This is a genomic window from Pseudomonas khavaziana (assembly GCF_019145205.1).
Lineage (GTDB): Bacteria > Pseudomonadota > Gammaproteobacteria > Pseudomonadales > Pseudomonadaceae > Aquipseudomonas > Aquipseudomonas khavaziana.
Genome location: NZ_JAHSTT010000009.1, coordinates 1 through 57671, shown reverse-complemented (window position 1 = coordinate 57671; position 57671 = coordinate 1). Strand labels below are relative to the sequence as shown.

Sequence of the window (57671 nt, the reverse complement as noted above, 5' to 3'; positions counted from 1 at the left end):
GTCGTTATGCCCCAGCGCCGCCCAGCCGATCAGGCTGGCGGCCTGGGCGGCGAGCACCGACTTGAACATTTGTCCCGAGCCGAAAAACAGCCGGCAGCTTTGCTCGACCATGATGAAGATCGGCCGTTCGCGTTCTTCGTGGAACAACTTGGTGTGCGGCTCCTGGGTCCGCGCCGTGACGCGCCAGTCGATGGTGCGCACGTCGTCGCCGGCCTGGTACACGCGCACCTGGTCGAAGTCGACGCCGCGTCCGCGCAGCTTGGAGTGGTGCAGGCCGATCAAAGGGCTGCGCTGGCCCGGCGTGGAAAACAACTGCACTTCACGCACGCGATGACGCATCTCAATCAGTTCGCTGAGGGTTACGCGGATGCCATCGCCCGGGCTCATCGACTTCAAGCGACGGCAACAACGTCAAGAATGCGTTGTACCACGCGGTCCTGGTCAACCCCGGCGGCTTCGGCCTCGAATGACAGGATGATGCGGTGGCGCAGTACGTCGAACAGCACCGCCTGGATATCTTCCGGGCTCACGAAGTCACGACCTGCCAACCAGGCATGGGCGCGGGCGCAACGGTCCAGGGCGATGGAACCGCGGGGGCTGGCGCCGTAGGCGATCCACTCGGCCATTTCCGGGTCGAACTTGGACGGGGTACGGGTGGCCATCACCAGCTGTACCAAGTATTCCTCCACCGCATCGGCCATGTACAAACCGAGGATTTCCTTGCGCGCGGCAAAGATTGCCTGCTGGCTCACGCGGCGCTCGGGCTTGGTTTCGCCATTCAGTGCTTCGCCCCGCGCCTGTTGCAGGATGCGCCGTTCGACGCCGGCGTCCGGGAAGCCGATTTTGACGTGCATCAGAAAACGGTCGAGCTGGGCTTCGGGCAGCGGGTAGGTGCCTTCCTGCTCGATCGGGTTCTGGGTAGCCATCACCAGGAACAGCGGCGACAGCTCATAGGTGCTGCGGCCCACGCTGACCTGGCGCTCGGCCATGGCCTCAAGCAAGGCCGATTGGACCTTGGCCGGGGCGCGGTTGATTTCGTCGGCCAATACCAGATTGTGAAAGATCGGCCCCTGCTGGAACACGAAGCTGCCGGTTTCCGGGCGATAGATCTCGGTGCCGGTGATATCGGCGGGCAACAGGTCGGGGGTGAACTGGATACGATGGAACTGCGCTTCGATGCCTTCGGCCAATTCCTTGATCGCCTTGGTCTTGGCCAGCCCCGGTGCGCCTTCGACCAGCATGTGGCCGTCAGCAAGCAGGGCGATCAGCAGGCGATCGATGAGTTTTTCCTGGCCGAGAATCTGCGTAGAAAGAAAGGTTCGCAGCGCGAGCAGCGCTTCACGATGTTCCATCGATGACGGTTCCTGGAAAGATGGGCCTGATGGTCGAGCGCGAGCGCCAGGCTTGGGAGGCTTACTTTAATGCATCGAGGGGGGTGGCGACTAACGACGTCACGGGTATTTTCAGAAAAACTTGTAGGACTTTTGTGTGGGAACACCGTCAATGTGGGAGCGGGCTTGCCCCCGATGGCGGTGTGTCAGTCACAGATGTATTAACTGGCGCGCCGCTATCGGGGGCAAGCCCTAATGCCAGTCAGTTAAGGCTTTTTTGTAGGAGCGAGCTTGCTCGCGAAAAACTTACAGGCGCCGCGTTCATTCAGCAAACACGCGTTATCGTTGACGTTTTTCGCGAGCAAGCTCGCTCCTACAGAAGGCGATGACCGCTTAACTGACTGGCATTAGGGCAAGCCCCCTCTCACACTAAATCTATAGTGCAGGTTAAATCCGGATGAAAGTGCCAGTGCCCTTAAGGATGTTCTGCAAGGTTTGCTCCACTTCGGCCAGGTCGGATGCGGCCGTGGCGTGGGTGATCTCCAGATGATCCTTGCCGCCCAATGCATCGGCATCGCCTGCGGCGAGATCTACCAGCAAGGTCGTGTCACTCAGGGTGACCTTCAGGCCATCCAGGGTCGACGGCTCGTAATCCCAAGTCAGTTCCACTTCATCTTCATCCGGGTAGCGGCTGAGCATGAACATCTCGCCGTTCCTGCCATGGCAGCAGAGCATGGCCATGTTGTCTTCTTCTTCGTCGCACGGAGTTGCCATCAGGGCGTCGGTTTTCAACTGCAGCATGGGAAATCCTGTGTGGAGGAGGGCGTTGCGCTGGCAATTGTGCCATTGCGGCGAATTTTATGCTGCAGGGTGTGTCAGACCCCGGGCATGACCTGGGGGGCGGTATCAGTCATTTTCGGTACTCGGGGGTTGAAAAACGCAGGTTTTTAGCACGGAAAAACGCGGTTGCCCAAGTTGCAACCTATTGCCTGCTTACCGATGACCGAATATGTCGCAGCGTCGCAAGCAGCGGTCTTCCTACACTCGTTAAGCTGCGCAACGTATGTGCCCCGCGCCAGGCGCTTGACCTGCCCGTCGTACCGTCACCCGGCAGGGGCACATCTTATGGACGTTGTATGTGACCTGACTGTCTTGTCCAGCTTCACCCACCTGTCGCCCTGATTCGTTTATCGTGTCCCACGAACAGAGCCGACGGGTCTCCCCGTAAGGGGATAACACACGACGCTTCCATCAATAACAAGCCCAAGCGGAGTACCACAGATGGCGTTCTTCACCGCAGCCAGCAAGGCCGACTTCCAGCATCAACTGCAAGCGGCACTGGCGCAGCACATCAGTGAACAGGCACTGCCACAAGTGGCGCTGTTCGCTGAGCAATTCTTCGGCATCATTTCCCTGGACGAACTGACCCAGCGTCGCCTTTCCGACCTGGCCGGTTGCACCCTGTCTGCCTGGCGCCTGCTTGAGCGCTTTGATCACACCCAACCGCAAGTGCGGGTCTACAACCCTGATTACGAACGTCATGGCTGGCAATCGACCCACACCGCGGTCGAAGTGTTGCACCATGACCTGCCATTTCTGGTCGACTCGGTACGCACCGAGCTGAACCGCCGCGGCTACAGCATCCACACCTTGCAAACCACCGTGCTCAGCGTACGTCGTGGCAGCAAGGGCGAGCTGCTGGAAATCCTGCCAAAAGGCACCCAGGGCGACGGCATCCTGCAAGAATCGCTGATGTACCTGGAAATCGACCGTTGCGCCAACGCCGCCGAGCTGAACGTGCTGAGCAAAGAGCTTGAGCAGGTGCTGGGTGAAGTGCGCGTGGCCGTGGCCGATTTCGAACCGATGAAAGCCAAGGTCCAGGACCTGCTGGCCGGTATCGACGCCAGCCCGTTTGCCATCGACGGCGAAGAAAAAGCCGAGATCAAGAACTTCCTCGAATGGCTGGTGGGCAATCACTTCACCTTCCTCGGCTACGAAGAGTTTGTGGTACGTGACGAGGCGGACGGCGGTCATATCGAATATGACGCCAGCTCCTTCCTCGGTCTGACCAAACTGCTGCGCGCCGGCCTCACCGCCGAAGACCTGCGCATCGAAGACTACGCCGTGGCCTACCTGCGCGAACCGACCGTGCTGTCGTTCGCCAAGGCTGCACACCCAAGCCGCGTGCACCGCCCGGCTTACCCGGACTATGTGTCGATCCGTGAAATCAGCGCCGACGGCAAGGTCATCAAGGAACACCGCTTCATGGGCCTGTACACCTCCTCGGTGTACGGTGAAAGCGTACGGGTGATTCCTTACATCCGTCGCAAGGTCGCTGAGATCGAACGTCGTTCGGGCTTCCAGGCCAAGGCGCACCTGGGCAAGGAGCTGGCCCAGGTGGTTGAAGTGCTGCCCCGTGACGACCTGTTCCAGACCCCGGTGGACGAGCTGTTCAACACCGTGATGTCCATCGTGCAGATCCAGGAACGCAACAAGATCCGCGTGTTCCTGCGCAAAGACCCGTACGGTCGTTTCTGCTACTGCCTGGCCTACGTGCCGCGTGACATCTATTCCACCGAAGTGCGCCAGAAGATCCAGCAAGTGCTGATGGATCGCCTGAAAGCATCGGACTGCGAGTTCTGGACCTTCTTCTCCGAGTCGGTACTGGCCCGTGTGCAACTGATCCTGCGGGTCGATCCGAAGAACCGCCTGGACATCGACCCGCTGCAGCTGGAAAAAGAAGTGGTGCAAGCCTGCCGCAGCTGGCAGGACGACTACGCCAGCCTTGTGGTGGAGAGCTTCGGCGAAGCCCACGGCACCAACGTGCTGGCCGACTTCCCGAAAGGCTTCCCGGCCGGCTACCGCGAGCGTTTTGCCGCGCATTCGGCCGTGGTCGACATGCAACACCTCAACAGCCTCACCGAAGCCAACCCGCTGGTGATGAGCTTCTATCAGCCGCTGGGCCAGGTCTCCGGCCAGCGTGAGCTGCATTGCAAGCTCTACCACGCTGATACCCCGCTGGCGTTGTCGGACGTGCTGCCGATCCTGGAAAACCTCGGCCTGCGCGTGTTGGGCGAGTTCCCGTATCGCCTGCGCCATGCCAATGGCCGCGAGTTCTGGATCCATGACTTCGCGTTCATCGCCGCCGAAGGCGTGAACCTGGATATCCAGCAGCTCAACGACACCCTGCAGGACGCGTTCGTGCACATCGTGCACGGCGATGCCGAGAACGATGCGTTCAACCGCCTGGTGCTGACCGCCGGCCTGCCATGGCGCGATGTCGCGCTGCTGCGTGCCTACGCTCGCTATCTCAAGCAGATCCGCCTGGGCTTCGACCTGGGCTACATCGCCAGTACCCTGAACAACCACACCGACATCGCCCGCGAGTTGACCCGGCTGTTCAAGACCCGCTTTTATCTCGCGCGCAAACTCACCGCCGACGACCTGGAAGACAAGCAGCAGCGCCTGGAACAAGCGATCCTCACCGCCCTGGACGACGTTCAGGTACTCAACGAAGACCGCATCCTGCGTCGCTACCTGGACCTGATCAAGGCCACGCTGCGTACCAACTTCTACCAGACCGACGCCAACGGCCAGAACAAGTCGTACTTCAGCTTCAAGTTCAACCCGCACGCGATCCCCGAGCTGCCAAAGCCAGTGCCGAAGTTTGAAATCTTCGTGTACTCGCCGCGTGTCGAAGGCGTGCACCTGCGCTTTGGCAATGTCGCCCGCGGTGGGCTGCGCTGGTCCGACCGTGAAGAAGACTTCCGTACCGAAGTATTGGGCTTGGTAAAAGCCCAGCAGGTTAAGAACTCGGTGATCGTGCCGGTGGGCGCCAAGGGCGGTTTCCTGCCGCGTCGCCTGCCATTGGGTGGCAGCCGCGACGAGATTGCGGCCGAGGGCATCGCCTGCTACCGCATCTTCATTTCCGGCCTGCTGGACATCACCGACAACCTGAAGGATGGCGCCCTGGTACCGCCGGCCAATGTCGTGCGCCATGACAACGATGACCCGTACCTGGTGGTGGCGGCGGACAAGGGCACTGCGACCTTCTCCGACATTGCCAACGGTATTGCCATCGACTACGGCTTCTGGCTGGGTGACGCGTTTGCCTCCGGCGGTTCCGCCGGTTACGACCACAAGAAGATGGGCATCACCGCCAAGGGCGCGTGGGTCGGTGTGCAGCGTCATTTCCGTGAGCGCGGCATCAACGTGCAGGAAGACAGCATCACTGTGGTGGGCGTCGGCGATATGGCCGGTGACGTGTTCGGTAACGGCTTGCTGATGTCCGACAAGCTGCAACTGGTCGCAGCCTTCAACCACCTGCATATCTTCATCGACCCGAACCCGAACCCGGCCACCAGCTTTGTCGAGCGCAAGCGCTTGTTCGAGCTGCCGCGTTCTTCGTGGACCGACTACGACACCAGCATCATGTCTGAAGGCGGCGGTATCTTCTCGCGCAGTGCCAAGAGCATCGCCATCTCGGCGCAGATGAAGGAACGCTTCGACATCCAGGCCGACAAGCTGACCCCGACCGAACTGCTCAACGCCTTGCTCAAGGCGCCGGTGGACCTGTTGTGGAACGGCGGCATCGGTACCTACGTCAAGGCCAGCACCGAGAGCCATGCCGATGTGGGCGACAAGGCCAACGACGCGCTGCGCGTCAACGGCAACGAGTTGCGCTGCAAGGTAGTGGGCGAGGGCGGCAACCTCGGCATGACCCAGCTGGGGCGTGTGGAATTCGGCCTCAATGGCGGCGGTTCCAACACCGACTTCATCGATAACGCCGGTGGCGTGGACTGCTCCGACCACGAAGTGAATATCAAGATCCTGCTCAACGAAGTGGTGCAGGCCGGTGATATGACCGACAAGCAACGCAACCAGTTGCTGGCGAGCATGACCGACGAAGTCGGCCACCTGGTGTTGGGCAACAACTACAAGCAGACCCAGGCCCTGTCCCTGGCGGCGCGCCGTGCCTACGAGCGTGCCGCCGAGTACAAGCGCCTGATGAGCGACCTGGAAGGCCGAGGCAAGCTGGATCGCGCCATCGAATACTTGCCGACCGAAGAGCAGCTCAGCGAGCGCGCCTCTGCCGGCAAGGGCCTGACCCGTCCGGAGTTGTCGGTGCTGATCTCGTACAGCAAGATCGACCTCAAGGAAGCGCTGCTCAAGTCGCTGGTGCCGGATGACGAGTACCTGACCCGTGACATGGAGACCGCGTTCCCGCCGAGCCTGGTGGCCAAGTTCTCCGAGGCCATGCGTCGGCACCGTCTCAAGCGCGAGATCGTCAGCACCCAGATCGCCAACGACCTGGTCAACCACATGGGCATCACCTTCGTGCAGCGGCTCAAGGAGTCCACCGGCATGAGCCCGGCGAACGTGGCCGGCGCCTATGTGATCGTGCGTGACATCTTCCACCTCCCGCACTGGTTCCGTCAGATCGAAGCCCTGGACCACCAGGTCAGCGCCGATGTGCAACTGGAGCTGATGGATGAGCTGATGCGCCTGGGCCGCCGCGCTACGCGCTGGTTCCTGCGCAGCCGTCGCAACGAGCAGGACGCCGGGCGTGACACCGCGCACTTCGGCCCGCACCTGGCGGCGTTGGGCCTCAAGCTCGACGAGTTGTTGGAAGGTCCGACCCGCGAAGGTTGGCAGACCCGCTACCAGGCCTACACCGAAGCCGGCGTGCCGGAGTTGCTGGCGCGTATGGTGGCCGGTACGACCCACCTGTACACCTTGCTGCCGATCATCGAAGCCGCCGATGTGACCGGGCATGATGCTGCCGAAGTAGCCAAGGCCTACTTCGCGGTTGGCAGCGCCCTGGAGCTGCCGTGGTACCTGCAGCAGATCAGCGACCTGCCGGTAGCCAACAACTGGCAGGCCCAGGCCCGCGAAGCCTTCCGCGACGACGTGGACTGGCAGCAACGGGCGATCACCATTTCGGTGTTGCAGATGGCCGACGCGCCACAAGACATGGAAGCCCGCGTGGCCCTGTGGCTTGAGCAACACCAGGACATGGCTGATCGCTGGCGCGCGATGATGGTGGAAATCCGTGCAGCTGTGGGCACGGACTACGCCATGTACGCGGTGGCCAACCGTGAGTTGCTGGACCTGGCGTTGAGCGGTCAGTCAGTGCTGTAAAAGTGCTGGCAGAGCGTTAAACCCAGAAAAGTCCTCGTGTCGAAAGACACGAGGATTTTTTTTGCAGCCGCGCTGATCAGGTTTCAGGCCAAGGCGCGGTCAATGGGGTGAGTAACCTACAACTACCTTCGGCTCATAGTATTTAGGAGCCGAGGCTATTTTACTTGCCAGCTCCGACTGACTAGCTGGGACGGCTTCATGGTCAGCCACATTCATTTGATGATCGATGAAATTGAGCGCCTCTTCCAGCCCCGGGACAGGCCTGGTGGTAGCCGTTCTATTCCACTCGAATTTCAGCGCGGCATAGGCCTTGGGCAGGTCTCTGTCCATGCCATAGGTACGAGCAGGCTTGGTTTTGTCCCGTGCAAGGGCGGCAAGAGCATAGCCATACTCCAGCAACCCGTCCGGGTCACCTGTCCACGCCAATTGAGCAAGCCTTCGCTGCTTTTCGACCATTGTGGCGGTTGAGGTCGGGGAGAACACACGGTCCGCGAGTGCCCATGGATATCCGCTATCCGCGGCTCTTTGACACAGCACTTCAATTTCGGCCGTGCGCTCTACGGCGTTGGGCATCAGTCCCGGGTGTTCCCGGTAGGTTTGGGCGAGTTTATAGAGGGCCCTGGGATTGCCGGTGTCGGCAGCCTTGGTCAGCCAGGTGATGTCCTGGGTCAGGGCATACAGGTTGAACATGCTCTGTATGTCACCCTGGGCAGCACCCGCCGTGGACAGTGCCTTAGCCTTTGCCAGCGATTGGCTGTCACCCAGCCACATCAAGGCCAGGACGTGATCCTGTGCCGCTGCGAGCCTGAGCCATCCTAGAGTCTGCGCAAATGGGTAGCGGAACCCTCCGAGTTGGTAGCCGGTGCAGGTAGCCATGGCGTATTGCGCTTCGGCCTCGCCCGCCAGCCCAGGGAAGGTCAAATAGAATTCGGCCTCTTCATAGCGTTTTTGATGGAACAACGCTGTACCGATCGCTTTCGACGTATTGGTCAGTTCGGTCAACGAGGTTTTCAGCGGCTCTGGCAGGGAGGCTTTTTGCTCGTTTAATTGGCTGATGAGGGTGTACAGGTTCTCGTAAACTTTTGGATCAATGATCATCTTCAATGCCAGTCATGAAGCACTCAATCAGTGCGAAATCCAGGCTATGGGAAGATGCCGGCAAGCCGGCGCTATATATCTAGGGCAGGGGCGATTAGGCGGCATTGGAGGTGATCCAGGTGTTGGGTCATTCGCTCTACAGCGGTGGCGCAAGCATGCTGCTCCACGGCATTGGCAATCGCGGCGTGCTCTTCCCAGGTACAGGCCGTATGGGCTGTTTCTGGGCATTGCGCAATGGCCAGAGCCGTCAAAGGCACCAGGCTATTGAGGAATTGCGACAGTGGCGCATTCCTCGCCATTGCCGCCAATTGCAAGTGGAATTCCCCCGACAAGCGGATCGCGGTCCCGCGTTGTCCACGGGCCATGCAGTCGCGTTCGCGGTTGATCAGTTCGCGCAATTGGTATACCTGGGCAGGCGTTGACTGAGCGCACGCCAGCTGAACCACGGTTATTTCGACCATGCGCCGCGCCTCCAGGATCTGCCGGGTTTGCAGGGCGTCCGGCGCAGCCACCTGGGCGCGTTGGTTGGGGCGCAGGATGATCACTTGCTGCCGGGATAGCTTTGCCAGCACGCGGCGGATCACACTGCGGCTCGCACCAAAGGTCTCAGCCAGGCCTTCCTCAGTAAAACGACTGGCGGGGGCGAGGCGTTGTTCCAGGATGGCGTCGAACAGTCGAGGGTAGATGTCATCCACCGAAGACTTTTTGCTGCCGACCAGGCGCAGGGGCGCAAGGATGGTTTCGTAGTGCATAGCGTGAGCATTCATGGCCTGCCTCCAAAAATTCAGCTGCCCAGATGGTCGTCCGGGATATTCAGGCGAATGCCCATGCGCAGGCCTTCCTGAAGGATGTGCCGCCGCATTTCGGCACTGGCCAGGGCGCTGTTTTTGTTGCGGATGGCGCGCACGACGGCTTCGTTTTCCTGCAGGCGCTCGGCCAGGTGTTCAGGCGAGTTGCGCAGCACTTGTGCGCTTTGCTTGAGTGCGGTGCTGGTTTGCTGCACCACATTCTGGAAAATCGGGTTGGAGGTGAGGGCGAACAGTTCTTCGTGGAAATCGATATAGGCGTTCATGCCGGCTTCGGCATCGCCTGCGTCCAAGGCTTCGCGCATGTCCATCAGGGTCAGGCGCAATTGGCCGACTTCCTTGCTGCTGATGGACTGCGCCACCAGGCCGACGATAAAAGGTTCGAGGGTGTAGCGCAGTTGCAGGATATCTTCGAGACTGGCGTCGGCAACGGCGTCGCTTGCGTGTGGCTCGCTGATGTTGGTTTCCAGCACCACCACGCCCTTGCCGGGCATGGAGCGCACCAGGCCGAGGGTTTCCAGCACGATCACGGCTTCACGCAGGCTCGGGCGGCTGATGCCCAACTGTTCAGCCAATTCACGCTGGCCGGGCAGCATTTCGCCGCGCCGCCACTGGCCGCGCTTGAGTGCGGCGCGCAGTTTTTCTACGACTGAATTGACGACGGTTGAGGTGCTGATCACGTCGTGCGCTCCTTAAGTTGCGAATACGAGGTTCAAACTGTTGAAGATCAAAGTGTGGGAGGGAGCAAGCCCCCTCACACATTAGAATTCCTGATGCGCCGGCAGTACCGGTTTCTTGGCCTGGAAGGCATACCCTTGCTGGCCGTCCAGCACCTTGTTGGCGCGCTGGATATCAATATCTTTTTCCCAGCGGGCAATCGCCACGGTAGCCACGCAGTTGCCGATCAGGTTGGTCAGCGCACGGCCAATGCCCATGAACCAGTCCACTGCCAGTACCAGCACCAGGCCGACCACCGGTATGGCCGGGATCGCCGTGAGCGTCGCCGCCAGGATTACCAGCGCCGAACCCGGAATACCGTGGGCGCCTTTGGAGGTGATCAACGATACCAGCAGAATGGTCAACAGGTCGGTCATCGACAAGGGGGTGCCGGTGGCGTTGGCGATAAACACGATGGCCAGGGTCAGGTAGATGGAAAAACCGTCGAGGTTGAACGAGTACCCCGTGGGGATCACCAGGCCCACGGTGGAGCTGCCGATACCCAGGTGTTCCAGCTTGCGCATGATCTGCGGCAGCACGGCATCGGAAGAAGCGGTGCCCATCACGATCAGCAACTCTTCGCGCAGGTATTTGAGCAGGGGCAGCATGCGCAGGCCCGACAGGCGCATCACCAGCCCGAGGATCAGCCCGACGAAAGCAAAGCAGGTCAGGTAGAACAGCCCCACCAGGCTGCCCAGATGTTGCAGGGAGTCGAGGCCGTAGGTGCTGGTGGTGAACGCGATCGCGCCAAACACGCCAATCGGCGCCAGGCGTACGATCATGCCCATGATGCGGAAGATCACATGGCTCAGCTCGTTGATCAGTCGCGAGATGCCGCTGGCCGCTTCGCCCACCAGGTTCAGTGCACTACCGAACAGCACCGAGAACAGCAGCACTTGCAGCACGTTGTTGTCGGCGAATGCGCCGATCACCGAGTTGGGGATCAGGTCCATCAAGAACTGGCTGGTGCCCTTGATGTGCTGGCCCTTGTCGGCCAGTTCGTTCAAGCCGGCGGACGACAGTTGCTCCAGATGAATGTTAGCGCCGCTGCCAATGCCGGTGCTGAACGCCATGATCAGCCCGAGCACCAAGGCGACGGTGGTCAGCACTTCAAAGTAGATCACCGACTTGAGGCCGATGCGTCCGACTTTCTTCAAGTCGCCGGCGCCGGAAATACCGCTGACCACCACGCAGAAGACGATCAGGCCAATCAGCATTTTGATCAGCTTGATAAAGCCGTCGCCCAGGGGTTTGAGTTGCGAGGAGAATTCGGGGAGGGCCAGGCCGCAGACTATGCCCAGGATCAGGCCAATCACGACTTGCAGGAAAATCGAACGCGAGCACCATCTGAGCATGGGAAGGATCTCTATTCGGTGCCCTGGTGGTTCCAGGGCTTAATTGTTGTGGTCTTACCGGTAAGTCCAGTGCGCAGCCAGTCTACGCTTGGCTTTTTTCAAATCACAAGCAAATATTCGGCGGTCGGCGGGTTCCGGTCTGACCAGTGAGTCGGTAAGTCCGGTGCTTGAGCGGTTGGCGGGGTTTAAATTTTTTTGCGTATCATCCGCCCTTGGCACATGAGGTGATGGATGGACCAATCAGGATTGACCACTGACGCAGCAGGGCATCGCCATTGCACCTGGCGCAATGCTGCACCCGAATACCCGCATTACCACGACCACGAATGGGGCGTGCCGGTGGCCGATGACATCCAGTTGTACGAGAAGATCTGCCTGGAGGGCTTTCAGGCGGGGATGGCGTGGATCACCATCCTGCGCAAGCGTGAAAGCTTTCGGCAGGCGTTCGAGGGCTTTGATTTTCGTCGGGTGGCGCAATACGGCGAGGCGGATGTCGAGCGCTTGATGCGTAACCCGGGCATCGTGCGCAATCGGGCCAAGATCGTTTCCACAATCAATAATGCGCGGCGGGCTTGTGAGCTGGTAGATGAAACCGGCTCGCTGGCCCACTGGTTGTGGGCATTCGAGCCCGCCGAGCAAGAGCGCCCGGCGGTGGTGGACATTGCGTATTGGACGGCCAATCCGACCTCACCGGCTTCGGTGCGCCTGTCCAAGGCCCTGAAGAAGCGTGGCTGGACCTTTGTGGGGCCGACCACTATGTATGCGTTGATGCAGGCGATGGGGATGGTCAATGATCACTTGGAAGGTTGCGTTTGCCGCCAGCGTATCGAAGCGCTAAGACGCACGTTCAAACGCCCTTGAATCGGGCTGTAGGGGACGGTGCGACGATTCGACTTGGTCCCGTTTGCTGTCTGGCAGCTTATAGCTATCTAACTGATGGCCGCGATCCAAACGTGGGAGGGGCGGTGCGACGATTCGACTTGCTCCCGATGGCGGCCTGACGGCCAACCAGGATGTTGGATCAGACCGAGTACATATCCATTGTTTAGGTAACGGCCACTATTGGTTCCGCCCTGACGGCGGGTCACTTGGGAAAAGAGCCCCAAAGTAACCAAAGGGCTCTTGCCCCACCACTCGGCACCTCGCCCAGGCTCGGTGTGCCCGTAATCCGACATGCATTTGGGGCGGCTAAACCGGCATCCCTGCCGGTTTGCCCCCTAAATCCCTGTCGAATTCCGGCCAGCGTGGTTTAACGGGGCGCCTAAGATCAAAAGCAGATCAAGAGCGACTCGCTGCGCATCGTGGTTACGGTCGGTTGCTACAAAGTTGTGTAGATACCCGTGCTCATCGGGGGCGAGCCCCTACATTGGTTCAGTGGTGCGGCGGCTTACTGTGGCAGGGGTGTGAGCACTTCAGCCTTGTCATCCATCACCATCACCACCAGCAGTTTGGCAGGTTGGGTCTGGCTGGCGTTGCTCGACTCGAAGTGCCGCGAGCCCGCCGGTTCGTAGAACGACTCCCCGGCTTTGTAGGTGATCGCCTTCTCATCGTTGACCCGCGATGTGACTTGGCCCTCCAGCACATAGGCCACGGCAGTACCGGTGTGGCTATGGGGTACGGTGGCCTGGCCGGGGGCGTAGTCCACGGTCAGCATGAGGACTTTCTTGCCGGGCACGTTGCTCAAGGCATGCTCTTGCAGCACCTTGAGCGTTTCCTTGTTATAGGTCGGGTCGTGGGCGTGGGCGCTGAGGGACGCGAGTATCAGCGTGGTGGCGAGCAGTCGTTTCATGGTGACGGTTCCAGGTAGTTCGAGACCTCTTCACCCTACGCCGTAGCCTGCACGCTACCAATGACCAATGCGCCGGAAAAACCCTTAGCCAATCTGCTGGAGGATGTCGCGGACCTTATCCAGCGCCGGGTCGATGTCCAGGGTTTCAATGGCGCCAAAACCGATGATCAGGCCCGGGCGGGCAGGTGCGTCGTGGTAGAACACGTCCAGCGGATACAAGCCCACTTCGGCCTGGCGTGCCATTTCTATCAGCAGCGTGATATCCACCGGCACTTTGCACAACGCTGCCATATGAAAGCCGGCCACCGTGGGCACTGCTTCAAACCAGGGCGACAGATCACCGGCCAGGCGCTGCAGGATGCGTTCGCGGCGCCCGGCGTACACGCTATGACAACGGCGGATATGCTTGAGCAAATAGCCTTCGCTGATGAACTTGGCCAGTGCCCATTGCGGCAGGGTCGAACAGTGCTGGTCGGTCAGTTGCTTGGCCTTGAGCACCGCGGCATAAATCGCCGGCGGCAGCACCGCGTAGCCCAGGCGCAACTGCGGCAGCAAGGTTTTCGAGAAGGTCCCGACATAGGCCACCACGCCACGGGTGTCCATGCTTTGCAGGGAGTCGGTGGGGCGGCCTGCGTAGCGGAATTCGCTGTCGTAATCGTCTTCGATGATGATCGCGCCAAGCTCGATGGCCCGTTCCAGCAGAGCTTCGCGGCGTGGCTGGCTCATGGGCATGCCGAGGGGGAACTGGTGGGACGGGGTCACGTAGATGAGCCGGGTACCCTCGGGAATGTCCTCGACCCGGATGCCCTGGTCGTCCACCGGCACACTGGCGACGCTCGCGCCCATGGCCACGAACAGTTGGCGTGCGGGGCTGTAGCCCGGGTCTTCCATCGCCACGATACTGCCCGGCTCCAGCACCACACGGGCGATCAGGTCGAGGGCCTGCTGGGCGCCATTGGTGACCACGATGTCGCGGTCGAGGCATTTGACCCCGCGGGAGAACGCGATATGCCCGGCGATGGCACTGCGCAAGGCGGGCAAGCCCTCGGGCTGGCTGTAGAAACCGCTGTGCTGGGCGATACGACGCAGGGCGTGCTGTGTGCAGCGCCGCCATTCGTCCTGGGGGAATTGATTGCGCGTGGTGGCGCCGCCGATAAATTCGTAGCGCAGGATATTGTCGTCGGTGGGGTGGCGCATGGGTGAGGGCAGTGCCGCCCACTTGCCCAGGTTGGCGGCGCACGCCAGGTCGGTGGCGGTCTGCACGCGGTCGGGCTGTGGCGCCCAGGCATTGACGAAGGTGCCCCGGCCAATCCTGCCGACCAGCAGGCCTTCGTAAGTCAAGGTGGCGTAGGTGTCGGAGACAGTTTTGCGCGATATACCCAATTGCTCGGCGAGCAGCCGGCTGGGGGGCAGTTGTGCACCGGCCGAGAGTCGCCCGGTGGCGATGGCTTCGCGCAACTGCTGGTAAAGCTGGGCAGCCAGGTCCTTGCGGCCGGTGATGACGAGGTGCAGTTCCATGTTTCATCCTGGGACAGATCGATCTGCGCCAAGGTTACGCGCAAACCGATCCGAAGAAACCCAGGCGATGTCAGGACAGGAAGCCGCCATCCACATTCAGCGACACGCCGGTGGTGTAGCTCGACGCATCACTGGCCAGGTACAACACCGCGCCGGCCATTTCGCTGGGGGCGGCCACGCGCTTGAGCGGGATCTGGGCCAGGGCTGTTTTCAGGATCGAGTCGTTCTTGACCAGTGCCGAGGCGAACTTGGTATCAGTCAGGCCCGGCAGCAGCGCGTTGCAACGGATGCCGAACGCCGCACATTCCTTGGCGAATACCTTGGTCATGTTGATCACGGCGGCTTTGGTCACTGAATAAATGCCCTGGAACACACCCGGCGAGATGCCGTTGATCGAAGCCACGTTGATGATGCTGCCGCCGCCGTTTTCGCGCATCAGCTTGCCGGCTTCCACCGACATGAAGAAGTAGCCGCGAATGTTCACGTCAACGGTCTTCTGGAATGCACCCAGGTCTGTGTCCAGCACGTTGCAGAACTGTGGGTTGGTTGCGGCATTGTTGACCAGGATATCCAGGCGGCCGAACTGCTCGCGGATGCCGGCAAACACTTGGGCGATCTGCTCCATTTCGCCAATGTGGCAGGCAATGGCGGTGGCCTTGCCGCCGTCGGCGATGATTGCATCGGCCACGTGCTGGCAACCTTCCAGTTTGCGGCTGGAAACAATCACATGGGCGCCTTGCTGGGCCAGCAGCTTGGCGATGGCCTCGCCGATACCACGGCTGGCGCCGGAAACGAAAGCAATCTTGCCGTCAAGGTCGAACAGGTTGGTCTTGGACATGAGGGTTCCTTGTGTTTGCAATCAGAGCACGGATTTGCCGATGACATTCAGGCTCATCTGCTCAAGCAATGAGTTCATATGGATGAACTGTGCAAAGCGTTTGTCCTGGGTCTGGCCGTGGAAGAAGCGGTAGTAAATCTGCTGCACGATGCCGGCCAGGCGGAACAGGCCGTAGGTGTAATAGAAATCGAAATTGTCTATCTGGATGCCGGAGCGTTCGGCGTAGTAGTCGACGAACTGGCGGCGGGTGAGCATGCCCGGGGCGTTGCTCGGCTGGCGTCGCATCAGTTGCACCGGCGCCGGGTCGGCGGCTTCGATCCAGTAGGCGAGGGTATTGCCCAGGTCCATCAGCGGGTCGCCCAGGGTGGTCAGTTCCCAGTCCAGCACGCCGATAATCTGCATCGGGTTGTGTGGGTCGAGGATCACGTTATCGAAGCGGTAGTCGTTGTGCACGATGCTGGAGGTCGGGTGGTCGGCGGGCATTTTGTCATTGAGCCAGGCGCGCACCGTCTCCCATTTTGGCGCATCTGGGGTCAGGGCCTTTTCGTAGCGGTCGCTCCAACCGCGAATCTGTCTTGCCACATAGCCTTCGGGCTTGCCCAGGTCGGCCAGGCCGCAGGCCGCATAGTCGACCTGATGCAGTTCGACGAACTTGTCGATAAAGCTTTTGCACAAGGCTTCGGTCCTGGTCGCGTCCAGCCCCAGTTCGGCCGGCAGGTCGGAACGCAGGATGATACCGTTGACCCGTTCCATCACATAGAACTCGGCGCCGATCACTGACTCATCGGTGCAGTGCACGTAAGCCTTGGGGCAGTACGGGAAGCCATCCTTGAGTTGATTGAGAATGCGGTATTCGCGGCCCATGTCGTGGGCGGACTTGGCCTTGTGGCCAAACGGTGGGCGGCGTAGCACGAACTCCTGGCCCGGGTATTCCAGCAGGTAGGTCAGGTTTGACGCACCGCCTGGGAATTGGCTGATCTTGAGCGTTCCCTGCAAGCCTGGGATATGAGCCTTGAGGTAGGGATCGATCAGGCTGGCATCAAGCTCTTCGCCGGGGCGAATCTGGGTCGATTGGTCGTTCAGCGCCATGCTTATCCCTTCTGCTTATTCTAAAGGCCTTGGACTATTTCCTAATCTAATGCGCACCACCGCCCAGCGACAAGGTCGGGGCGGTTTAATAGGTTAGCGTGTTGAAGGGTGATCAGCGTGCCTGATTGGTCATTTTGCGGGCGCTGGCAACGTGACCGGCGTCAGGACCGGGCGACCGGCAAAGTGTTCCACCAGGTTGTCGGCCACCCGCTGCACTGTGTCGTGGGTCGCTTCCGGTGACAGGCCGGCCACGTGGGAGGTGAGCACGGTATTGCTCAGGCGCTTGAGGGCGTCCGGCACCTTGGGCTCATCGTCGAATACATCCAGCGCGGCGCCGCCGATACGCCGTTGTTCCAGCGCCGCCACCAGGTCGGCGGTCACCACCACGCTGCCTCGGCCGATATTGACCAGATAGCCATTAGGGCCCAACGCATCCAGGGCGTGTTTATCGATCAGGTGTCGCGTGCTGGCTCCGCCGGGCGTGGCCAGGATAAGGAAATCCGCAGTGCGAGCCAGTTCCACTGCAGTTGAGCAGTAGGTGTAATCCACGTCATCGCGGGGCTGACGGTTGTGGTAACTCACCTCCATGCCGAAGCCGAGGGCGGCACGCTTGGCGATTTCCATGCCCACCGCGCCCAGGCCGAGGATCCCCAATTGCTTGCCTGCCAGGGAAGGGCGCATGACCTTCGGCCATTCACTGCGCCGCACGGCTGCATCGGTCTGGGGAATGCCGCGCACCAGTGACAGCAGCAATGCCATGGCATGGTCGGCCACCGAGGGCGCGTTGACCCCGGCGCCGTTGGTCACCACGATCCCACGGTTGCTCGCCGCCTGCAGGTCTACATGCTCGTAGCCGGCACCGATCACGCAGATGATCTCCAGCAACGGCAACGCGGCGATTTCCTCGGCGTACAGCCCCAGCGGCCCGCGGGTCAGTACGGCCTTGATCTGCCCTGCGTGGGCCTTGATCGCCTGCGCCCGCTCTGCGGGCGTCGGCGCCAGGATCACGTGAAAGTCGTTGCTCTCGATGATTTGCAGGTATTCGTTGATGGTTTCAACCAGGACCAGGACAGTGTTGGGCATGGGGCAGCTCTTACTGTGGGGTTCGATCCTGGGATTATGCGGGATTTTTGTGGCACTAAAACCGCGTCGCCAAAAGAATGTTTGCCTGGTTGAATGGGGGGGCGTGCCGCTGGCGCCGACCCGGCTGGCAGCACAGGTAATAGCGCCTCGGTACCCAGGAGGCGCTGACAGGTTATTTGCTTTCTCGCGCTTTCTTTTGTGCTGCCTGGAAGATTTCCCGGTAGTCGTAGCTAGGAAAGAATTCCGTTTTGTAAGGACCCCAGGCAGTATTTTCCAGCGCCAGGTTTACAGCCGCCAGTCGCGACGCCGGTAAGCGCAGCACGATAACGTGGCCGATGCCCATGGTGATATTCCAGCTGACAATCTCTACCCCTGCAGGAGGAAATGTCTTGAAGAAATCCTGCTTTTCAAGTTGAGCCCTTAGTTCCCCCAGTGGGCGTGATTGATCATGTTTCAGGAATACAGTCAGCATTAGTGCATTGTCGGGCGTGACCACGGTCTCTTTGACTGCAACAGGTGCAGGGGCTTGGGCACTCACGCCGGTAGAAATAAAGGCCGATGCAACTACCGTGGAAATCAATAGTGATTTGAGTGGGTTTTTCACAGGAGAATGTCTTCTTGTTGGTGTTTTATGAGTGCGTCAGTCAATAATCAATGCGAGGCAGCATCAATTCAGTCATTAGCGTTGGAAATCATCAGTGGGTTCTGGTGGTTTTTATCGGACCTTTATACGGGGCGTGCACGACATAGATCCTGACGTTTTCATTGGTTTCTACCATGTCGCGAGGTACGACGCGGGAATAGGTGAACTCCTCGTTGTTGAGTGCTTCCAGGCGTCTCACGATGGACCTGTGCGGACCTTTGTCGGGCACGAGGATATGGGTCTTCCTGTCGCCTGTGACGAGGAAATAACCGCCACCACCCTGTTCATACTTCGACAGCCCGGTGTCGGGGTAGAAGAACTCGTAGCGGTTGCGATTGGGGTCCCACATCGAAATACCCACTACGCCCGGGTACTTGTCCTTGACGTCAACGTCGGCGGCGCCTTCTATATAAACTTTTGTCGTCAGCCATTGAGGTGACGTGCCCAGTGCGTGGCTGTCGGGAAGTTCGGTTGTTTGTTGTGCCTGACTCACGAGTGGATTAAGCAGTCCGGCGAGAAGAGCGGCGGTGAAGAGCAACTTGCGTTTTTGCATGGCAATTGACCTGGCAAAGTATGGATGTGGTGGTGTTGACGGCTTGGTGGTCTGGAATATAAGCGTGATAACTTGGTCGCTCAATGCTCGGGAAAATCCTTGTAACAAAAGCTTGAATTAATAATAAAAAACATATTAAAAAATATTATTTCAATGCGTTGTTAGTAGGTTTTTTCTTACAGCTTTTTTAGGTGATTAAAGTTTAAATATTTTTTCTAGAGCGTCGCGTCGATCAGTATCTGGTTAATAGAGTCAACTATGCCAATGCCTGTGCTGGCAGCTGTTTAATTGCGCTGAATGGTCAGTGTCGAGGCCACTGCGCACTTGGCCCATGCGCGCGGAAGCCTGACCATTCCTCAGCTAAGTCTTTGCTTATTCAAGAGAATCCCGGACAATCCGGCCCTAGTTATGGCTAGGGCGCTGCCTGTCAGGTTTTTCTGACTCGTCCTGGCCGTGTGAATGCGGAGATCCGACCGGATGAATGATCAGGCCAATAGCGTCGACGAACGCTATGCAACGACACCTGCAACCCTCACAAGCTGGAGCCGCCAGGACACGACCTGGATGCTCGGGCTGTTCGGTACCGCCATTGGCGCCGGTACTTTGTTCTTGCCGATCAACGCCGGCCTGGGGGGCTTCTGGCCGCTGGTGATCCTGGCGCTGCTGGCTTTCCCGATGACATTCTTTGCCCACCGTGGGTTGACCCGTTTCGTGCTGTCGGGCCGTGAAGGCTCGGATATCACCGATGTGGTCGAAGAGCATTTCGGTATCAAGGCCGGTGCGCTGATCACGTTGCTGTACTTCTTTGCAATCTTCCCGATCCTGCTGATCTACAGCGTGGCCCTGACCAATACCGTCAGCAGTTTCATGGAGCATCAGCTGCACATCATGCCGCCACCCCGGGCGATCCTGGCGTTCGTGCTGATCCTCGGCTTGCTGGCCGTGGTGCGTTGCGGCGAGCAGGTGATCGTCAAGGCCATGAGCCTGATGGTGTATCCGTTTATCGTCGCCTTGCTGTTCCTGGCCGTGTACCTGGTGCCGCACTGGAACGGCGGCATTCTCAGCACCGCCAGCGAAGTGCCGGCCCCTTCGGCGTTGCTCAACACGCTGTGGCTGGCAATTCCGGTGATGGTGTTCTCGTTCAATCATTCGCCGATCATCTCGGCTTTTGCGGTGGACCAGAAACGCCAGTACGGCGCACATGCCGAGGAGCGCAGCTCGCAGATCCTGTCCCGCGCGCACCTGCTGATGGTGGCGATGGTGCTGTTCTTCGTGTTCAGTTGCGTGCTGACCCTGTCGCCCGCGCAGTTGGCCGAGGCGAAAGCGCAGAACTTGTCGATCCTGTCGTACCTGGCTAACCACTTTGACAACCCGACCATTGCTTTTGCCGCGCCATTGATTGCATTCGTGGCGATTGCCAAGTCGTTCCTGGGCCACTACATCGGTGCCAGCGAGGGCCTCAAGGGCCTGGTGGTCAAGACTGGCCGCCGCCCGGCACCGAAGACTCTGGACCGCATGACCGCCGCGTTCATGCTGGTGGTGTGCTGGATCGTCGCCACGCTCAACCCGAGCATCCTCGGCATGATCGAGACCCTGGGTGGGCCGGTGATTGCGTCGATCCTGTTCCTGATGCCGATGTACGCGATCCGCAAGGTGCCGGCCATGGCCAAGTACCGTGGGCAGGCTTCGAATGTGTTTGTTACGGCAGTCGGCTTGGTTGCCATTACGGCATTGGTGTATTCGCTGGTTGCTTGAGTTCTGACACTGCCTTCAAGCACTGTGGAGAACCACGTGTAGGAGAGGGCAGCTCTGATGCCAGTCTGTAGGAGCGAGCTTGCTCGCGAAAAACGTCAACGATAACGCGCGCTTCCTGAAGAAACGCGGCGCCGCTGAGTTTTTCGCGAGCAAGCTCGCTCCTACATTTGTTTTGTGTTGGTCGTAAAGGGTAATTGCGGGCATAAAAAACGCCGCGTATCTTGCGATACGCGGCGTCTTTCACATCAACACACCGTTAAGCTTGAATCACCGGGATGTTGGCGCTTGCTGCGATCTTGCGGAACTCAGCGATCTGGTCGAAGTTCAGGTAGCGGTAGACGTCACTGGCCATGGTGTCCAGTTTCGCTGCGTAGCCCATGTACTCTTCAACGGTCGGCAGGCGACCCAGGGTAGAGGCCACGGCCGCCAGCTCAGCCGACGCCAGGTAGACGTTGGCACCATCACCCAGGCGGTTCGGGAAGTTACGGGTTGAAGTCGACACCACGGTCGAATTCGGCTCTACCCGTGCCTGGTTACCCATGCACAGCGAGCAGCCCGGCATTTCCATGCGTGCGCCAGCCTTGCCGTAGATGCCGTAGTAGCCTTCTTCGGTCAGTTGGTGCGCGTCCATCTTGGTCGGCGGCGACAGCCACAGGCGGGTTGGCAGCTGGCCCTTGACCTGCTCCAGCAACTTGCCCGCAGCACGGAAGTGACCGATGTTGGTCATGCACGAACCGATGAACACTTCGTCGATCTTCTCGCCGGCAACGCTGGACAGCAGACGGGCGTCGTCCGGGTCGTTTGGTGCGCAGAGGATCGGCTCGTTGATTTCGGCCAGGTCGATCTCGATGATTTCGGCGTATTCGGCGTCGGCGTCGGCTTCCATCAGCTCCGGGTTGGCAACCCAGGCTTCCATCGCTTGGGCGCGACGTTCCAGGGTGCGTGCATCGCCGTAGCCTTCGCCGATCATCCAGCGCAGCAGGGTGATGTTGGAGTTCAGGTACTCGGTGACCGAATCCTTGGACAGCTTGATGGTGCAGCCGGCAGCCGAACGTTCGGCCGAGGCGTCGGACAGCTCGAAAGCCTGTTCCAGCGTCAGGTCGTTCAGGCCTTCGATTTCCAGGATGCGCCCGGAGAAGGCGTTCTTCTTGCCTTTCTTCTCTACGGTCAGCAGGCCAGCCTGGATCGCGTAGTAAGGAATGGCATGTACCAGGTCACGCAGGGTGATGCCAGGTTTCATCTTGCCTTTGAAGCGCACCAGGATCGATTCCGGCATGTCCAGTGGCATCACGCCAGTGGCGGCGGCAAATGCTACCAGGCCAGAACCTGCCGGGAACGAGATGCCCATCGGGAAACGGGTGTGGGAGTCGCCACCGGTACCGACGGTGTCCGGCAGCAGCATGCGGTTCAGCCAGCTGTGGATGATGCCGTCGCCTGGACGCAGCGATACACCGCCACGGGTCATGATGAAGTCAGGCAGGGTGTGGTGGGTGGTCACGTCGATCGGCTTTGGATAGGCCGCAGTGTGGCAGAACGACTGCATCACCAGGTCGGTCGAGAAGCCCAGGCACGCCAGGTCCTTGAGTTCATCACGGGTCATGGGACCAGTGGTGTCCTGGGAGCCCACGGTGGTCATCTTCGGCTCGCAGTAGGTGCCAGGACGAACGCCTTTGCCTTCTGGCAGGCCGCACGCCTTGCCGACCATCTTCTGTGCCAGGGTGAAGCCCTTGCCGGTGTCGACAGGCGCTTCGGGCAGCTTGAACAGGTCGGTAGGGCCCAGGCCAAGTTCGGCACGGGCCTTGTCGGTCAGGCCACGACCGATGATCAGCGGGATACGGCCGCCGGCGCGGACTTCGTCCAACAGCACCGGGGTCTTCATTTCGAAGGTGGTCAGGACTTCATCGGTGCCGTGCTTGCAGACTTTGCCAGCATGAGGGTACAGGTCGATCACGTCGCCCATGTTCATGTTGGTCACGTCGAATTCGATCGGCAGTGCGCCGGCGTCTTCCATGGTGTTGTAGAAGATCGGAGCGATCTTGCTGCCGAAGCAGAAACCGCCGGCACGCTTGTTCGGCACGTAAGGCACGTCGTCGCCGAAGAACCACAGTACCGAGTTGGTTGCCGACTTGCGCGACGAACCGGTACCGACCACGTCGCCAACGTAGGCGATCGGGAAGCCTTGGCCGCGCATCTCTTCGATCTGCTTCATCGGGCCGGTCTTGCCTTGCTCGTCCGGCACGATGCCTTCACGGGCCATTTTCAGCATGGCCAGGGCGTGCAACGGAATATCAGGGCGGGACCAGGCGTCAGGCGCAGGGGACAGGTCGTCGGTGTTGGTCTCGCCGGTAACCTTGAACACGCGCAGGCTGATCTTGTCGGCCAGGGTAGGGCGGTTGCGGAACCACTCGCCGTCAGCCCAGGACTGGATCACGCCTTTGGCATGCTCGTTGCCATTGCGGGCTTTTTCAGCCACGTCGTGGAACGCATCGAACATCAGCAGGGTGTGCTTGAGCTGGGCGGCCGCGACGGGCGCCAGGGTGGCGTCGTCCAGCAGCTCGACCAACGTCACGATGTTGTAGCCGCCTTGCATGGTGCCGAGCAGTTCAACAGCGCGTTTCTTGTCGATCAGGGGGGAACTGGCTTCGCCCTTGGCCAGGGCAGACAGGAAACCGGCCTTGACGTAGGCGGCTTCGTCAACGCCCGGTGGAATGCGGTTGGTGATCAGGTCAACGAGGAATTCTTCTTCGCCAGCCGGAGGATTTTTCAGCAGCTCGACCAGGCCTGCGGTTTGTTCGGCGTTAAGCGGCTGGGGAACGATACCCAGGGCGGCACGCTCTTCGATATGTTTGCGGTAGGCTTCAAGCACAGTTATTACCCTCATCAGTGGTCCCACGGGACGCTCATCCAGGAATGAACGGCACGCATGCGCTCGGGGGCTTTTTGAGCCGCAAAGCCAGCGCTGCCGTCATTCCTTTACAGAAGCTGCTTTCAAAGTTTTACGCCTGCAGAACGGAGCTGATGAGGGTTGGCGCGGGTTCTGACCTACCGGGTCGAGCCCGCGCCAACACCGTTCTGAAGGAACGACTGTGCTCGTGACGCTTTGAAAACAGCTTCCAGCGGATTATTGGCGCCTTACAAGGCCGGGTGATTCTACGGCAAAAAAAATCTAAAGGTAAGTTGCCTGGCCAAGTTTGCTGGGTGATCAACCTTAGACAAAGGGCTAACATGGCGCACTGTTTCGCTGATTTGCGTGTTGTTGACCATGCCCAACCAAACCATCAAGACCCCCTGCGTCGGCCTGTGCTCCACGGTCTACGGCGATCTCGTGTGCCGTGGCTGCAAGCGCTTCCACCACGAAGTGATCCAGTGGAACGGCTATAACGAAGAGGAAAAACGCGCAGTCTGGCGCAGGCTTGAGCAACTGCTGGTGCAGGTCATGGCCGGCAAAGTGGAGGTCTTCGACCCCAAGACCCTGCGCGGGCAGTTGGAGCAACGCAAGATTCGCTTTGTGCCGCACCAGTCCGAGTACTGCTGGGCCTACCAGCTGATTGCGCGCGGGGCGCGGGTGATCAACAACCTGGAGGCGTATGGCATGGTGCTGTTGCCGGAGTTTCGCGATTGGCCCTTGCCGGACCTGCGCGATGCCATTGATCGGGAGTTCTTTATCTTGTCCGAGGCGCATTACCAGCGCTATATCGCCCCGGCGTTCCTGAAAGACTCGCTATATACCTGACAGCGTGCATCCAAATGTGGGAGGGGGCTTGCTCCCGATAGCAGTGTGTCAGTCAGCCCATCCTTCGCTGACCCACCGCAATCGGGAGCAAGCCCCCTCCCATATTTTGCCCTCTATTGTGCTTCAGGGCTTGGTTGCCAGTTCTTGCAGGTGATCCATCAACTCCTGCGGCTTGAGCACCAACACATCGCTTTGCACCGCATCCAGCACCACCTCGGCCGTATTGCCAATCAACGCCCCGGAAATCCCGGTGCGCGCCACGGTGCCGATGATGGTCACTGCCGCTTGCAACTGATGGGCGATGTGCGGGATCAGCACATCGGCGGGGCCTTCCTTGATATGCAGGTGCCTTTCGTCCACGTCGAACTCAGCCTGGAACGCCCGGCACTGCTCGCGATAGCGCGCCTCGATGGTTTCCTTGAGCTGGAAGGTCGGGTCCGCCGCCGACAGCATCGGCGATGGGTGGGCGCTGATCACATGCAGCTGCGCCTTGGCCAGGCTTGCGATATCAAAGCCGTGGTCGATGATCGAATTGTGCAGCGAGCGGTGTTCGCCGTCGGTGTTGCCCACATCGATGGCTGCCAGAATCACTCCGCCGGCCCATGGCGTGGCGGTCTTGACCAGCAGTACCGGCGTCGGGCAATAGCGCAGCAGCTTCCAGTCCGCCGGCGTCAGCAGGGCCTTTTTCAGCGGGCTGTCGGGGAAGTGTTGCTTGATCACCAGGCCGCAGCCCTCGGATTGCTGCACACCGATGATGGTTTCATGCAGGCTGTCGTTCCAGGCCTGTTCGGTGGAGACGCTGTAGCCGTCGTTCCTTAAACCTTCCTTGAGCACGCTCAACAGTGCCGAATGCTCGTGGTTCTTGTCGCAGACCAGCAGGTGCAAGTGTGCGTCGGTCACCCCGGCGATCAGCTTGGCGCGCTTGAGGGCCAGGCTTTCCGAATGCTCGGGCTCGATGACCACCAGGATGCTGCGGATGGCTTGCATGATCAGGATCTCCAGGAAGGGGCATGCAACAACTATAGTTGCTGCCCGCCAGACGTCATGTTGATACACATCAAGGCCAGTGGCTGGTGGTCTGCGACGGGGTCGGTATAATCGGCGACCTTTTGTGATCCTTTGCCCGTGAGCCCGATGAACCTGCCCGAAATCCATGAATTCCTCGGCTGCCGCACCCCTGACGCCTGGGTGCAGGCTGCCCTGGCCGATCAGGATACCCTGCTGATCGACCACAAGAACTGCGAATTCAAAGCGGCCAGCACCGCCCTGAGCCTGATGGCCAAGTATCACGCCCACGTTGACCTGATCAACATGATGTCGCGCCTGGCCCGCGAAGAGCTGGTGCACCATGAGCAAGTCATGCGCCTGATGAAAAAGCGCAAGGTCGAGCTGCGCCAACTGCATGCCGGCCGTTATGCGTCGGGCTTGCGCAAGGTGGTGCGCAGCCATGAGCCGGTCAAGCTGGTGGACACCCTGGTGGTCGGCGCTTTTATCGAAGCACGCAGTTGCGAGCGTTTCGAAGCGTTGGTGCCGCACCTGGACGAAGAACTCGCCAAGTTCTACTTCGGCCTGCTGAAAAGCGAGGCGCGGCACTTCCAGGGCTACTTGAAGCTGGCATACCAGTATGGCGATGCCAAGGACATCGCCCTGGTTATCGAGCGGGTGAGGGCGGCCGAGCAGGAGCTGATCGAATCACCCGACATCGAATTCCGCTTTCACAGTGGCGTGCCAGCCTGAGGCCACGGCCACACCGAGCAAGGCGGTGATGCCGGCCAGCAGCAGGATCACCGTTCGCATGCCCAGGGGCGCTGCCAGCACGGCAATCATCAGGCCCGCCAATGGCTGGGCCAGGTTGTTGAGCAAGGTGATTACACCCACCGTCTTGCCGAAATCCTGGACTGGAATGACCCGTTGACGGGTGCTGCGCAGGTACACGTTGAACATCTTGTCGAAGCCGGTCACCAGCAGGAACCCCACGGCGTAGACCCACACGCCGGGACTGATCGCGGTGATCAGCGCGCCGACGGCAATCATCGAATACGACAGCCCGCCCATCACCTTCAGCGGCAATGATGAGCGCGCCAGATAAAACAGAATCACGATGGTGACCAGCGCGCCGGCGGCTTGCAGCAGGGCGTAGGCATCCTTGTCGGCGGCGTAATGGCCGGTGACCATCGCGGCCGAAGTGGCCAGCGTCACCCCGACAATCAGGTTCACGCCGACCGCCAGGGTGATGATACGCTTCAACTCCACCCGGCTGCGGATGTGGCCGAACGCGGTGCGCAGGGGTTGCAGCCAGATACCCGGGTGCTGCTCATGGACCTGCAGGGTTACCGTGGTGTTGCGCTGCCAGGTCAGCATGGCCAGGTCTGCCAGCACAAACAGTGCGGCGACACCCAGCACTACCCAAGGCCACGCCCAGACTTCCAGCATCAGCGCTGCCAGCAATGGCCCGAGCACCAGCCCGCTCTGGTCGGCGATCTGTGAGTAGGACAAGGTCTTGGCATAGGTGTAATGCTGGAAGACATGTGGCATTACCACTTCGCGCGCCATAATGCCCTGGGTGGTCAATACCCCGCACACGGCGGACAGGATCACCAACCAATGGATACCGTCAAACAACCCGTAAAGCGCCACCGCCACCACACAGGCCAATGCCCGGTACACCTGGCTGATATGCAGGATGCGCACCGCTGAAAACCTGTCGCAGAGCGCCCCGCACACCGGAAACGCCAGGTAGCGAGGCAGCGACTCGACAAAAAACGCCAGGCCTGCCCATGACACGCTATTGGTAGTCTGGAACACGATCAGCGGCACGATGAACAACAGGATCTGGTCGCCCAACCGTGACAGGAACAGCGAAACGAAGAACGCCAGGTAATCCTTGCGCATGGAACTCCCTGTGAATGACGTAAAAGATTGCAGGTTATTTGTTAAAAACTCTTAAAAGCATGAAGCTTCGTCGGCACGTACTGGCCAGCGGCTTCTGTTGGCCAGCTTGCCACCTATAATGCCCACACTTCAATCCGCCTATCCACACTGAGAATTTATGGAAAACCTGGGTCTGGGCAAGGTCCTGCTCGTCGAGGACGATGAGAAGCTGGCAGGGCTGATCGCACATTTTCTATCGCAACATGGTTTTGAGGTACGGGAGGTCCACCGGGGTGATAAAGCCCTGGCGGCGTTCATTGAGTTCAAGCCGAAGATTGTAGTGCTCGACTTGATGCTGCCGGGCCAGAGCGGGTTGCATGTATGCCGCGAGATTCGCAATGTGTCGGATACGCCCATCGTGATCCTCACCGCCAAGGAAGATGACCTGGACCATATCCTCGGCCTTGAGTCCGGCGCTGACGATTACGTGATCAAGCCGATCAAACCTCCGGTATTGCTGGCGCGTTTGCGCGCCTTGCAACGCCGACAAGTGCCCGAACCCACGGTACGCGGTGCCCTGGAGTTCGGCCGCTTGTCGATTGATCGCAGTTGCCGGGTGGTCAGCCTGGGGGGCGAGAACATCGACCTCACCACCATGGAGTTCGAGCTGCTGTGGTTGCTGGCCAGCAGCTCGGGCAAGATTCTTTCGCGCGATGACATTCTCAATCGCATGCGCGGTATTGCCTTCGACGGCCTCAACCGCAGCGTCGACGTCTATATCAGCAAATTGCGCGGCAAGCTCAACGACAACCCACGCGAGCCGGTGTGCATCAAGACCATTTGGGGCAAGGGCTACCTGTTCAATCCGTTCGCGTGGGAGGCCTAGATGCTGCGCTTGTATCTGCGCCTCTATGTCATTCTTGCGCTCGGCCTGGCCGGGTCGATCTGGCTGGTCAACTACGGCCTGGACGCGTACATACCCGAGTCCAACGAGACCTATAACCGTGAAGCCCTGCGCGGCCCGGCCTGGGCTTTGGTGGAGCAACTGCGGCCGGTGCAGGGTGAAGCGCGCCAGGCACGCCTGGACGAGCTGCAACCGCATTATGGCTTACGCCTGCAACTGGTGCCGCGCGACGCCCAGCACCTGAGCGAGCGCGAGCAGAAGCTCCTGGCCAATGACCAGGTGGTGGTGCGCGAAGACTTCATGAAGTTCCTGGCGCCTATCGACGGCGGCCCGCAATTGCTCGAGATCCAACTGCCGGAAGAGCCCAAATGGCTGTACCTGTGGGCCTATGGGTTCCTCGGCGTGAGTCTGGCCATCGTCCTGTATTTCTGGGTGCGCCCGCACTGGCGCGACCTGGAACACATCCGCCTGGCCGCGCAACGCTTTGGTGACAACGACCTTGGTTCGCGCATCCTGTTGCCGCGTCGTTCCACCGTGCGCGAACTGGCCGGGCACTTCAACCAGATGGCCGAGCGCATCGAAAGCCTGATCGCCAACCAGCGCGAACTGACCAATGCCGTCTCCCATGAATTGCGCACACCGATTGCGCGTTTGTCGTTCGAGCTCGATCAGCTCAGGCAGCAAAGTGATCCACGCCAGAGCCGTGAGCTGATCAGCGATATGTATTCCGACCTCGGCGAGCTGGAGGAAATGGTCTCCGAGCTGTTGACCTATGCCAGCCTGGAGCGCGGCGCCAGCCAGGTGACCCGCGAGAATATCGAGGCCCACAGCTGGCTCGACAGCGTCATCGGCAGCGTGGCCCTGGAGGCCGAGGCGGAAGGGGTGCAGTTGTCACTGCGCACCTGTGAGGTCGACTTTATCCGGATCGAGCCACGCTTTATGGCGCGCGCAGTAATCAACCTGTTGCGCAACGCCATTCGCTATGCCGACCGCCGTGTGGAAGTGTCGCTGGTCAAGTTCGGCAGCGGTTACGAAGTGCGGGTCAATGACGACGGCCCGGGTGTGCCGCTGGAGGGGCGCACCAAGATCTTTGAACCCTTCCTGCGCCTTGACAGCAGCCGCGACCGCCGCACCGGTGGGTTTGGCCTGGGGCTGGCGCTGGTCAAGCGCGTGAGCCAATGGCATGGCGGGCAGGTGGAAGTGCTGGATTCGGAGTGGGGCGGGGCCTCATTCCGGATGACCTGGGCGTATGCCGAGTAACACTTCTTGAATACTGCGCAGGCCAAATGTGGGAGGGGGCTTGCTCCCGATAGCGGTGTATCAGTGACAGGTGTCTAGCTGACCCACCGCTATCGGGAGCAAGCCCCCTCCCACATTTTGATTGGGTTACCAACTTGAATCAGAAGGTGTATTCCACCATCCCCATTACCGATGTCTGCAAGCGCCGCTCCACAATCGGGCTCTTGCCCGCTTTATCCGCCAGGTACTGCACATCCAGCAAGGTGGAGAACTGAGTGTGCTCGTTGATCGGCAAGCTCCACACCAGGTTCATGCCATTGCTGATATTGCCGCCTGCGGCCTTGTATTCCTTGAAGCGGCTGCGTGCGGCCTGGCCGGTGGTCACGCCATACCAGGTCTGCAGGTAGTCGCGGTCGCCGAAGTGGCTGTTGAGGCTGGCATCGACGGAACCGAAGCGGCCCTCATACAGGTTGGTGCCCAGGCTCAGCTCCAGGTGGGTGTAGGCCTTGCCGGTATCTTTGTGGTCATCTTCCTTGAGCGCATGTTCCAGGGTGGCGCCGATAATCACGCCGCCGAGGTTATACGCCGCGCTCCCCCCCAGTTGCGGGCGTGACTTGATCTCGCCCATGCCTTTGAGGCGTTTGGAGCCGGCATGCATGCTTTGGTTTTTATCTTTACGAGAATCGCTTGCACCGACGTAGGCGCTGAGGCTCAAGGCATTGCCTTCATAGCCCCAGCCCAGGCCCGTGTCGGTGTCGAGGAAGATGCCCCAGGGGCTGACGATTTTGCCGCCCAGCACGGGAGCTGTCATGCGTTCGTCACTGCCGCTGTAGCGCGGCGCATTGGCCACGCCGGCATTGAGACTGTATTGCCAGTCTTCGGCCAGGGCCGTGCCGGCAGTGGCCAGCAGGCACAAGAAGGTGAATGACAGGCACAGGTTCTTTGGGTACATCAGGGGATGCTCCTGGTTAGAAATTCAGGGGGGTGTGGGGGGAATGCGTACGTTTGAAGGAGTAGCCCGAAGCACTCAGGCCGTTGATCTGGCGGCTGACGGTGTCGCCCAGGCCGTAGCCGCTGCCGGCCAACACCGCATGGGCGTTGTCCACGGGCAGCAGGATGTAGTCGGTCAACGGTTCGTCATGCAATTGGCCGCGGATCACCAGGAAACCTTCTTCCAGGCGCACACTGATGCCGCTCAATGGTGCGTCGGGTTCGTGGGTGTTAAGCACCTGATAGGTGCCGATGGTGTCGGCCCAAGCCGTAGACAAAGGCGGCGCCTCAATGCGCTCGCCAATGGCGATGCGCTGGCCGTGGCTGCGCGCGGTGAGTATCTGCCGGCCTTCTACTTTCACCACATCAAGCTGGATGCGGCCCAGGTCGCCCAGGTCCTTGAGCCAGAAACCGAGTACCTTTTTCTGCGCACGCAGCCAGCCTTGGTCATCGCGCAATAGCTCGAAATCATAACCGGCCAGTTCACCGAACAAGCGCTCATGGTCATCCTTGATGCGGAACACTCCCCAGGCGGTCGCGTAGAACCCGCCCAGGCGTTTGCGGTCAACGGCTGCCGGTACCTGACGCAGTTTGAGGCCGTGGCTGGGGGCCTGGCAGTCGTCGGCGCAGACGGGGTTGCCGGTCTGGGCCTCAAGCATCAGGCGCAGGCTGTCGGTGGACAGCGACATCACCATCTCTTCGGCATTGCTGTCGTTGGCCATGATGATCACGGCCAGTTGCTGGTCCGGCAGCAGGGTCAATTGCGCGGCGAAATCGTCACCGCCACCGCTGTGCTGATAGGTACGCACGCCCGGACCAATCGGCTCGTCACCGCAGGGCGCCAGGAACCAGCCCAGGCCCATCTGGCAGTCGAAATCCAGGGCGTTGCCGGTGTTCTGCTGGGTGAACATCGTGTCAATCGATGTGCTGTCCAGCACCTGGTTGCCTTTGTAGCTGCCCTTGGCGAACAGCATCTGCACATAGTGGCTCAGATCCTTGGGGCTGGCCCACAGGCCGCCGGCGGCGAGGTCGCGCACCTGCGCATCGGTGCTCGCGTTGCCGTCTTCATAGCCCAGGGCGCGAAAGCTCAAGTGCGCGCCGGTGCCGAGGAAACTGGACTGGTTCATCTGCAAGGGTTTGAACAGGCTGCTTTGCAGTTGGGCTTCGAAACTTTTGCCGCTGCTGCGTTCGATGGCGGCGCCCACCAGTGAATAACCGAGGTTGGAATAAGCCACCTGGGAACCTGGCAGGCTGCTCAGCCACACGCCCGACACGCGCATCGGCATCTGCCCCATGGCGTAGGTGCTGCGCAGGTCGCGCAGGTGTTCGCTGGGCAAGCCGGACTGATGGCTGAGCAAACGCCGCAAGGTGATCGCGTGATCGGCTTCGGCCTGGTCGCTATGAAAGCGTGAGCGTACGTAGAATTCGCGCAGGGTATGCTGGATCGGCGCATCCAGTGCCAGGCGTTGTTGCTCCACCAGTTGCATCGCTGCGGTGGCGGTGAGCAGTTTGGAAATGCCGCCGGCACGAAACGCCGTGTTGGGCGTGACCGGCACGCCCTGGGCCTTGTCGGCCAAGCCAAAGCCACGGGCCCAGATCAGTTCCTGCCCATTGACCAGGGCAATCGACAAGCCAGCTACATTTTCCCGCGCCATGTCCTTGGGAATGCGGGCTTGCAGGTAACGGATGATCGCGCCGTAATCGCCTTTTTGAATCGTCGGCGGGGCAGGTGGCTGCGAGTGGCAACCGATACTGCCCAGCAGGCAACCCAACAGCGGAATACCGCGCAATCTGCGAAACATGGAAGAGCACCCGAGTGGTATTTGGATGCTCGAATGCTAGGGCGGCGCTGGCCAACAATCTTTGAGTGCTTTGTCGGGAAACTGTCAAAGACTGTTAACGGTTACTGCTCCACATTACTTGAGTATGGCGCAACACCTGTGGGAGGGGGCTTGCCCTAATGCCAGTCAGTTAAGCGGTCATCGCCTTCTGTAGGAGCGAGCTTGCTCGCGTAAAACGTCAACGATAACGCGTGTTTGCTGAATGAACGCGGCGCCTGTAAGTTTTTCGCGAGCAAGCTCGCTCCTACAAAAGAGCCTTAACTGACTGGCATTAGGGCTTGCCCTCCCACATTTTCAAACCTCTATTAACCCACAAGCCCCAAACGCTCATGCCAATCGGCAATCGATTCATCAGGGTATTCATCGAACCGCAAGTCACCCTTGCGCACACTGACCTCCACCCACGGCGCCTTGGAGCCCAGCATCAAGTGCGTGTGTTCCGGCGGCACCGGCAGCGGCGTGTCGATGGCCGAGGCAAACGGGTGGATCAGTTCCGGCCACTGCGGGCTGAACAGCCACAGGCCGCTGCCGCACCGGGAGCAGAAATGCCGCTCGGCGCTGCTCGCATGGGCACGGCTGGCGCCCTCGGGCTTGAGCTTGGCGTGGTAGATGGAAATCTGTTTGCGCCCGCGTACCTTCAAGCTCTTGGCGTCACCGCCCAGGTTGATCGCGTATCCGCCGCCGCCCTGGGTCTTGCGGCAGATCGAGCAGTAGCAGCGCTGGTAAGGGTAGGGGTGGGCGCTGGTCAGGCTGAATGTCACAGCGCCACAATGGCAGGATCCTTCGAGTTGCATGGGGCGTCTCCTCTGGCAAGGTGACGTTCAAGCTTAGGCGTTTTCCGGCATCAAGGTAGCGATCAGTGCGCGAATGGTCCCCGGCAGCGCCTCCAATTCGCGCACCAGGATGCTGCGTTCGCGAATTGCCCAGGGCTCGTCCAGCTTCACGGTCACCAACTGCATGGTGCGGCTGTGGCGCAGGGCGGCGGACTCGGGAATGATGCCGATGCCCACTCCGGCCTCGACCATCCGGCAGATCGCTTCGAAGCTCGAGACCTGGATGCGCAGCGACAACTGCTTGCCCAGGCGCTCGACGTGTTCGCGCAAAAAGCTCAATAGCGTGCTGCCTTCATGCAGGCCGATATGCTGGTATGCCAGGGTCTGCTCCAGGGTGACCGACGGCTGGTCTGCCAGGGGATGCCCGACCGGCACCATCAGCACCAGTTCATCGGTGCTGAAATGCAGCACTTGCAAACCCGACGCTTCTACGGGGCCGGCAATGATGCCCATGTCACTGGTGCCATCGAGCACGCCGCGTACGATATCCCGGGACAGGCGCTCCTGCAGGTCAACGGTCACCCCCGGCCGCTGGGACAAAAAGCCCGCCAGCACTTCCGGCAAGAACTCGGTGACCGCCGTGGTGTTGGCGAAGATGCGGATATGCCCGGCCGAATCCACGCCGTATTGGGTGAACTCGCTTTTCAGGTAATCGACCTGGCGCATGATCAACCGGGCGTGGTGCAACAGGCGTTCGCCTGCCGGGGTGATCTCCACCCCACGGCTGTCGCGGTACAACAGGCGGGTGTCGAGCTGGCCTTCCAGGGCCTTGATTCGCGCACTGGCGGCGGCCGGCGAGAGGAAAGCCCGCTTGGCGCCCTGGGTCAGGCTGGGGGATTCGGCGATATGGATAAACAGGCGCAGGTCGGCGAGATCAAAATGCATAAAAACTCCGGATAGGAACACCAACCTCATCACCATGAAAATCCAAGGTGGGAGGGGGCTTGCTCCCGATAGCGGTGTATCAGCTAGCACATTGGGTACTGACCCACCGCCATCGGGAGCAAGCCCCCTCCCACATTGGGGATGCGGCGTTTTTTTGTAAGTTGGCGTTCAGCATAACCGAACGCTGGATTATTGAAATGCAAATTCTCAGAACGGCCAGGCCCTTGCATGATCGGCAGCAGATACCCACTGCCTGAGGATCTGCACCCGATGAGTGCCACTGATTGGATCGGCCGAAGTGAAACCGCCCACGACCACCTGAGCCATAACCTGCTCAAGCGTATCGCCGCTACGTTGGGGGAAAGCGTGCCTGCCGAGGGCGAAGCCGTTGCGCCACTTTGGCAATGGTGCTTCTTCCAGGACCCACTGCCGGAATCGGCCTTGGGCAGCGACGGTCATCCGGCCCGCGGCGGCTTCCTGCCGCCGGCCGATAATCGCAATCGCATGTGGGCCGGTGGGCGTATCGAATTCCTGCACCCGCTGCGTGCCGGCGAGGCGGCCGCCCGTGTGTCGACCATCACCCAGGTCGAAGAAAAGGCCGGGCGCACCGGCGCGTTGCTGTTTGTCACCGTGCGCCATGACTACTCCCAGGACGGTCGTCTGGCGATCCGCGAGGAACAGGACATCGTTTACCGCGAACCCACACCGCCCAAGACCGGCAGTGGCGATGCCCTGGCCCAGGGCGAATGGACGGAGACGGTCGAGCCGACGCCCACCTTGTTGTTCCGCTACAGCGCCGTGACCTTCAACGGCCACCGCATCCACTACGACTACCCCTATGTCACCGGTACCGAAGGTTATGCCGGCCTGGTGGTGCATGGCCCGCTGATCGCCACCTTGAACCTGCGGGCGTTCTGCCGGGCGCATCCCGACGCGACGCTGCGTCGTTTCAGCTATCGCGGCGTACGCCCATTGATTGCGCCGCAACCGTTTGAGGTGGGCGGGCGCATCTGCGCACCCGGGGTCGCAGAACTCTGGGCCGGCAATGCCGAAGGCCTGGCGCAGACCGCCCAGGTGCATTTCGAATAATCCAAGAACAACAGGCGGAGAGCCGTTAATGAACCCCCATGACAATGAAGAACTCAATGCCATCCGCGAAGGCGTGCGCGCCTTGTGCGCCGAGTTCGATGCCGCCTACTGGCGCAGTATCGATGAACAAAAGGGCTTTCCCGAAGCCTTCGTCAAGGCGCTGACCGACGCCGGTTGGCTGTCGGCGATGATTCCCGAGGCGTACGGCGGCTCCGGCCTGGGGCTGGCCGAAGCCTCGGTGATCCTCGAGGAGGTCAACCGCTGCGGCGGCAATTCCGGCACCGTGCACGGCCAGATGTACAACATGTTCACCCTGTTGCGTCACGGCAGTGAGGCGCAGAAACGCTTCTACCTGCCCAAGCTGGCCAGCGGTGAGCTGCGCCTGCAGTCGATGGGCGTCACCGAGCCGACCACCGGCACCGACACCACCAAGATCAAGACCACCGCGATCAAACGTGGCGACAAATACGTGATCAACGGTCAGAAAGTCTGGATCTCGCGGGTGCAGCACTCCGACCTGATGATCCTGCTGGCGCGCACCACGCCCTTGGCCGAGGTGAAGAAAAAGTCCGAAGGCATGTCGATCTTCCTGGTCGACCTGCGCGACGCCATCGGTAACGGCCTGACCGTGCAGCCCATCGCCAATATGGTCAACCACGAGACCAACGAGCTGTTCTTCGACAACCTCGAGTTGCCCGCTGACAGCCTGATTGGCGAGGAGGGCAAGGGCTTCAAGTACATCCTCGATGGCCTGAATGCCGAGCGCACCCTGATCGCCGCCGAATGCATCGGTGACGGTCGTTGGTTTATCGAAAAGGCCAGCGCCTACGCCCGCGACCGCGTGGTGTTTGGCCGGCCCATCGGCCAGAACCAGGGCGTGCAGTTCCCGATTGCCGAGGCCCATATCGAGATCGAAGCGGCCGACCTGATGCGCTGGCGCGCCTGTGAGGAATACGACAGCGGCAAGCACGCCGGGGCCAGCGCCAACATGGCCAAGTACCTGGCGGCCAAGGCGTCCTGGGAAGCGGCCAACGCCTGCCTGCAAACCCACGGCGGTTTTGGCTTTGCCTGCGAATACGACGTGGAGCGCAAATTCCGCGAGACCCGCCTGTACCAGGTGGCGCCGATCTCCACCAACCTGATCCTGTCCTACGTGGCCGAGCATTTGCTCGAACTGCCACGTAGCTTCTGAGGGCCTGAGCATGCGTGATACCCAGGCCCTGTGCCGTTTTCTCGCCGATCTGACGTACCAACAGGTGCCCGAGCCGGTACTGGCGCGCATCGAAGAGCTGTATCTGGATTGGCTCGCTTCGGCGCTGGCCAGCCAGGGCGCCCATCCGATTCCACTGTTCGAACGTTATGCGCAGAAGATGGGGCCGAGCAGCGGAGCGGCCCAGGTGATCGTCAACGGCACCGGCACCAGCGCGTATTTTGCCGCGTTGGTCAACGCGGCCTCATCCCATCTGGTGGAGCAGGATGACCTGCACAACAGCTCGGTGCTGCACCCGGCCACGGTGGTGTTTCCTGCCGCTTTGGCCGCTGCCCAGGACCTCAACAAGTCAGGCCGCGAGTTGTTGTTGGCCTCGGTGGCCGGTTATGAGGCTGGGATTCGCATCGGTGAATTCATGGGGCGCTCCCACTATCGCATCTTTCACACCACGGCCACGGTCGGCACCCTGGCGGCGGCGGTCGCGGTGGGCAAGTTGCTCGATTTCAACCAGGAACAGTTCATCAACCTGCTCGGCAGCGCCGGCACCCAGGCGGCAGGGCTGTGGGAGTTCTTGCGCGATGCCGCCGACTCCAAGCAACTGCATACGGCCAAGGCCGCGGCGGACGGCTTGCTGGCGGCCTATCTCACCGCCGATGGCTTGACCGGCGCACGCAATATCCTGGAAGGCGACCAGGGCCTGGCGGCGGGCATGTCTACTGATGCCGAGCCCGGCAAATTATCCGCCGGCCTGGGCAGCCGTTGGGCGCTGGTGGAAACCTCGTTTAAATTCCACGCCTCCTGCCGCCACACCCACCCCGCCGCCGATGCGCTGTTGGCGGTGATGCAGCGCGAAGGCTTGAGCGCCCCACAGATTGCTCGGGTACAGACCCGCGTGCACCAAGGCGCCATCGATGTGCTCGGTCGAGTGACGGTGCCGACCACGGTGCACCAGGCCAAATTCTCCATGGGCACCGTGCTCGGCCTGATCGCCGTGCATGGCAAGGCGGGTTTGCCTGAGTTCCATGAACTGGCGTTGAACGACCCCGCCGTCGCGGCCTTTCGCGACAAGGTCAGCATGACCCTCGATCCGGAGGTCGATGCTGCCTACCCGCAACGCTGGCTGGGCCGCGTCACCGTCACCACCACCGATGGCCGCACGTTGCACGGCGCCATCGACGAGCCCAAGGGCGACCCAGGCAACAGCCTGAGTCGCGCCGAACTGGCGGACAAGTTCCAGCGCCTGACCCATTTCAGCGGTGCCCGCACACCGGCCCAGGCCAATGGCCTGATCGAGCAGGTGTGGAACCTGCGTCACACCGCGTCCATGGCCCATTGGCTTTGAGGGATTTGTCATGAGTAACCAACGACCGCTGGACGGCATTACCGTCGTCAGCCTGGAACACGCGATTGCCGCGCCATTCTGCACCCGCCAACTGGCCGATCTCGGCGCCCGGGTGATCAAGGTCGAGCGCCCCGGTGCCGGTGACTTTGCCCGGGGCTATGACGAGCGCGTGCGTGGCCTGGCGTCGCATTTCGTCTGGACCAACCGTTCAAAAGAGAGCCTGACCCTGGACCTCAAGCAGGACGAGGCGGGCGCCATTCTCGAGGCGTTGCTCGCCGATGCCGATGTGCTGGTGCAGAACCTGGCCCCCGGCGCGGCGGCGCGCATGGGCTTGTCGTTCGAGGCGCTGCATGAGCGTTTCCCGCGGCTGATCGTCTGTGATATTTCCGGCTACGGCGAAGGCGGGCCCTACGAGAAAAAGAAAGCCTACGACCTGTTGATCCAGAGTGAAGGCGGCTTTCTCTCGGTGACCGGTGGCCCGGGTGACGAGCAAATGGCCAAGGCCGGTTGCTCCATCGCCGATATCTCCGCCGGCATGTACGCCTACAGCGGCATCCTTTCGGCGCTGCTGCTGCGTGGCAAGACCGGCAAAGGCAGCCGCATCGACGTGAGCATGCTCGAAAGCCTGGTGGAGTGGATGGGTTACCCGATGTACTACGCCTTCGACGGCGCGCCACCGCCACCGCGTGCCGGCGCGGCGCATTCGACGATTTACCCCTACGGGCCGTTTCCCACCGGTGACGGCAGTACGGTGATGCTCGGGTTGCAGAACGAGCGTGAGTGGGCGGCGTTCTGCGACAAGGTATTGCTCACCCCTGCGCTGGCGACGGACGAACGTTTCAGCGCCAATTTCAAGCGTTCGGCCAACCGCGACGCGCTGCGCCAGATCATTGTCGCAAGCTTTGCCCAGTTGGACGCCGAGGCGCTGATCCAGCGCCTGGAGCACGCGCAGATCGCCAGCGCCCGGGTCAACGATATGCAAGGCGTGTGGGACCACCCGCAACTCAAGGCCCGTGACAGCTGGCGCGAAGTCGACAGCCCGGCCGGGCCGTTGCCGTCGCTGTTGCCACCGGCCCGCAATGCCGCGTTTACCCCACGCATGGATGGCGTGCCGGCTTTGGGACAACACAGCCAGGGCATCCTCGACCAGCTGGGTTATTGCGCCGACACCATCGACAGCCTGCGTGCACGCGGCGTTATCTAACCAGGAATTTCAGCGATGCCAAAGCCCCTAGTACGTTCAGCGTTATTTGTGCCGGGCAGCCGCCCGGAGCGGTTTGCCAAGGCCCTGGCCAGCGGCGCCGATGCGGTGATCGTGGATTTTGAAGACGCGGTGGAAGAACCGCTCAAACGCCAGGCCCGGGACAACCTGGGGGCGTTTTTGCACGCCCATCCCGGGGCCCAGGTGTGGGTGCGTATCAATGCGCCGGAGCACGCCGAGCATTTTGAGGATGTGGCGTTCTGCAAGGCCCATGCAAATGTCGCGGGTGTGCTGCTACCCAAGGTCGAGAGCGCAGCCCAGGTCGCCGTGGTGGCTGCCACCGGCAAACCCATCTGGCCGATCATCGAAAGCGCTCGCGGCTTGTTGGCCGTGGCCGACATTGCCCATGCTCCGCTGGTGCAGCGGCTGTCGTTCGGTGGCTTGGACCTGGCCCTGGACCTCAACCTGAGCAGCCATTCCCGCGCCGCTGAGTTTGCCCTCGACCAGGCGCGCCTGGCGTTGATCGTGCATTCACGCGCCGCCGGGCTGGTCGCACCGCTGGACGGCGTACACCCCGCCATCGACGACCCTGAGGGCCTGCGCCGCTCGATCCGGCATGCCTATGAAATGGGCTTTGCCGGGGCGTTGTGTATCCATCCCAAGCAGGTTCCGGTGATTCACCAGGCGCTGGCGCCCAGCGCCGAAGACCTGGCCTGGGCCAAGCGCGTGGTGGAGGCCGGTGCCCATGGGGCAGGGGCGTATCAGATTGATGGGCAGATGGTGGATGCGCCGGTGCTGTTGCGGGCACAAAGACTACTGGCTGCCCAACTCTAACTACCGTTAGGGGGAGTGTTCGGCCAGGCCGAACGCAGGTATCTAAAATTCGAAATTCTCAACACGCATCACATCAGGCACCTTGCCTGACAACACAACAATAAGAAGGTGATTTCCCATGCTCAAGTTTTCTCGGGCGCTGCTGTGCGCCGCCACCTTGTTTGCCGCAGGCCTGGCCCAGGCGGCGGACCCGATTGTGATCAAGTTTGCCCATGTGGTCGCCGAAAACACCCCCAAGGGCCAGGGCGCGCTGCTGTTCAAAAAACTCGCTGAAGAACGCCTGCCCGGCAAGGTCAAGGTCGAGGTGTACCCCAACTCATCGCTGTTCGGCGATGGCAAGGAAATGGAAGCGCTGTTGCTGGGCGATGTGCAGATGCTGGCGCCGTCCCTGGCCAAGTTCGAGCAGTACACCAAGCAAGTGCAGATCTACGACCTGCCGTTCCTGTTCAACGACCTGGCCGCGGTCGACCGTTTCCAGGCCGCCGAGGGCAAGCAGCTGCTGACCTCGATGCAGGACAAGAACATCCTCGGCCTGGCCTATTGGCACAACGGCCTCAAGCAGCTCTCCGCCAACAAGGCCTTGCATGAACCCAAGGACGCCCGTGGCCTGAAGTTCCGCGTGCAAGCCTCCAGCGTGCTCGAGGAACAGTTCAAGGCGATCCGTGCCAACCCACGCAAGATGAGCTTCGCCGAAGTCTATCAAGGGCTGCAGACCGGCACCGTGAATGGCACCGAGAACACCTGGTCGAACTATGAAAGCCAGAAGGTCAACGAGGTGCAGAAATACTTCACCGAATCCAACCACGGCCTGATTGACTACATGGTGATCACCAACGCCAAGTTCTGGAACGGCCTGCCGCCGGATATCCGCAGTACCCTTGCGCAGATCATGGCCGAGGTCACCGTCGAGGTAAACAAACAGGCCGAAGCGCTGAACCAGTCGGCCAAGCAGAAGATCATCGACGCCAAGACCAGTGAAATCATCGAACTGACTCCAGAGCAACGTTCCCTTTGGCGCGAGGCCATGCGCCCGGTGTGGCAGAAGTTCGAAGGCGAGATCGGGGCTGACCTGATCAAGGCGGCGGACGCTTCCAACCAGTAATCCCCAGGGTGTACTGAGATCCAATGTGGGAGGGGGCTTGCTCCCGATAGCGGTGGATCAGAGGCAGATCTGCAAGCTGACACACTGCTATCGGGAGCAAGCCCCCTCCCACATTTCGGGCAAGTTCCACCCTGGTATTTCATTTGCCTCGCGAGGTTTTGCCATGCAAACGCTAAGGCGCGTCTGGGAGCACCTGGAGGAAGGCTTTATTGCCTTCCTGCTCGCCGCCATGACCCTGGTGACATTCGTCTACGTCATGCTCAACAACATCTACACCCTGTTCTTCGCCCTGGCGGATAAATGGGCCTGGAGCAGCAATTTCTTCAACGCCCTGGGCGACGGCACCATGACCTGGGCCCAGGACATGACCTGGAGCGTGGCGTTGACCAAGGCCATGTTCGGCTGGCTGATTTTCTTCGGCATTTCCTACGGTGTACGCACCGCCGGCCACCTCGGCGTGGACGCGTTGGTCAGGCTGACCAAGCGCCCGGTGCAACGCCTGCTCGGCCTGCTCGCCTGCCTGTGCTGCCTGGCCTATGCCGGGTTGTTCATGGTGGCCAGCTACAAGTGGGTGAGCGCAGTGATGACCGCGCATATCGGCGCCGAAGACCTCGACCAGTTCGGCATCGATGTGGGCGACATCGTGGCGATCGTGCCCATCGGCTTTGCCTTGGTATTCATCCGCTACCTGGAAATTTTCTATCGCATCTTTACCCACCGCCAGGTCGGGTTGGGGCTGGCCGACGAGGCCGGTGAGGCCAGCAAGTTGGCCGGCAGCCATGAGGAGCGTCACTGATGGCCGTGCTCTGTCTGTTTCTGCTGTTGTTTGTGTTCATGTTCCTCGGCGTGCCGATTGCGATTTCCCTGGGGCTGTCCGGTGCGGTGTCGATTCTGATGTTCAGCCAGGACTCGGTGAGTTCCCTGGCGATCAAGCTGTTCGAGACCTCCGACGCCTACACCTTCCTGGCGATTCCGTTCTTCCTGCTGTCCGGCGCGTTCATGACCACCGGCGGCGTAGCCCAGCGGCTGATCGACTTCGCCAATGCCTGTGTCGGCCACATCCGTGGCGGCCTGGCGATTGCGGCGGTGCTGGCCTGCATGTTGTTTGCGGCGCTGTCCGGCTCGTCACCGGCCACGGTGGCGGCGGTGGGCTCGATTGCCGTGGCAGGCATGGTGCGTTCCGGTTATCCGAAGGAGTTTGGTGCGGGGATCATCTGCAACGCCGGGACCTTGGGGATCCTGATTCCGCCGTCGATTGTGATGGTGGTGTATTCGGCGGCGACCGAAACCTCGGTAGGCAAGCTGTTCATGGCCGGGGTGATCCCGGGACTGTTGCTGGGCCTGATGCTGATGATCGCGATCTACATCGTCGCACGCATCAAGAAATTGCCGGCGCAACCACGGGCGACGTTCCGCGAGTGGCTCAGTTGCGCCCGCCGGGCTTTCTGGGGCCTGTTGCTGTTGGTGATCATCCTCGGCGGCATCTATAGCGGCATGTTCACCCCCACCGAAGCGGCGGCGGTGGCGGCGGTGTATTCGGCGTTTGTGGCGCTGTTTATCTACAAGGACATGAAGCTGCGCGACTGCCCCAAGGTACTGCTGGAATCCGGGCGGTTGTCGATCATGCTGATGTTCATTATCGCCAACGCCATGCTGTTTGCCCATGTGCTGACCACTGAGCAGATTCCCCAGGAAATCACTGCGTGGGTGATCTCTGAAGGGCTGACGCCGATTGGTTTCCTGATCATGGTCAACGTGGTGCTGCTGATTGCCGGCAGCTTCATGGAGCCCTCGGCCATCGTGCTGATTCTGGCGCCGATCTTCTTCCCGATTGCGATGAAGCTGGGCATTGATCCGATTCACCTGGGCATCGTGATGGTGGTGAACATGGAAATCGGTCTGGTGCATCCACCGGTGGGGTTGAACCTGTTTGTGACCTCGGCGGTGACGGGGTTGACCCTGGGGCAAACCATTCGCGCGGCGATGCCGTGGCTGATGATCCTGTTGGTGTTCCTGATCATGGTCACTTATTTGCCGTTCATTTCCCTCGCACTGCCGCAGTGGCTCGGAATGTAAACGCAGTCAAAAATGTGGGAGGGGGCTTGCTCCCGATGAGGGAGTGTCAGTAATGCATCTGTAACTGAACCACCACCATCGGGAGCAAGCTCCCTCCCACAGGGTTTTGTGTTCGGTGTTATTTATCCAGCGCACTCAAGATCGCGTGCGCCACTTTCACCCGCTCGGCATTCGGGTAGTTGCGGTTCGCCAGGATCACCACGCCCATGTCCTTGCTTGGCACATACGCCACATACGCACCAAAGCCGCCAGTGGAGCCGGTCTTGTTGTACAGCACGTTGGCCGGTTGCGCCTGGGCCGGGCTCAGCCAGTTGACCTTGTGCGGCTCCATCGCCATCGGCGTGGAGTTGCCGTCGATCAAAGCTTGCAGGGTGATGGGGTAGGGGTAGCGTTCCCAACCCAGGCCCTGGGTCATGTCGTTGACCCTGTAGTAGCCGGCGTGAGTGGCAGCGATGGCTTGTTGCAGGGGCTGTTCCAGGGTCTGCGGGTGCATGTTGGCGATCACGTAGCGAGCCAGGTCCTGGCTGCTGGTCTTGATGCCGTAGGCTTCGCTGTCCAGGGCGCCGGGGCTCACGCGTACGGGATTTTGCTGCTTGTCATAGCCTTGGGCATATTGGCCGGCTTTGTCGGCACGCACGCGGACATAAGTGTTGGTCAAGCCCAGCTTGGGCAGCAGGGTCTTCTCCATCGCGACGTTGAATGGCTGGCCCAGGCTTTGCGCTGCCAGGTAGCCGAACAGGCCGATACTGGGGTTGGAATACAGACGCTGTTCACCCGGGGCATACGTGGGTTTCCAGTGCTGGAAGTAGCTGAGCATTGAGGCTGCACGGTCGGCGGCGTCCGGAAACTGCAGCGGCAGGCCTCCTGGGGTATAGGTCGCCAGTTGCAGCAGGCTGATGCGGTCAAACGCGCTGCCGGCCAGGGCGGGCAAGTGTTGGCTGGCCATATCCGACAGTTTGAGCTTGCCGGTGGCCTGGGCATAACCGCCGAGGGTGGCGGTGAAGGTTTTACTCACCGAGCCTATTTCGAACAGGGTGTCTTCGGTGACTGGGGCCTGGGTGTCCTTGGCGGCGACGCCGTAGTTAAAGTATTGCACCTTGCCCTGGTTGACGACGGCCACCGACAAGCCCGGGATAGCTTGCTGCTGCATCAAGGCTTTGACGTTGCTGTCCACGACCTGGCGTATATCGACGGCGGCCATGCAACTGCCAGACCCCAGAAATAACGCGGAAACCAGCAGTGTTTGTAAGTTGCGCTTCATGGTGACTCGCTTCCATGTAAAAGAGTGATGACGATCAGAACCTGCGCAGGCGTGGCAAATCTAGGTGGATTTCAGGACGCGGGCAAACGATGATATCTCGCACCAGCCATTAGAAAAATTGGGGTAAGCCTTGCTGCGTTCCCACTTGCCGCTCAATGCCCTGCGTGCCTTCGAAGCCTCGGCGCGCCATTTGAGCTTTACCCGTGCGGCCATTGAGCTGTGCGTGACCCAGGCGGCCGTCAGCCATCAGGTTAAAAGTCTCGAAGCCCAACTCAATGTTACGTTGTTCAAGCGCTTGCCTCGGGGCCTGATGCTCACCAGCGAAGGCGAAACCCTGCTGCCGGTGCTGCGTGATGCCTTTGATCGCATTGCCCTGACGTTGGGCCAGTTCGAGGGCGGGCATTACCGTGAAGTGCTGACGGTGGGGGCGGTCGGCACCTTTGCGGTGGGCTGGCTGTTGCCACGCCTGGCGGATTTCCACAGTCGCTACCCGTTTATCGACCTGCGCCTGTCCACCCACAACAACCGAGTGGATGTGGCCGCCGAAGGCCTTGACTACGCGATCCGCTTTGGCGCCGGCGCCTGGCACGGCACCGATGCATGCCCATTGCTGGAGGCGCCGTTGACGGTGTTGTGCGTACCGCAGATTGCCGAGCAACTGCACAGTCCGGCGGACCTGTTGAAGCATACCTTGCTGCGCTCCTACCGTGCCGATGAGTGGAGCCTGTGGTTCCAGGCCGCCGGTTTGCCCATCGATACGCGGGTGCCGCGCAGTATCGTGTTCGACTCCTCGCTGGCGATGATGGAAGCCGCCCTGCAAGGCAGCGGCGTGGCGCTGGCGCCGGCGCTGATGTTTTCGCGACAGCTGGAGAGCGATGTGTTCCGCCAGCCGTTCCAGGTAGGAATTACGACTGGCAGCTATTGGTTGACCCGTTTGCAGTCGCGCAATGAGACACCGGCGATGCTTGCGTTCAAAGGATGGTTGCAGACCAGTGCTGCCTGATGTGGGAGAGGGATCGCCCTCTGTAGGAGCGAGCTGGCTCGCGAAAAACGTCAACGATAACGCGTGTTTCCTGAATCAACGCGGTGTCTGTGAGTTTTTCGCGAGCAAGCTCGCTCCTACAAAAGCCTTAACTGATCGGCATTAGAGTGCTGTCAGGCGAGGTATTTGTGGAACCATCCCAGGGTACGCTCCCAGGCGAGGTTTGCTGCTGCTTCGTCATAGCGTGGTGTCGAATCGTTGTGAAAGCCGTGGTTGGCACCTTTGTAGATAAACGCTTCATAGGTGGTGCCGGCGGCTTTCAATGCCTGCTCATACGCCGGCCAGCCCTCATTGATTCGCGTATCCAGCTCACCGTAATGCAGCATGATCGGCGCCTTGATGCGCGGTACATCCTTGGCATCGGGTTGGCGCCCGTAGAACGACACCGCCGCGCCCAGTTCCGGGTAGGCCACCGCCGCCGCATTGGTCACGCCACCGCCATAACAGAAACCAGTGATGCCGACCTTGCCGGTACTGCTGTCGTGGTGCATCAGCCATTCGATGGCGGCGAAGAAGTCATTCATCAGTTTGGTCGGGTCGACGGTCTGTTGCAGTGCCACGCCTTTTTCGTCGTTGCCGGGGTAGCCACCCACCGAAGTCAGGCCGTCCGGTGCCAAGGCGATAAAGCCGGCCTTGGCCAGGCGCCGCGCAACGTCTTCGATATAGGGGTTCAGGCCCCGGTTTTCATGTACCACCACCACGGCGGGCAGCTTGCCTGCGGTCTTGGCCGGGCGTACCAGGTAGCCGCGCACCGTGCCGTTGCCCTTGGGCGACGGGTAGGTGATGTAGTCGGCGACGATGTCCGGGTCGGTGAATTTCACTTGTTCGGCCAGGGCGTAGTTGGGGCTCAGGGCTGCCAGCAGCGCCGAAGCGGTGATGCCGCCGAAGGTGAACAGCGCCGCACGGTCGAGAAATTCGCGGCGGTTGAGCTTGCCGTGGGCGTAGCCGTCGTAGAGCTCCAGCAGTTCGGGGGCAAAGTCCTTGGCGGTGAGACGGGTCATTGTGCAGTCCTCGGTCAGCGGTCGCATTCACTGTAGACCAGGATCAAGCCTCGCGGCCATGGGCGGTCGCGGCCAGTTGGCCGGTGTCGACGCGCACGAACACCGAGTCGCCGATAGCGGTGAGTACATCGCCGGCATATACCTCGCAAACCACGCGGCTTTTGCGTCCGACCTCGCCTTCGACCCGGGCACGCAGGGTCAGGGGTGTTCCCATGGGAGTGGGCTTGATGAACTTGATGCCCAGGTTGCCGGTGACGCAATCGATGCGCGGCAGGCTGCCGGGTTCACGTTGCTCGGCACGGTAGTGGTAGGCCATGGCGGTCCAGTTGGAATGGCAGTCCACCAACATGGCGATCAGGCCACCGTAGACCAGGTCTGGCCAGCCGCTGTATTTGGCCTCGGGCTGATGCTCGGAGATGACGTGCACGCCATCGTCGGCCCATCGGCTCTTGATGTGCAGGCCGTGGGGGTTGCTGCTGCCGCAGCCGTAGCAGATGCCTTCAGGCGCGGTAGTGTCCTGCAGAGATGCGCTGTGCATGTAGAGTCCTTGTTGTTCTTGGGGCGACGCCTCTGTTTAGCAGGCTGCGCGTCAGCGAGCAAACTTCTTCGCCCCGGCCACGCAGCCGATCACTGCCACCGTCACCAGCACCATGCCCAGGCTGACCTGTTCGTGCAGCAGGCCCGCCGCCAGCCCCAGGCCGAAGAAAGGTTGCAGCAGCTGCAACTGGCCGACCGAAGCAATACCGCCCTGTGCCAGGCCGCGATACCAGAACACAAAGCCGATCAACATGCTGAACAGTGACACGTACCCCAGGCTCAGCCACGCCGGCAGGCTGATGCCGTGGAAGGTCGAAGGCGCCAGCAGCAGGCTCAGCGGCGCCACCACCGGCAGCGACACCACCAACGCCCAGCAGATCACCTGCCAGCCGCCGAGGCTGCGCGACAGTTTGGCGCCTTCGGCATAACCCAGGCCGCATACCAGCACTGCCAACAGCATCAATAAGTCGCCCGCAGGGGCGGCGCTCAAGCCTTGGGCCAAGGCATAGCCCATCACCAACAGGCTGCCCAGGATCGAAAACAACCAGAACACCGGCCTGGGCCGCTCCCCGCCACGCAGCACGCCGAACACCGCCGTGGCCAGTGGCAGCAGGCCGATGAAGACGATGGAGTGGGCCGAGGTCACGTATTGCAGGGCCAGGGCCGTCAGCAGTGGGAAGCCGATCACCACGCCCAGGGCGACGATGATCAGCGGTGCCCATTGCTGGCGAGCAGGGCGTTTCTCCTTGAACAGCCACAACAGGCCTATGCCCAGCAAGGCGGCGAGGGTCGCGCGGATCATGGTCAGGAATACCGGGTCGAATTCCATCACCGCCAGGCGCGTGGCCGGCAGCGATCCGCTGAAAATCACCACGCCGATAAAACCGTTGATCCAGCCCTGGGTACTGCTGTCCAGGGTGCGGAGAGGGAAGGTACGTTCCATGAGGGTCTGTCCAAAAAAGGGAGGTTGCGTATCGGCTATCCTAGGGTCGAAGATTAGGGCAATCAAAAAATTGTCATGGATACAGTTCTATGCCCCGTGCCCGCTACAAGTCGCTGGTCGATACCTTCGCCGAGGCCATTCGCAGCGGCCGGATGTCACCCGGTACGCGCCTGCCCACCCACCGACAATTGGCCGCCGAGCATGGTTTGGCGCTGGTCACTGCCAGCCGGGTGTACAGCGAGTTGGAAGCCATGGGCCTGGTCAGTGGCGAGACCGGGCGTGGCACCTTCGTGCGCGAGATTGCGTTGCCGCCGGGGCAGGGCAGTGGGCAGATGACGGTGGCGGCGGGCCTGCTGGATCTGAACTTCAACTACCCGTCCTTGCCGGGCCAGGCCGAACTGTTGCGCACGGCGTTGCGTCAACTGGCGCTTTCCGGCGACCTGGAGGCGCTGCTGCGTTACCAGCCCCATGCCGGGCGTGTGCATGAGCGCGCCGCTGTGGCGCGACACTTGTTGAACCGAGGGCTGGTGGTGGATGCCGAGCAAGTGCTGGTGGTCAGCGGCGCCCAGCATGGCTTGGCGGTGACCCTGATGGCGTTGCTCAAGCCTGGGGATGTGATCGCGGTGGATGCGCTGACCTACTCAGGCTTCAAGGTGCTGGCTGAAACCCTGCATCTGGAAATTGTCGCCATCCCGGTCACCGCCAGCGGCCCGGACCTGGATCACCTGCACAACCTGTGTCGCAGGCGTCCGGTACGTGCGGTGTACAGCATGCCGACCCTGCATAACCCGCTGGGCTGGGTGCTGAGCGTGGAACAGCGCGAGCGCTTGGTGGCAGTTGCACGGCAGCACAACCTGATGATCATCGAAGATGGCGCCTACGCGTTTCTCGCCGAGGACGCACCCGCGCCGTTGGCAACGCTGGCCCCGGAGCGCACGGTGTATATCGGCGGGTTGTCCAAGAGCGTTGCCACCGGTTTGCGCGTTGGTTTTATCGCTGCGCCGTCGGCCTGGGTGAACACGTTGGAACGCACGATCATGGCCACCACCTGGAACGTACCGGGGGTAATGAGTGCGATTGCGGTGGCTTGGCTCGAAGACGGTACGGTGGCGCAACTGGAAGCGCAAAAGCGCGAAGATGCCCAGGCCCGCCAGGTGTTGGCGGCGCAGGTGCTGGCGGGGGTGAGGTATATCAGCCATCCGTCATCGTATTTTTTGTGGTTGCCACTGGCGGAGGATGCGCGCGCCGATCAAGTGGCCATGACCTTGCAGCGCGACGGCGTCTGCGTCTCCACCGCCGAGCCTTTCGCGGTCTCGGCCCAGGTGCCCCACGCACTGCGCCTGGCCCTTGGCTCGGTGTCGATGGGGCAGTTGCGTGAAGCCCTGGAGAAGGTGCGCAAGGTGGTGGCGTGGTGACCTGTCCTCAGTATTTGTAAGCCTGGCGCCCGATCAGCAGCCATTTGCCGTGTTGCTTCTGCCAGACCTGGAAGTTGTCGATGTCGGTGGGTGTATCCACGCCACTGTTCACCGCCAAGGCGTGGAAGTGGTTGCGCACCAGGGCGGTATCGCCACTGAGGGTAATGGTCTGGTTTTGCATCTCCAGGGTCTTGAAGGCGCTGGTATGGGATTCCAGATCGGCGATGAATTGCGCCTTGTTCTGCACCTTGCCGCTGGAGTGGCCATAAGTGAGCTTATCAGACGTCAACGCGTCAAGCTGCTTGAGGTCCAGGTGCAGCATGGCTTGGGTCAATTGATCGACTGCCTGGGCCACGTCCTTTTCTGCGGTAGCAGGCGCGGCGGCGACATAGCCGCAGAACAGGCACAGAAAACCGATCAGCACTTTGAGCTTGGGCATGGGTGTTTCCTTGTTTTTGTTGGGGTGGACACGACGAGGTATGTCGTCGTACAACCATGCATTAGTTTCGACGGGGAAGGAAAGTGAAATTTTGCAGCGGTGTGATGTGATTAGAGGTTAGGGTGGGTAAACACGCCTCCATAAGCCAAGGTGCAAAATGGATTTTGACTGGCATAGCGACCGTCTCACCCGCGCTACACCCGTGACTCCAAACTACAAAAACACTCAGAACGTCCGCCGTTTCATGCTTGAGCAGTGCGGGCCGACGTTCAAGTTCAACCGTCCATTCATGGCATGGATACGCAATGGCGCCCCCAAGACTATGGGCGATGTGGTGGACGAGTGGCGGCGTCGCGAGGCTCCGCGCTCCTGAGCCACGGTGCTTGATGTGAAAATACGCTCAAAATGTGAGAGGGGGCTTGCTCCCGATAGCGGTGTGTCAGTACCCGATGTGCTGACTGAACTGCCGCTATCGGGAGCAAGCCCCCTCCCACAGTTGAATTGCGTTTAGCTGGCTGCCAATGGTGGCGTACGCGGCGGGATCATCCGTTTACTGCCGGTGGCTTCGAACGCCGAGGCAAAGCGCAGCAGTGCCGAATCGTCATAGGCCCGCCCGGCAAACGTCAGCCCTACCGGCATGCCGATATCCGCCATTACGCCCATCGGCACGGTGACGGTGGGCACACCCAGGTGGCGAATTGCGAGGTTGCCGTTGGCTACCCACACGCCGTTGCTCCAGGCGATGTCGGCAGACGCTTCGTTCACATCGGCATCCGCCGGGCCCACATCGGCCACGGTCGGGAACAGCACGGCGTCGAGGCCGAGGTTGTCCATCCAGTCTTCCAGGTCGATGCGCCGGGTTTGCTCAAGGCCACGCAGGCCGTCGGGCAGGGTGCCGATCTGGTCCCATGGGGTGATGCCGCGTTGCGCCATGCGCACGTATTCGTCCATGCCGGCGGCCAGGTCGTCTTCTCGGTTGGGCAGGGTGCCGGGGTCGTGGGGGAAGATCTTCGGCCCGTCCACATCGGCCAGGCGGTTCAGGCTCGGGTCACCGTTGGCGCGCAGGAAATCATCGAAAGCCCAGGCCGACAGTTCCCACAGTTCGTCGTGGAGGAATTCCTTGGAAACCAGGCCACGGGTAAACACCGTCGGTGCACCGGGGCGGTCGCCTTCGCAGTTGGAAACCAGCGGGAAATCCACTTCGATCACTTCGGCACCCGCCGCTTCCAATGCCTGGCGCGCGGCTTGCCACAACTCGATCACCGTGGCACGGGTGTGGATCTTTTGCCCGGTCGGCCCGCCGATACCGGGTTTTTCGCTGGTGCCAGCATCCGGGTCGGCGTTGATGTACATGCGCGGCACGCCAAAGCGTTTGCCGGCCAGGCTCTCGCTACTGGCCGCCAGCGCAATGTACGAGGCCGGGCGCACCGAGGTGACGCCAGGGATCGGCACCCAGGGCTGCAGGCGCCACAGGTCGCCGCGCTTGTCAGGGTCTTCGGCCACCACCACATCGAGCACTTCGAGCAGGTCGGCCATGGTGCGTGCATAGGGCACTACCACGTCCATGGTCGGGGTCAACGGCCAATTGCCGCGCACCGAAATCACGCCACGGGAGGGCGTGTAGGCACACAGGCCATTGTTGGAGGCCGGGCCGCGACCGCTCGACCAGGTTTCCTCGGCCAGGCCAAACGCCGCGAAGCTGGCGGCAGTGGCGGTGCCGGCACCATTGGAGGAGCCGGAGGCAAACGGCGCGGTGAGGTAGTCGGCGTTGTAGGGGCTTTCGGCGCGGCCATACACGCCACGCTGCATGCCGCCATTGGCCATCGGCGGCATGTTGGTCTTGCCCAGGCAGATGGCGCCGCCGGCACGCAGGCGCTCGATGGTGAAGGCGTCACGCTGGGCGACCAGCTTGGCAAACGCGGGGCTGCCGGACGCAGCCGTCAGGCCCTTGACCAGATAGCTGTCCTTGGCGGTGTAGGGAATGCCATCCAGCGGCCCCAGGGTCTGGCCCTTGGCACGGCGTGCGTCAGAGGCCTCGGCTTCCTTGAGGGCGTCGGGGTTGCGTACCACCACGGCATTCAGTGCGGTGGCGGTGTGCGGGCCATCGTAGGCATCGATCCGCGAAAGGTACGCCTGGACCAGTTCAACTGCCGTGGTCTGACCGGCTTCCAGCGCAGCGCGCAATTGGGCAATGGAGACTTCAGTAACTTGCATCAGGTTTTTTTCGCCGCCTTCAAGTGGGGGTATGGCGGCAGTCTACGTACAGATATTTCACAAAACCAGCGTGGCATGCTCCGGGTAGGCGGCGTGCATGATTGGCCAGATGAGCACGTCAACGCGATTGCGAGCGGCGGGCCTTTGTCGCTAAGGTGGCCGCGATGACGACCATTGCACTTCAAGGAAGAGACCATGCACAGACCCTATATCGCCCTGGCTGCCTTGCTGGGATTTACCCTCTACACGGTGGGGACGATGCTCACGGCCGAGCAATCGCTGTTGGCGTTTGGACGGGAACTGATGTCGCGGCCCGATACGGCGCAGGTGGTGATCGACCTGTATCTGATGGCGGTGCTGGCGTGTGTGTGGATGTACCGCGACGCGCGTGGGCGAGGGCGGTCGCTGGCGTCGGTGTTGCCGTACTTTTTGTTGACGGCGGTGTTTGTGTCGGTGGGGCCGTTGCTTTACATCGTGGTCAATGGGTTTTCCCGTCGGCCACGTAACTGAGCTGATGTGGCGGTTCGTTATGACCTGTGGTGGGACTTATTATGTGGGAGGGGGCTTGCTCCCGATGGCGGCCTGACTGCCGACCGGAATGTTGGATTGGTTCGAGTACATATCCATTGTTTAGGTAACGGCCACTATTGGTTCCGCCCTTATGGCGGGTCACTTTCGAAAAGCGCGAAAGTAACCAAAGCGCTCTTGCCCCACCACTCGGCACCTCGCTTAGGCTCGGTGTGCCCGTAATCCGCCATGGATTTGGGGGGCCGCCTGAGATCAAAAGCAGATCAAGATCAAGAGCGGCTCGCTCCGCATCGTGGTTACTGGTGGTCGCTACGGCGGAGTTGTGTAGATACCCATGCTCTTCGGGGCAAGCCCTAATGCCAGTCAGTTAAGGCTTTTTTGTAGGAGCGAGCTTGCTCGCGAAAAACGTCAACGATAACGCGCGTTTGCTGAATGAACGCGGCGCCTGTAAGTTTTTCGCGAGCAAGCTCGCTCCTGCAGAAGGCGATGATCGCTTAACTGACTGGCATTAGGGCAAGCCCCCTCCCACATTTGGATTGGGTGCACCCAGCGATCACACCCCCTTGGTCGAAGGCAGCAATATCGTCAGGATGCCCACCAACGGCAGGAACGAACACAACTTGTAGACATACTCGATCCCATGATGGTCGGCGAGCATGCCGAGCAGCGCCGCACCGATCCCGCTGAAACCGAACATCAGGCCGAAGAATATCCCGGCGATCATGCCCACATTGCCGGGCACCAGCTCCTGGGCGAATACCACGATGGCCGAGAACGCCGAGGCGATGACGAAGCCGATGACCACGCTGAGCACGGCGGTCCAGAACAGGTCGACGTAGGGCAGGGCGAGGGTGAACGGCGCGGCGCCGAGGATCGAGAACCAGATGACTTTCTTGCGGCCGATCTTGTCGCCGATCGGGCCACCGGCGAAGGTGCCGACCGCCACGGCGCCGAGGAACAGGAACAGGTACATCTGCGAGCTGGAAACCGACAGCTGGAACTTCTCAATCAGGTAGAAGGTGAAGTAGCTGGTCAGGCTGGTCATGTACCAGTATTTGGAGAACACCAGCACGGCCAGGACCACCAGGGCAAAGGTCACGCGTCCTTTGGACAGGCCATGGGTTGCCTGGCTGCCTTGCTTGAGCTTGAACAGGTTGAGGTGGTGGCGGTACCAACGGCTCAAGCCGTACAGCACCAGGATCGCGAACACCGCGAACAGGCCGAACCAGGCGATATGGCTTTGGCCGTAGGGAATGATGATGGCCGCCGCCAGCAGCGGGCCGAAGGCGCTGCCGGTGTTGCCGCCGACCTGGAAGGTCGATTGCGCCAGGCCATAGCGGCCACCGGAGGCCAGGCGGGCGACGCGAGAGGTTTCCGGGTGGAAGGTCGACGAGCCGACGCCCACCAGCCCTGCCGCGAGCAGAATCGCCGGGAAGCTGCCGACAAACGCCAGCATCAAAATACCGATCAAGGTGCACACCATGCCCGCCGGCAGCAGCCAGGGTTTGGGGTGACGGTCGGTGTGATAGCCGATCCAGGGTTGCAGCAGGGATGCGGTCAACTGGAAGGTCAGGGTGATCAGGCCGACCTGGGTGAAGCTCAGGCCGTAGTTGGCCTTGAGCATCGGGTAGACCGACGGCAGCACGGCCTGGATCAGGTCATTGATCATATGCGCCAGGGCACAGGCGCCGAGGACGCGCATAACCAGGGGGCTTATCTGGGGCGTGGCTGTGGCAGCGGCGGGTGTCGCGGTGAGACTCGACATGCAGGCATTCCATACAAGGCAGCAAACAGGGGCAGACAGGACTTTAGCTGGCAGCCATTTCTAATTGTTTCGAAAGCTATGCTAGATTCGAAGAAAAAGCCTGTCTCGCGCAATTCGGGCAGAAACCATCGCAAAAAGGGCAAAATGATCAGATCACTGGATAAATTTCTTCGGGATATCGATGAGGGCGACTGGGCTGTCATCAGCTCGGCCACCGATTATCCGGAAAACTGGGTGATCCCTGAACACAGCCACAACAAGCATCAACTGCTGTATGCCATAGGTGGCGTGATGGTGGTGTATTCGGCCCTGCGGCAATGGACGGTACCGCCCAATCGTGGCTTTTGGATGCCCTGTGGTCAAGTTCACTCATTGCGCTGCGTGGGCACATTGAAGATGCGCAGCGTGTTCGTGCGCCCGGACAGCTTCCCGAACCTGCCGGCCGAGCCGAAGACGGTGACGGTTTCCCCATTGCTGAGCGAGCTGATCAAGGCCTCGGTCAGCCTGAAACCGCCCTATGCCGAGGACTCACGCGATGCCCGGATCATGCACCTGATCCTCGACGAACTGGCCAACCTACCCGCCTTGCCACTGTCCCTGCCACAACCTGCCGACCCGCGCCTGAGCCAGATCTGCCTGGCGTTGCAGAACGAACCGGGAGATGCCTCCACCGTTGCACACTGGAGTGCGCGCCTGGGGCTGGACCAAACCACCATCCAGCGCCTGTTCCGCAGGGAAACCGGCATGACCTTCGGCCAATGGCGCCAGCAGGCGCGGCTGCTGCTGGCGCTGGAGCGCATTGCGGTGGGGGAGAAGATTATCGATGTGGCGTTTGAACTGGGGTATGAGAGCCCGAGTGCGTTTACCAGTATGTTCAAGAAGCAGTTTGGCAGAACGCCGAGCCAGTTTTTCAGATAACGCCTTTGATAACGTGCATGCGCGCTGGGCGGCGTGAGGCCAGGCAGGCCAGCAGCGTGGCGACTATCAGCAATCCAGCGCTCAGTTCAAAGGTAGCCTGGTAGCCGCTCAGGTCGAACGCCACGCCACCGACGGTGGCGCCGGCTGCAATCGCCAATTGAATGATGGCGACCATCAATCCGCCTCCGGCCTCGGCGTCGTCGGGCAAGGTTTTTGCCAGCCAGGTCCACCAGCCTACGGGCGCGGCGGTTGCTACCAGACCCCAACTGCCCAGCAGCAGCGTAGTCATCAGCGTTGAACTGCCGAATGCCACCAGCGCCAGGGCGATGCCTGCCATGATCAATGGAATGGCAATCAGCGTCGGGTAAAGGTTGTGCTTCAGGAGACGGTCAATCAAGAACGTGCCCGTCAGACCTGCCAGACCGAGCACCAGCAGTATCAACGACAACGTGGACACCCCGACCCGCGTGACACTTTCCAGGAACGGGCGCAGGTAGGTGAACAACATGAACTGGCCCATGAAGAACACGCTGACGGCGAGCATGCCCAGGGCCACCGTAGAATTTTTCATCAGGCGCAATGCGTTGCCGGTTTTCGCTTTGCCGGTGGGCTTCAACGCTGGCAGGCTGACCAGCAGCCACACCAGTGCAATCACAGCCACTGGCACCACGCAGAAAAATGCTCCGCGCCAGCCGATTATGCCGCCCAGAAAGCTGCCCAGCGGCGCCGCAATTACCGTCGCCAGGGCGTTGCCGCCGTTGACGATGGCCAAGGCTCGCGGTACTTGGCCCGGCGGCACCAGGCGCATGGCCGTGGCTGCAGACAGCGACCAGAAGCCGCCAATCGCCACGCCGATCAAGCCACGGCCGAGCATGAACACCCAGTATGTGGGCGCGAGCGCCACCACCGTGCCGGAGATAATCATCAGCAGCGTCAGCGCCATCAATAGGCGCTTGCGATCCACCCGTGCAGCAATCGACGCGATCACCAGGCTGGTGAGCAGGGCAAACACACCCGATACGGAAATGCCCTGGCCGGCCTGGCCTTCGCTGATGTGCAAGTCGGCGGCCAAGGGCGTCAGCAGGCTGACGGGCATGAATTCGGAGGCGACCAGTGCGAACGCCGCAAGCGACATCGCCAGCACTGCGCCCCAACGTTGCGGTTCGCAGGCGTTGGACATCATTGCAAAAGGCTCAGCAGGTGTTTCATAGGAATGTTCCTTGGCGAGGTATCGGTCCATTTTCCCCAGGCAGGCAAGGCTTCTGTAGTGCGTTTCAGCGGATTACTTGCCTGATCCTCTGAGTTTCAGCCATTTGCGGCGACGCCCTGGATGTACGCAGGTAAAGTTGCATGAAGAATTGCAAGGGCCTGCCATGACCAACACTCAATCGCTGCTGGATGCGCTGATTCAGTCCATTGATTCGCGCACCCCGGCGCCCGGTGACTATTCGATGTCGATTGCCGGGCTGGGGTTTTATCGGCGTGACCAACCTGCTGCGCCGGTGGTATGCATGGTCGAACCGTGCATCGTGCTGGTGGTGCAGGGCGAGAAGCAGTTGTGGGTCGGCGGTGAGGGCTACCCCTACGACGCCTCCCGCTTCCTGGTGACATCGCTGGACATTCCGGCCAATTCGCAAGTGCTGGTTGCCAGCCCCGAGCAACCCTGCCTGGGGCTGACGTTCAAACTGGACCTGCGCATGCTGGCCGAGCTGATTGCCCAGGGTGATCTGCCGCCGACCCGTGAACGGACAATGATGAAGGGCGTTGGTATCGGCTCGGTGACTGGCGGCATGCTGGCTGGCTTCGCGCGTCTGATGGCGCTGCTGGACGAGCCCGAAGCGATACCGGTGCTTGCGCCGCTGATCCAGCGCGAGATTCATTACCGCCTATTGAAAAGCGATCAGGCCGCTCGCCTGCGCCAGATCTGCTCGGTGGACGGGCAGGGCTATCGCATTGCCAAGGCCATCGATTGGCTGAAATTGAATTTTGCCGCCGCACTGCGTGTGGAAGAATTGGCAGCCCGCGTGCAGATGAGCGCGGCAACCTTTCATCATCATTTCCGGCAATTGACCGCAATGAGTCCTTTGCAATACCAGAAATGGCTGCGCTTGAACGAGGCGCGACGCTTGATGTTGAACGAGCACCGGGACGTGTCCAGCGCCGCGTTCAAAGTGGGCTATGAGAGCCCGTCACAGTTCAGCCGTGAGTACAGTCGGCTGTTTGGCTTGGCGCCCAAGCGCGATATCGCCTTGTTACGGGGCAGGTCGGATGTCAGTGATCCGCCGGGCTCAGATTAGCGTAGAAAATGCAGCCGATAAGCCGCGCAAACAGGCTCAGGGTCTCGGGCAGATTGGGGTCGTCGAACAGCATCGCCCGCGAATCCAGCGCACACAGCGCTCCGAACAGGCGCCCATCGGGCAGAAAGATCGGCGCGCCGGCATAGCTTTCGATGGCGTATTGCTTGACCACTGGGCGCGCCGCAAAGCGCCCGTTCTGGCTTATCTGCGGGATGAACAAGGCCTGGGGGTTGATGCAGAGCTCACTGCATAGGGTGGTTTCCAGGTCAAGTACATCGTCGACATTGATGCCCATTTGCAGAGGGTCGTAGGCCGAGCAGACCACCCATTCCAGGTCAGTAAATTTGGCGATGCCGGCAAATCTCATGCCGGTCAAGCGCGTGACCAGCTTGAGGATGTTGGTTGTGGCTTCGATTTCGGCGATAGCGGCGCGTTCGTCTGCGCT

51 protein-coding genes (1 of these 51 running past the window's edge) are annotated in these 57671 nt (G+C 60.9%); 21 read left to right on the top strand and 30 right to left on the bottom strand.

Going from position 1 to position 57671, the window contains the following annotated elements; translation table 11 throughout:
- The 3 genes from KVH01_RS20915 to KVH01_RS20905 all read right to left on the bottom strand — a co-directional run.
- Positions 1–387 carry the 5' end (the start) of a DUF58 domain-containing protein gene (locus tag KVH01_RS20915; RefSeq protein WP_217882735.1) on the bottom strand. 546 nt of this gene lie to the left of the window's left edge, so the window shows 387 of its 933 coding nt (coding positions 1–387); its start codon is at positions 385–387; the stop codon falls past the left edge of the window.
- 5 nt (positions 388–392) lie between these two features.
- On the bottom strand, positions 393–1352 hold the full coding sequence (locus KVH01_RS20910; RefSeq protein WP_217882734.1) for an AAA family ATPase: 960 nt from the start codon (positions 1350–1352) through the stop codon (positions 393–395).
- Positions 1353–1778: 426 nt separating this feature from the next.
- Positions 1779–2132 (bottom strand): hypothetical protein, encoded by a 354-nt coding sequence (locus tag KVH01_RS20905; RefSeq protein ID WP_217882733.1) that lies wholly within the window; start codon positions 2130–2132, stop codon positions 1779–1781.
- A 480-nt stretch (positions 2133–2612) separates the two neighbouring features.
- Here KVH01_RS20905 and KVH01_RS20900 point away from each other — a divergent pair, with 480 nt between their 5' ends.
- Positions 2613–7472: an NAD-glutamate dehydrogenase gene (locus tag KVH01_RS20900; RefSeq protein WP_217882732.1), complete on the top strand. Its 4860-nt coding sequence runs from the start codon at positions 2613–2615 to the stop codon at positions 7470–7472.
- A gap of 99 nt (positions 7473–7571) precedes the next feature.
- Here the strand turns inward: KVH01_RS20900 and KVH01_RS20895 are convergent, their stop codons facing one another.
- The 4 genes from KVH01_RS20895 to KVH01_RS20880 form a co-directional block, all read right to left on the bottom strand.
- A complete protein-coding gene (locus KVH01_RS20895) occupies positions 7572–8576 on the bottom strand; it encodes an SEL1-like repeat protein (protein ID WP_217882731.1) in 1005 nt (334 codons plus the stop codon).
- Between the two features lie 65 nt (positions 8577–8641).
- A complete protein-coding gene (locus KVH01_RS20890) occupies positions 8642–9337 on the bottom strand; it encodes a GntR family transcriptional regulator (RefSeq protein WP_217882730.1) in 696 nt (231 codons plus the stop codon).
- Positions 9338–9354: 17 nt separating this feature from the next.
- Entirely contained in the window at positions 9355–10056 is a 702-nt protein-coding gene (locus KVH01_RS20885) for a FadR/GntR family transcriptional regulator (protein ID WP_217882729.1), read from the bottom strand.
- Between the two features lie 81 nt (positions 10057–10137).
- Positions 10138–11448, bottom strand: a complete 1311-nt coding sequence (locus KVH01_RS20880; RefSeq protein ID WP_124400867.1) for a C4-dicarboxylate transporter DctA — start codon at positions 11446–11448, stop codon at positions 10138–10140.
- 231 nt (positions 11449–11679) lie between these two features.
- Between KVH01_RS20880 and KVH01_RS20875 the strand changes: the two genes are divergently transcribed.
- Positions 11680–12309 carry a DNA-3-methyladenine glycosylase I gene (locus KVH01_RS20875; RefSeq protein ID WP_217882728.1) on the top strand — a complete coding sequence of 210 codons (630 nt, stop codon included), beginning with the start codon at positions 11680–11682 and terminating at the stop codon, positions 12307–12309.
- Positions 12310–12835: 526 nt separating this feature from the next.
- Here the strand turns inward: KVH01_RS20875 and KVH01_RS20870 are convergent.
- The 7 genes from KVH01_RS20870 to KVH01_RS20840 all read right to left on the bottom strand — a co-directional run bounded on the left by KVH01_RS20870 (position 12836) and on the right by KVH01_RS20840 (position 18961).
- The gene (locus KVH01_RS20870) at positions 12836–13237 is read right to left on the bottom strand and encodes a cupin domain-containing protein (RefSeq protein WP_217882727.1); all 402 of its coding nucleotides are present in this window, start codon (positions 13235–13237) and stop codon (positions 12836–12838) included.
- 84 nt (positions 13238–13321) lie between these two features.
- The gene (gene pdxR / locus KVH01_RS20865) at positions 13322–14755 is read right to left on the bottom strand and encodes a MocR-like pyridoxine biosynthesis transcription factor PdxR (protein WP_043050947.1); all 1434 of its coding nucleotides are present in this window, start codon (positions 14753–14755) and stop codon (positions 13322–13324) included.
- 70 nt (positions 14756–14825) lie between these two features.
- Positions 14826–15593, bottom strand: a complete 768-nt coding sequence (locus tag KVH01_RS20860) for an SDR family oxidoreductase (RefSeq protein WP_043050946.1) — start codon at positions 15591–15593, stop codon at positions 14826–14828.
- A 21-nt stretch (positions 15594–15614) separates the two neighbouring features.
- Positions 15615–16682 (bottom strand): phosphotransferase family protein, encoded by a 1068-nt coding sequence (locus KVH01_RS20855; protein ID WP_217882726.1) that lies wholly within the window; start codon positions 16680–16682, stop codon positions 15615–15617.
- 129 nt (positions 16683–16811) lie between these two features.
- Entirely contained in the window at positions 16812–17765 is a 954-nt protein-coding gene (locus KVH01_RS20850) for a 2-hydroxyacid dehydrogenase (RefSeq protein WP_217882725.1), read from the bottom strand.
- A 172-nt stretch (positions 17766–17937) separates the two neighbouring features.
- Entirely contained in the window at positions 17938–18369 is a 432-nt protein-coding gene (locus KVH01_RS20845; RefSeq protein WP_043050943.1) for a hypothetical protein, read from the bottom strand.
- Between the two features lie 91 nt (positions 18370–18460).
- Entirely contained in the window at positions 18461–18961 is a 501-nt protein-coding gene (locus KVH01_RS20840) for a DUF4822 domain-containing protein (protein WP_217882724.1), read from the bottom strand.
- Positions 18962–19438: 477 nt separating this feature from the next.
- Here KVH01_RS20840 and KVH01_RS20835 point away from each other — a divergent pair, with 477 nt between their 5' ends.
- A complete protein-coding gene (locus KVH01_RS20835) occupies positions 19439–20716 on the top strand; it encodes a serine/threonine transporter (protein ID WP_005787881.1) in 1278 nt (425 codons plus the stop codon).
- 256 nt (positions 20717–20972) lie between these two features.
- Here the strand turns inward: KVH01_RS20835 and acnB are convergent, their stop codons facing one another.
- Positions 20973–23582 (bottom strand): bifunctional aconitate hydratase 2/2-methylisocitrate dehydratase, encoded by a 2610-nt coding sequence (acnB, locus tag KVH01_RS20830; RefSeq protein WP_043050940.1) that lies wholly within the window; start codon positions 23580–23582, stop codon positions 20973–20975.
- A gap of 396 nt (positions 23583–23978) precedes the next feature.
- Between acnB and KVH01_RS20825 the strand changes: the two genes are divergently transcribed.
- Positions 23979–24449 carry a DUF1289 domain-containing protein gene (locus KVH01_RS20825; protein ID WP_043050939.1) on the top strand — a complete coding sequence of 157 codons (471 nt, stop codon included), beginning with the start codon at positions 23979–23981 and terminating at the stop codon, positions 24447–24449.
- 123 nt (positions 24450–24572) lie between these two features.
- Here KVH01_RS20825 and KVH01_RS20820 read toward each other — a convergent pair whose 3' ends face one another.
- On the bottom strand, positions 24573–25436 hold the full coding sequence (locus tag KVH01_RS20820) for a universal stress protein (protein ID WP_217882723.1): 864 nt from the start codon (positions 25434–25436) through the stop codon (positions 24573–24575).
- A gap of 147 nt (positions 25437–25583) precedes the next feature.
- Between KVH01_RS20820 and miaE the strand changes: the two genes are divergently transcribed.
- Positions 25584–26186, top strand: a complete 603-nt coding sequence (miaE, locus tag KVH01_RS20815) for a tRNA-(ms[2]io[6]A)-hydroxylase (RefSeq protein ID WP_217882722.1) — start codon at positions 25584–25586, stop codon at positions 26184–26186.
- On the opposite strand, the gene KVH01_RS20810 is transcribed toward miaE, so the two are convergent.
- Complete coding sequence (locus KVH01_RS20810; RefSeq protein ID WP_217882721.1) at positions 26142–27341, bottom strand: MFS transporter; 1200 nt, start codon at positions 27339–27341, stop codon at positions 26142–26144. The two genes, miaE and KVH01_RS20810, sit on opposite strands and share 45 nt — an antisense overlap.
- 157 nt (positions 27342–27498) lie before the next feature.
- On the opposite strand from KVH01_RS20810, the gene KVH01_RS20805 reads away from it, so the two are divergent.
- On the top strand, positions 27499–28206 hold the full coding sequence (locus KVH01_RS20805; RefSeq protein WP_217882720.1) for a response regulator: 708 nt from the start codon (positions 27499–27501) through the stop codon (positions 28204–28206).
- On the top strand, positions 28207–29484 hold the full coding sequence (locus KVH01_RS20800) for an ATP-binding protein (protein ID WP_217882719.1): 1278 nt from the start codon (positions 28207–28209) through the stop codon (positions 29482–29484). It begins immediately after the preceding gene.
- A 139-nt stretch (positions 29485–29623) separates the two neighbouring features.
- Here KVH01_RS20800 and KVH01_RS20795 read toward each other — a convergent pair whose 3' ends face one another.
- From KVH01_RS20795 to KVH01_RS20780, 4 genes are all read right to left on the bottom strand, one after another.
- Positions 29624–30415 carry a MipA/OmpV family protein gene (locus KVH01_RS20795; protein WP_217882718.1) on the bottom strand — a complete coding sequence of 264 codons (792 nt, stop codon included), beginning with the start codon at positions 30413–30415 and terminating at the stop codon, positions 29624–29626.
- A 16-nt stretch (positions 30416–30431) separates the two neighbouring features.
- Positions 30432–32255 carry a serine hydrolase domain-containing protein gene (locus KVH01_RS20790; protein WP_217882717.1) on the bottom strand — a complete coding sequence of 608 codons (1824 nt, stop codon included), beginning with the start codon at positions 32253–32255 and terminating at the stop codon, positions 30432–30434.
- Positions 32256–32599: 344 nt separating this feature from the next.
- Positions 32600–33088, bottom strand: coding sequence for a GFA family protein (locus KVH01_RS20785; protein ID WP_043050932.1), 489 nt, complete (start codon positions 33086–33088; stop codon positions 32600–32602).
- A 33-nt stretch (positions 33089–33121) separates the two neighbouring features.
- Positions 33122–34012 carry a LysR family transcriptional regulator gene (locus KVH01_RS20780; RefSeq protein WP_046068375.1) on the bottom strand — a complete coding sequence of 297 codons (891 nt, stop codon included), beginning with the start codon at positions 34010–34012 and terminating at the stop codon, positions 33122–33124.
- 270 nt (positions 34013–34282) lie between these two features.
- Here KVH01_RS20780 and KVH01_RS20775 point away from each other — a divergent pair, with 270 nt between their 5' ends.
- The 8 genes from KVH01_RS20775 (at position 34283) to dctM (ending at position 42866) form a co-directional block, all read left to right on the top strand.
- Positions 34283–35101, top strand: coding sequence for an FAS1-like dehydratase domain-containing protein (locus KVH01_RS20775; protein ID WP_217882716.1), 819 nt, complete (start codon positions 34283–34285; stop codon positions 35099–35101).
- Between the two features lie 28 nt (positions 35102–35129).
- Positions 35130–36293, top strand: a complete 1164-nt coding sequence (locus KVH01_RS20770; protein ID WP_217882715.1) for an acyl-CoA dehydrogenase family protein — start codon at positions 35130–35132, stop codon at positions 36291–36293.
- A 10-nt stretch (positions 36294–36303) separates the two neighbouring features.
- A complete protein-coding gene (locus KVH01_RS20765; RefSeq protein ID WP_217882714.1) occupies positions 36304–37653 on the top strand; it encodes an MmgE/PrpD family protein in 1350 nt (449 codons plus the stop codon).
- A 10-nt stretch (positions 37654–37663) separates the two neighbouring features.
- Positions 37664–38857 carry a CaiB/BaiF CoA transferase family protein gene (locus KVH01_RS20760; protein ID WP_217882713.1) on the top strand — a complete coding sequence of 398 codons (1194 nt, stop codon included), beginning with the start codon at positions 37664–37666 and terminating at the stop codon, positions 38855–38857.
- A gap of 15 nt (positions 38858–38872) precedes the next feature.
- A complete protein-coding gene (locus tag KVH01_RS20755) occupies positions 38873–39688 on the top strand; it encodes an HpcH/HpaI aldolase/citrate lyase family protein (protein ID WP_217882712.1) in 816 nt (271 codons plus the stop codon).
- Positions 39689–39806: 118 nt separating this feature from the next.
- Positions 39807–40790, top strand: coding sequence for a TRAP transporter substrate-binding protein (locus tag KVH01_RS20750; protein WP_217882711.1), 984 nt, complete (start codon positions 39807–39809; stop codon positions 40788–40790).
- A gap of 163 nt (positions 40791–40953) precedes the next feature.
- On the top strand, positions 40954–41586 hold the full coding sequence (locus KVH01_RS20745; protein WP_217882710.1) for a TRAP transporter small permease: 633 nt from the start codon (positions 40954–40956) through the stop codon (positions 41584–41586).
- Positions 41586–42866: a C4-dicarboxylate TRAP transporter large permease protein DctM gene (gene dctM / locus KVH01_RS20740; RefSeq protein ID WP_043051820.1), complete on the top strand. Its 1281-nt coding sequence runs from the start codon at positions 41586–41588 to the stop codon at positions 42864–42866. Before KVH01_RS20745 ends, dctM begins: the two co-directional genes overlap by 1 nt.
- A 118-nt stretch (positions 42867–42984) precedes the next feature.
- Here dctM and ampC read toward each other — a convergent pair whose 3' ends face one another.
- On the bottom strand, positions 42985–44127 hold the full coding sequence (ampC, locus tag KVH01_RS20735; protein WP_217882709.1) for a class C beta-lactamase: 1143 nt from the start codon (positions 44125–44127) through the stop codon (positions 42985–42987).
- A 130-nt stretch (positions 44128–44257) separates the two neighbouring features.
- Here ampC and KVH01_RS20730 point away from each other — a divergent pair, with 130 nt between their 5' ends.
- Positions 44258–45130 carry a LysR family transcriptional regulator gene (locus KVH01_RS20730; RefSeq protein ID WP_217882708.1) on the top strand — a complete coding sequence of 291 codons (873 nt, stop codon included), beginning with the start codon at positions 44258–44260 and terminating at the stop codon, positions 45128–45130.
- A 152-nt stretch (positions 45131–45282) separates the two neighbouring features.
- On the opposite strand, the gene yghX is transcribed toward KVH01_RS20730, so the two are convergent.
- From yghX to KVH01_RS20715, 3 genes are read right to left on the bottom strand one after another with little or no spacing between them, the layout of a single operon-like run.
- Positions 45283–46170, bottom strand: a complete 888-nt coding sequence (gene yghX / locus KVH01_RS20725) for a YghX family hydrolase (RefSeq protein WP_217882707.1) — start codon at positions 46168–46170, stop codon at positions 45283–45285.
- Between the two features lie 43 nt (positions 46171–46213).
- Positions 46214–46708: a PaaI family thioesterase gene (locus KVH01_RS20720; RefSeq protein WP_217882706.1), complete on the bottom strand. Its 495-nt coding sequence runs from the start codon at positions 46706–46708 to the stop codon at positions 46214–46216.
- Positions 46709–46759: 51 nt separating this feature from the next.
- Positions 46760–47650, bottom strand: coding sequence for a DMT family transporter (locus tag KVH01_RS20715; protein WP_217882705.1), 891 nt, complete (start codon positions 47648–47650; stop codon positions 46760–46762).
- Positions 47651–47739: 89 nt separating this feature from the next.
- Between KVH01_RS20715 and KVH01_RS20710 the strand changes: the two genes are divergently transcribed.
- Positions 47740–49065 carry an aminotransferase-like domain-containing protein gene (locus KVH01_RS20710; RefSeq protein WP_217882704.1) on the top strand — a complete coding sequence of 442 codons (1326 nt, stop codon included), beginning with the start codon at positions 47740–47742 and terminating at the stop codon, positions 49063–49065.
- Positions 49066–49072: 7 nt separating this feature from the next.
- On the opposite strand, the gene KVH01_RS20705 is transcribed toward KVH01_RS20710, so the two are convergent.
- Positions 49073–49504 (bottom strand): nuclear transport factor 2 family protein, encoded by a 432-nt coding sequence (locus KVH01_RS20705; protein ID WP_217882703.1) that lies wholly within the window; start codon positions 49502–49504, stop codon positions 49073–49075.
- A 157-nt stretch (positions 49505–49661) separates the two neighbouring features.
- Here KVH01_RS20705 and KVH01_RS20700 point away from each other — a divergent pair, with 157 nt between their 5' ends.
- Positions 49662–49877 (top strand): DUF6434 domain-containing protein, encoded by a 216-nt coding sequence (locus KVH01_RS20700; protein WP_217882702.1) that lies wholly within the window; start codon positions 49662–49664, stop codon positions 49875–49877.
- A 134-nt stretch (positions 49878–50011) separates the two neighbouring features.
- On the opposite strand, the gene KVH01_RS20695 is transcribed toward KVH01_RS20700, so the two are convergent.
- Complete coding sequence (locus tag KVH01_RS20695; RefSeq protein WP_217882841.1) at positions 50012–51721, bottom strand: amidase; 1710 nt, start codon at positions 51719–51721, stop codon at positions 50012–50014.
- A 192-nt stretch (positions 51722–51913) separates the two neighbouring features.
- On the opposite strand from KVH01_RS20695, the gene KVH01_RS20690 reads away from it, so the two are divergent.
- Positions 51914–52228, top strand: a complete 315-nt coding sequence (locus KVH01_RS20690) for a DUF2834 domain-containing protein (RefSeq protein ID WP_043051789.1) — start codon at positions 51914–51916, stop codon at positions 52226–52228.
- Between the two features lie 571 nt (positions 52229–52799).
- Here KVH01_RS20690 and KVH01_RS20685 read toward each other — a convergent pair.
- Positions 52800–54011: an MFS transporter gene (locus KVH01_RS20685; RefSeq protein WP_217882701.1), complete on the bottom strand. Its 1212-nt coding sequence runs from the start codon at positions 54009–54011 to the stop codon at positions 52800–52802.
- 144 nt (positions 54012–54155) lie between these two features.
- Between KVH01_RS20685 and KVH01_RS20680 the strand changes: the two genes are divergently transcribed.
- Positions 54156–54929, top strand: coding sequence for an AraC family transcriptional regulator (locus KVH01_RS20680; RefSeq protein ID WP_217882700.1), 774 nt, complete (start codon positions 54156–54158; stop codon positions 54927–54929).
- Here the strand turns inward: KVH01_RS20680 and KVH01_RS20675 are convergent.
- Positions 54922–56109 carry an MFS transporter gene (locus KVH01_RS20675; RefSeq protein WP_404822082.1) on the bottom strand — a complete coding sequence of 396 codons (1188 nt, stop codon included), beginning with the start codon at positions 56107–56109 and terminating at the stop codon, positions 54922–54924. The genes KVH01_RS20680 and KVH01_RS20675 overlap by 8 nt on opposite strands.
- 193 nt (positions 56110–56302) lie before the next feature.
- Here KVH01_RS20675 and KVH01_RS20670 point away from each other — a divergent pair, with 193 nt between their 5' ends.
- On the top strand, positions 56303–57226 hold the full coding sequence (locus KVH01_RS20670) for an AraC family transcriptional regulator (RefSeq protein WP_217882699.1): 924 nt from the start codon (positions 56303–56305) through the stop codon (positions 57224–57226).
- On the opposite strand, the gene KVH01_RS20665 is transcribed toward KVH01_RS20670, so the two are convergent.
- Positions 57201–57671: GAF domain-containing protein (locus KVH01_RS20665; RefSeq protein WP_217882698.1), on the bottom strand; the 471-nt coding region annotated here is incomplete at its 5' end. The genes KVH01_RS20670 and KVH01_RS20665 overlap by 26 nt on opposite strands.

Excerpts from the sequence above, each read along its gene's own strand:
- KVH01_RS20780 (WP_046068375.1), bottom strand. The coding sequence starts at position 34,012 with ATGCATTTTGATCTCGCCGACCTGCGCCTGTTTATCCATATCGCCGAA.
- KVH01_RS20855 (WP_217882726.1), bottom strand. The coding sequence starts at position 16,682 with ATGGCGCTGAACGACCAATCGACCCAGATTCGCCCCGGCGAAGAGCTT.
- KVH01_RS20680 (WP_217882700.1), top strand. The coding sequence starts at position 54,156 with ATGATCAGATCACTGGATAAATTTCTTCGGGATATCGATGAGGGCGAC.
- KVH01_RS20790 (WP_217882717.1), bottom strand. The coding sequence starts at position 32,255 with ATGTTTCGCAGATTGCGCGGTATTCCGCTGTTGGGTTGCCTGCTGGGC.
- miaE (WP_217882722.1), top strand. The coding sequence starts at position 25,584 with ATGAACCTGCCCGAAATCCATGAATTCCTCGGCTGCCGCACCCCTGAC.
- KVH01_RS20900 (WP_217882732.1), top strand. The coding sequence starts at position 2,613 with ATGGCGTTCTTCACCGCAGCCAGCAAGGCCGACTTCCAGCATCAACTG.
- KVH01_RS20715 (WP_217882705.1), bottom strand. The coding sequence starts at position 47,650 with ATGGAACGTACCTTCCCTCTCCGCACCCTGGACAGCAGTACCCAGGGC.
- KVH01_RS20810 (WP_217882721.1), bottom strand. The coding sequence starts at position 27,341 with ATGCGCAAGGATTACCTGGCGTTCTTCGTTTCGCTGTTCCTGTCACGG.
- KVH01_RS20890 (WP_217882730.1), bottom strand. The coding sequence starts at position 9,337 with ATGAATGCTCACGCTATGCACTACGAAACCATCCTTGCGCCCCTGCGC.
- yghX (WP_217882707.1), bottom strand. The coding sequence starts at position 46,170 with ATGACCCGTCTCACCGCCAAGGACTTTGCCCCCGAACTGCTGGAGCTC.
- KVH01_RS20860 (WP_043050946.1), bottom strand. The coding sequence starts at position 15,593 with ATGTCCAAGACCAACCTGTTCGACCTTGACGGCAAGATTGCTTTCGTT.
- KVH01_RS20705 (WP_217882703.1), bottom strand. The coding sequence starts at position 49,504 with ATGCCCAAGCTCAAAGTGCTGATCGGTTTTCTGTGCCTGTTCTGCGGC.
- KVH01_RS20795 (WP_217882718.1), bottom strand. The coding sequence starts at position 30,415 with ATGTACCCAAAGAACCTGTGCCTGTCATTCACCTTCTTGTGCCTGCTG.
- KVH01_RS20670 (WP_217882699.1), top strand. The coding sequence starts at position 56,303 with ATGACCAACACTCAATCGCTGCTGGATGCGCTGATTCAGTCCATTGAT.
- KVH01_RS20770 (WP_217882715.1), top strand. The coding sequence starts at position 35,130 with ATGAACCCCCATGACAATGAAGAACTCAATGCCATCCGCGAAGGCGTG.
- KVH01_RS20760 (WP_217882713.1), top strand. The coding sequence starts at position 37,664 with ATGAGTAACCAACGACCGCTGGACGGCATTACCGTCGTCAGCCTGGAA.
- KVH01_RS20690 (WP_043051789.1), top strand. The coding sequence starts at position 51,914 with ATGCACAGACCCTATATCGCCCTGGCTGCCTTGCTGGGATTTACCCTC.
- KVH01_RS20905 (WP_217882733.1), bottom strand. The coding sequence starts at position 2,132 with ATGCTGCAGTTGAAAACCGACGCCCTGATGGCAACTCCGTGCGACGAA.
- KVH01_RS20775 (WP_217882716.1), top strand. The coding sequence starts at position 34,283 with ATGAGTGCCACTGATTGGATCGGCCGAAGTGAAACCGCCCACGACCAC.
- KVH01_RS20820 (WP_217882723.1), bottom strand. The coding sequence starts at position 25,436 with ATGCAAGCCATCCGCAGCATCCTGGTGGTCATCGAGCCCGAGCATTCG.
- KVH01_RS20870 (WP_217882727.1), bottom strand. The coding sequence starts at position 13,237 with ATGAAACGACTGCTCGCCACCACGCTGATACTCGCGTCCCTCAGCGCC.
- KVH01_RS20750 (WP_217882711.1), top strand. The coding sequence starts at position 39,807 with ATGCTCAAGTTTTCTCGGGCGCTGCTGTGCGCCGCCACCTTGTTTGCC.
- KVH01_RS20700 (WP_217882702.1), top strand. The coding sequence starts at position 49,662 with ATGGATTTTGACTGGCATAGCGACCGTCTCACCCGCGCTACACCCGTG.
- KVH01_RS20755 (WP_217882712.1), top strand. The coding sequence starts at position 38,873 with ATGCCAAAGCCCCTAGTACGTTCAGCGTTATTTGTGCCGGGCAGCCGC.
- KVH01_RS20785 (WP_043050932.1), bottom strand. The coding sequence starts at position 33,088 with ATGCAACTCGAAGGATCCTGCCATTGTGGCGCTGTGACATTCAGCCTG.
- KVH01_RS20910 (WP_217882734.1), bottom strand. The coding sequence starts at position 1,352 with ATGGAACATCGTGAAGCGCTGCTCGCGCTGCGAACCTTTCTTTCTACG.
- KVH01_RS20835 (WP_005787881.1), top strand. The coding sequence starts at position 19,439 with ATGAATGATCAGGCCAATAGCGTCGACGAACGCTATGCAACGACACCT.
- KVH01_RS20850 (WP_217882725.1), bottom strand. The coding sequence starts at position 17,765 with ATGCCCAACACTGTCCTGGTCCTGGTTGAAACCATCAACGAATACCTG.
- KVH01_RS20745 (WP_217882710.1), top strand. The coding sequence starts at position 40,954 with ATGCAAACGCTAAGGCGCGTCTGGGAGCACCTGGAGGAAGGCTTTATT.
- ampC (WP_217882709.1), bottom strand. The coding sequence starts at position 44,127 with ATGAAGCGCAACTTACAAACACTGCTGGTTTCCGCGTTATTTCTGGGG.
- KVH01_RS20720 (WP_217882706.1), bottom strand. The coding sequence starts at position 46,708 with ATGCACAGCGCATCTCTGCAGGACACTACCGCGCCTGAAGGCATCTGC.
- KVH01_RS20685 (WP_217882701.1), bottom strand. The coding sequence starts at position 54,011 with ATGTCGAGTCTCACCGCGACACCCGCCGCTGCCACAGCCACGCCCCAG.
- KVH01_RS20710 (WP_217882704.1), top strand. The coding sequence starts at position 47,740 with ATGCCCCGTGCCCGCTACAAGTCGCTGGTCGATACCTTCGCCGAGGCC.
- KVH01_RS20675 (WP_404822082.1), bottom strand. The coding sequence starts at position 56,109 with ATGTCCAACGCCTGCGAACCGCAACGTTGGGGCGCAGTGCTGGCGATG.
- pdxR (WP_043050947.1), bottom strand. The coding sequence starts at position 14,755 with ATGGAACTGCACCTCGTCATCACCGGCCGCAAGGACCTGGCTGCCCAG.
- KVH01_RS20825 (WP_043050939.1), top strand. The coding sequence starts at position 23,979 with ATGCCCAACCAAACCATCAAGACCCCCTGCGTCGGCCTGTGCTCCACG.
- KVH01_RS20765 (WP_217882714.1), top strand. The coding sequence starts at position 36,304 with ATGCGTGATACCCAGGCCCTGTGCCGTTTTCTCGCCGATCTGACGTAC.
- KVH01_RS20880 (WP_124400867.1), bottom strand. The coding sequence starts at position 11,448 with ATGCTCAGATGGTGCTCGCGTTCGATTTTCCTGCAAGTCGTGATTGGC.
- dctM (WP_043051820.1), top strand. The coding sequence starts at position 41,586 with ATGGCCGTGCTCTGTCTGTTTCTGCTGTTGTTTGTGTTCATGTTCCTC.
- KVH01_RS20805 (WP_217882720.1), top strand. The coding sequence starts at position 27,499 with ATGGAAAACCTGGGTCTGGGCAAGGTCCTGCTCGTCGAGGACGATGAG.
- KVH01_RS20875 (WP_217882728.1), top strand. The coding sequence starts at position 11,680 with ATGGACCAATCAGGATTGACCACTGACGCAGCAGGGCATCGCCATTGC.
- KVH01_RS20800 (WP_217882719.1), top strand. The coding sequence starts at position 28,207 with ATGCTGCGCTTGTATCTGCGCCTCTATGTCATTCTTGCGCTCGGCCTG.
- KVH01_RS20840 (WP_217882724.1), bottom strand. The coding sequence starts at position 18,961 with ATGCAAAAACGCAAGTTGCTCTTCACCGCCGCTCTTCTCGCCGGACTG.